At 44.4% G+C, this 57,671-nt stretch carries 51 protein-coding genes, 1 tRNA gene and 1 pseudogene; 21 read left to right on the top strand and 32 right to left on the bottom strand.

Annotated features, from left to right (window positions below):
* Positions 1 to 14 precede the first annotated feature (14 nt).
* On the bottom strand, positions 15 to 2,171 hold the full coding sequence (fadB, locus tag RT084_RS04505; protein WP_312385140.1) for a fatty acid oxidation complex subunit alpha FadB: 2,157 nt from the start codon (positions 2,169 to 2,171) through the stop codon (positions 15 to 17).
* Between the two features lie 279 nt (positions 2,172 to 2,450).
* Between fadB and RT084_RS04500 the strand changes: the two genes are divergently transcribed.
* Entirely contained in the window at positions 2,451 to 2,891 is a 441-nt protein-coding gene (locus tag RT084_RS04500; protein WP_144918032.1) for a hypothetical protein, read from the top strand.
* Between the two features lie 27 nt (positions 2,892 to 2,918).
* On the opposite strand, the gene RT084_RS04495 is transcribed toward RT084_RS04500, so the two are convergent.
* The 3 genes from RT084_RS04495 to RT084_RS04485 all read right to left on the bottom strand — a co-directional run bounded on the left by RT084_RS04495 (position 2,919) and on the right by RT084_RS04485 (position 4,490).
* A complete protein-coding gene (locus RT084_RS04495; RefSeq protein WP_144918031.1) occupies positions 2,919 to 3,299 on the bottom strand; it encodes a 5-carboxymethyl-2-hydroxymuconate Delta-isomerase in 381 nt (126 codons plus the stop codon).
* A gap of 11 nt (positions 3,300 to 3,310) precedes the next feature.
* Positions 3,311 to 3,781, bottom strand: a complete 471-nt coding sequence (ybaK, locus tag RT084_RS04490) for a Cys-tRNA(Pro) deacylase (RefSeq protein WP_007115525.1) — start codon at positions 3,779 to 3,781, stop codon at positions 3,311 to 3,313.
* Between the two features lie 208 nt (positions 3,782 to 3,989).
* Entirely contained in the window at positions 3,990 to 4,490 is a 501-nt protein-coding gene (locus RT084_RS04485) for a c-type cytochrome (protein ID WP_144918030.1), read from the bottom strand.
* A 537-nt stretch (positions 4,491 to 5,027) separates the two neighbouring features.
* On the opposite strand from RT084_RS04485, the gene rpsU reads away from it, so the two are divergent.
* Together rpsU and RT084_RS04475 are read left to right on the top strand one after the other, a co-directional pair.
* Entirely contained in the window at positions 5,028 to 5,243 is a 216-nt protein-coding gene (rpsU, locus tag RT084_RS04480) for a 30S ribosomal protein S21 (RefSeq protein ID WP_007115522.1), read from the top strand.
* A 131-nt stretch (positions 5,244 to 5,374) separates the two neighbouring features.
* Positions 5,375 to 5,821: a GatB/YqeY domain-containing protein gene (locus RT084_RS04475; RefSeq protein ID WP_312385146.1), complete on the top strand. Its 447-nt coding sequence runs from the start codon at positions 5,375 to 5,377 to the stop codon at positions 5,819 to 5,821.
* Positions 5,822 to 5,886: 65 nt separating this feature from the next.
* On the opposite strand, the gene RT084_RS04470 is transcribed toward RT084_RS04475, so the two are convergent.
* The 4 genes from RT084_RS04470 to RT084_RS04455 all read right to left on the bottom strand — a co-directional run bounded on the left by RT084_RS04470 (position 5,887) and on the right by RT084_RS04455 (position 9,056).
* Positions 5,887 to 6,516: a Maf family protein gene (locus RT084_RS04470; protein WP_313097736.1), complete on the bottom strand. Its 630-nt coding sequence runs from the start codon at positions 6,514 to 6,516 to the stop codon at positions 5,887 to 5,889.
* A gap of 18 nt (positions 6,517 to 6,534) precedes the next feature.
* Positions 6,535 to 7,020, bottom strand: coding sequence for a rod shape-determining protein MreD (mreD, locus tag RT084_RS04465; RefSeq protein WP_099834392.1), 486 nt, complete (start codon positions 7,018 to 7,020; stop codon positions 6,535 to 6,537).
* Between the two features lie 11 nt (positions 7,021 to 7,031).
* Complete coding sequence (mreC, locus tag RT084_RS04460; protein WP_036598406.1) at positions 7,032 to 7,859, bottom strand: rod shape-determining protein MreC; 828 nt, start codon at positions 7,857 to 7,859, stop codon at positions 7,032 to 7,034.
* A gap of 165 nt (positions 7,860 to 8,024) precedes the next feature.
* On the bottom strand, positions 8,025 to 9,056 hold the full coding sequence (locus tag RT084_RS04455) for a rod shape-determining protein (RefSeq protein WP_239743124.1): 1,032 nt from the start codon (positions 9,054 to 9,056) through the stop codon (positions 8,025 to 8,027).
* Between the two features lie 617 nt (positions 9,057 to 9,673).
* Between RT084_RS04455 and gatC the strand changes: the two genes are divergently transcribed.
* The 7 genes from gatC (at position 9,674) to RT084_RS04420 (ending at position 14,996) form a co-directional block, all read left to right on the top strand.
* Positions 9,674 to 9,976 (top strand): Asp-tRNA(Asn)/Glu-tRNA(Gln) amidotransferase subunit GatC, encoded by a 303-nt coding sequence (gene gatC / locus RT084_RS04450; protein ID WP_060995645.1) that lies wholly within the window; start codon positions 9,674 to 9,676, stop codon positions 9,974 to 9,976.
* Between the two features lie 57 nt (positions 9,977 to 10,033).
* The gene (gatA, locus tag RT084_RS04445) at positions 10,034 to 11,530 is read left to right on the top strand and encodes an Asp-tRNA(Asn)/Glu-tRNA(Gln) amidotransferase subunit GatA (RefSeq protein ID WP_312385155.1); all 1,497 of its coding nucleotides are present in this window, start codon (positions 10,034 to 10,036) and stop codon (positions 11,528 to 11,530) included.
* An 11-nt stretch (positions 11,531 to 11,541) separates the two neighbouring features.
* Entirely contained in the window at positions 11,542 to 13,038 is a 1,497-nt protein-coding gene (gene gatB / locus RT084_RS04440) for an Asp-tRNA(Asn)/Glu-tRNA(Gln) amidotransferase subunit GatB (protein ID WP_312385157.1), read from the top strand.
* A gap of 46 nt (positions 13,039 to 13,084) precedes the next feature.
* Positions 13,085 to 13,161 (top strand) — tRNA-Pro (locus tag RT084_RS04435).
* A gap of 175 nt (positions 13,162 to 13,336) precedes the next feature.
* Positions 13,337 to 13,612 (top strand): hypothetical protein, encoded by a 276-nt coding sequence (locus RT084_RS04430; RefSeq protein ID WP_312385159.1) that lies wholly within the window; start codon positions 13,337 to 13,339, stop codon positions 13,610 to 13,612.
* A gap of 98 nt (positions 13,613 to 13,710) precedes the next feature.
* Entirely contained in the window at positions 13,711 to 14,208 is a 498-nt protein-coding gene (locus RT084_RS04425) for a L,D-transpeptidase family protein (RefSeq protein ID WP_312385161.1), read from the top strand.
* A gap of 179 nt (positions 14,209 to 14,387) precedes the next feature.
* The gene (locus RT084_RS04420; protein ID WP_159375223.1) at positions 14,388 to 14,996 is read left to right on the top strand and encodes a nitroreductase family protein; all 609 of its coding nucleotides are present in this window, start codon (positions 14,388 to 14,390) and stop codon (positions 14,994 to 14,996) included.
* Positions 14,997 to 15,103: 107 nt separating this feature from the next.
* Here RT084_RS04420 and RT084_RS04415 read toward each other — a convergent pair whose 3' ends face one another.
* Positions 15,104 to 15,892, bottom strand: a complete 789-nt coding sequence (locus RT084_RS04415; RefSeq protein WP_313097726.1) for a hypothetical protein — start codon at positions 15,890 to 15,892, stop codon at positions 15,104 to 15,106.
* Positions 15,893 to 16,024: 132 nt separating this feature from the next.
* Positions 16,025 to 17,575 (bottom strand): CYTH and CHAD domain-containing protein, encoded by a 1,551-nt coding sequence (locus RT084_RS04410; protein WP_312385164.1) that lies wholly within the window; start codon positions 17,573 to 17,575, stop codon positions 16,025 to 16,027.
* Between the two features lie 297 nt (positions 17,576 to 17,872).
* On the opposite strand from RT084_RS04410, the gene rlmD reads away from it, so the two are divergent.
* On the top strand, positions 17,873 to 19,384 hold the full coding sequence (gene rlmD / locus RT084_RS04405; protein ID WP_312385165.1) for a 23S rRNA (uracil(1939)-C(5))-methyltransferase RlmD: 1,512 nt from the start codon (positions 17,873 to 17,875) through the stop codon (positions 19,382 to 19,384).
* Here the strand turns inward: rlmD and RT084_RS04400 are convergent.
* Complete coding sequence (locus RT084_RS04400) at positions 19,381 to 20,565, bottom strand: DUF1615 family protein (protein WP_312385224.1); 1,185 nt, start codon at positions 20,563 to 20,565, stop codon at positions 19,381 to 19,383. The genes rlmD and RT084_RS04400 overlap by 4 nt on opposite strands.
* A gap of 568 nt (positions 20,566 to 21,133) precedes the next feature.
* Here RT084_RS04400 and RT084_RS04395 point away from each other — a divergent pair.
* The 4 genes from RT084_RS04395 to RT084_RS04380 all read left to right on the top strand — a co-directional run bounded on the left by RT084_RS04395 (position 21,134) and on the right by RT084_RS04380 (position 26,238).
* The gene (locus RT084_RS04395; protein ID WP_313097722.1) at positions 21,134 to 23,551 is read left to right on the top strand and encodes a RelA/SpoT family protein; all 2,418 of its coding nucleotides are present in this window, start codon (positions 21,134 to 21,136) and stop codon (positions 23,549 to 23,551) included.
* 26 nt (positions 23,552 to 23,577) lie between these two features.
* The gene (mutM, locus tag RT084_RS04390) at positions 23,578 to 24,468 is read left to right on the top strand and encodes a bifunctional DNA-formamidopyrimidine glycosylase/DNA-(apurinic or apyrimidinic site) lyase (RefSeq protein WP_313097720.1); all 891 of its coding nucleotides are present in this window, start codon (positions 23,578 to 23,580) and stop codon (positions 24,466 to 24,468) included.
* 242 nt (positions 24,469 to 24,710) lie between these two features.
* Positions 24,711 to 25,121, top strand: coding sequence for a hypothetical protein (locus RT084_RS04385; protein ID WP_065262556.1), 411 nt, complete (start codon positions 24,711 to 24,713; stop codon positions 25,119 to 25,121).
* Positions 25,122 to 25,338: 217 nt separating this feature from the next.
* Complete coding sequence (locus RT084_RS04380) at positions 25,339 to 26,238, top strand: alpha/beta hydrolase family protein (RefSeq protein WP_313097719.1); 900 nt, start codon at positions 25,339 to 25,341, stop codon at positions 26,236 to 26,238.
* A 33-nt stretch (positions 26,239 to 26,271) separates the two neighbouring features.
* Here RT084_RS04380 and RT084_RS04375 read toward each other — a convergent pair whose 3' ends face one another.
* The 4 genes from RT084_RS04375 to RT084_RS04360 form a co-directional block, all read right to left on the bottom strand.
* The gene (locus tag RT084_RS04375; protein ID WP_309596549.1) at positions 26,272 to 27,003 is read right to left on the bottom strand and encodes an RluA family pseudouridine synthase; all 732 of its coding nucleotides are present in this window, start codon (positions 27,001 to 27,003) and stop codon (positions 26,272 to 26,274) included.
* 147 nt (positions 27,004 to 27,150) lie between these two features.
* Positions 27,151 to 28,467, bottom strand: a complete 1,317-nt coding sequence (gene hemL, locus RT084_RS04370; RefSeq protein WP_313097718.1) for a glutamate-1-semialdehyde 2,1-aminomutase — start codon at positions 28,465 to 28,467, stop codon at positions 27,151 to 27,153.
* A 290-nt stretch (positions 28,468 to 28,757) separates the two neighbouring features.
* Positions 28,758 to 29,684, bottom strand: a complete 927-nt coding sequence (gene ppk2 / locus RT084_RS04365) for a polyphosphate kinase 2 (RefSeq protein ID WP_409519524.1) — start codon at positions 29,682 to 29,684, stop codon at positions 28,758 to 28,760.
* Positions 29,685 to 30,266: 582 nt separating this feature from the next.
* Entirely contained in the window at positions 30,267 to 30,578 is a 312-nt protein-coding gene (locus RT084_RS04360; protein WP_312385190.1) for a YqfO family protein, read from the bottom strand.
* A 219-nt stretch (positions 30,579 to 30,797) separates the two neighbouring features.
* Here RT084_RS04360 and RT084_RS04355 point away from each other — a divergent pair, with 219 nt between their 5' ends.
* Positions 30,798 to 31,232: a YeeE/YedE family protein gene (locus RT084_RS04355; protein WP_051499825.1), complete on the top strand. Its 435-nt coding sequence runs from the start codon at positions 30,798 to 30,800 to the stop codon at positions 31,230 to 31,232.
* 23 nt (positions 31,233 to 31,255) lie between these two features.
* A complete protein-coding gene (locus RT084_RS04350; protein ID WP_312385191.1) occupies positions 31,256 to 31,684 on the top strand; it encodes a DUF6691 family protein in 429 nt (142 codons plus the stop codon).
* Between the two features lie 8 nt (positions 31,685 to 31,692).
* Here RT084_RS04350 and RT084_RS04345 read toward each other — a convergent pair whose 3' ends face one another.
* Positions 31,693 to 32,352, bottom strand: a complete 660-nt coding sequence (locus RT084_RS04345; protein WP_219331685.1) for a TetR/AcrR family transcriptional regulator — start codon at positions 32,350 to 32,352, stop codon at positions 31,693 to 31,695.
* 260 nt (positions 32,353 to 32,612) lie between these two features.
* Between RT084_RS04345 and RT084_RS04340 the strand changes: the two genes are divergently transcribed.
* Both RT084_RS04340 and RT084_RS04335 read left to right on the top strand, forming a co-directional pair.
* A complete protein-coding gene (locus tag RT084_RS04340; protein WP_312385193.1) occupies positions 32,613 to 34,340 on the top strand; it encodes a GMC oxidoreductase in 1,728 nt (575 codons plus the stop codon).
* A 46-nt stretch (positions 34,341 to 34,386) separates the two neighbouring features.
* Positions 34,387 to 35,829: a coniferyl aldehyde dehydrogenase gene (locus RT084_RS04335; protein ID WP_313097717.1), complete on the top strand. Its 1,443-nt coding sequence runs from the start codon at positions 34,387 to 34,389 to the stop codon at positions 35,827 to 35,829.
* A gap of 125 nt (positions 35,830 to 35,954) precedes the next feature.
* Here the strand turns inward: RT084_RS04335 and RT084_RS04330 are convergent, their stop codons facing one another.
* Positions 35,955 to 37,199: an oxygenase MpaB family protein gene (locus RT084_RS04330; RefSeq protein ID WP_313097716.1), complete on the bottom strand. Its 1,245-nt coding sequence runs from the start codon at positions 37,197 to 37,199 to the stop codon at positions 35,955 to 35,957.
* A gap of 341 nt (positions 37,200 to 37,540) precedes the next feature.
* On the opposite strand from RT084_RS04330, the gene RT084_RS04325 reads away from it, so the two are divergent.
* Entirely contained in the window at positions 37,541 to 39,193 is a 1,653-nt protein-coding gene (locus RT084_RS04325; protein WP_313097715.1) for an MFS transporter, read from the top strand.
* Positions 39,194 to 39,312: 119 nt separating this feature from the next.
* Positions 39,313 to 40,425, top strand: a complete 1,113-nt coding sequence (locus RT084_RS04320; RefSeq protein ID WP_312385200.1) for an HlyD family secretion protein — start codon at positions 39,313 to 39,315, stop codon at positions 40,423 to 40,425.
* A gap of 39 nt (positions 40,426 to 40,464) precedes the next feature.
* Here RT084_RS04320 and RT084_RS04315 read toward each other — a convergent pair whose 3' ends face one another.
* The 15 genes and pseudogenes from RT084_RS04315 to RT084_RS04245 all read right to left on the bottom strand — a co-directional run bounded on the left by RT084_RS04315 (position 40,465) and on the right by RT084_RS04245 (position 57,460).
* Positions 40,465 to 42,300: a 3-hydroxyacyl-CoA dehydrogenase gene (locus RT084_RS04315; protein WP_313097714.1), complete on the bottom strand. Its 1,836-nt coding sequence runs from the start codon at positions 42,298 to 42,300 to the stop codon at positions 40,465 to 40,467.
* Positions 42,301 to 42,461: 161 nt separating this feature from the next.
* The gene (locus RT084_RS04310; protein ID WP_312385202.1) at positions 42,462 to 43,097 is read right to left on the bottom strand and encodes a DUF1269 domain-containing protein; all 636 of its coding nucleotides are present in this window, start codon (positions 43,095 to 43,097) and stop codon (positions 42,462 to 42,464) included.
* 37 nt (positions 43,098 to 43,134) lie between these two features.
* The gene (locus RT084_RS04305) at positions 43,135 to 44,289 is read right to left on the bottom strand and encodes a catalase family protein (protein ID WP_313097713.1); all 1,155 of its coding nucleotides are present in this window, start codon (positions 44,287 to 44,289) and stop codon (positions 43,135 to 43,137) included.
* A gap of 80 nt (positions 44,290 to 44,369) precedes the next feature.
* Complete coding sequence (locus RT084_RS04300) at positions 44,370 to 45,953, bottom strand: Dyp-type peroxidase (protein ID WP_313097712.1); 1,584 nt, start codon at positions 45,951 to 45,953, stop codon at positions 44,370 to 44,372.
* 197 nt (positions 45,954 to 46,150) lie between these two features.
* Entirely contained in the window at positions 46,151 to 46,720 is a 570-nt protein-coding gene (locus tag RT084_RS04295; protein WP_065253417.1) for a hypothetical protein, read from the bottom strand.
* 579 nt (positions 46,721 to 47,299) lie between these two features.
* Positions 47,300 to 48,508, bottom strand: coding sequence for an FMNH2-dependent alkanesulfonate monooxygenase (gene ssuD, locus RT084_RS04290; protein WP_284034756.1), 1,209 nt, complete (start codon positions 48,506 to 48,508; stop codon positions 47,300 to 47,302).
* A gap of 376 nt (positions 48,509 to 48,884) precedes the next feature.
* Positions 48,885 to 49,811 carry a CysB family HTH-type transcriptional regulator gene (locus RT084_RS04285; RefSeq protein WP_062332006.1) on the bottom strand — a complete coding sequence of 309 codons (927 nt, stop codon included), beginning with the start codon at positions 49,809 to 49,811 and terminating at the stop codon, positions 48,885 to 48,887.
* Between the two features lie 218 nt (positions 49,812 to 50,029).
* A complete protein-coding gene (gene msuE, locus RT084_RS04280) occupies positions 50,030 to 50,800 on the bottom strand; it encodes an FMN reductase (RefSeq protein WP_312385213.1) in 771 nt (256 codons plus the stop codon).
* A gap of 144 nt (positions 50,801 to 50,944) precedes the next feature.
* The gene (locus RT084_RS04275; protein ID WP_007117073.1) at positions 50,945 to 51,592 is read right to left on the bottom strand and encodes a methionine ABC transporter permease; all 648 of its coding nucleotides are present in this window, start codon (positions 51,590 to 51,592) and stop codon (positions 50,945 to 50,947) included.
* On the bottom strand, positions 51,585 to 52,658 hold the full coding sequence (locus tag RT084_RS04270; protein ID WP_282841422.1) for a methionine ABC transporter ATP-binding protein: 1,074 nt from the start codon (positions 52,656 to 52,658) through the stop codon (positions 51,585 to 51,587). The genes RT084_RS04275 and RT084_RS04270 overlap by 8 nt, the downstream gene beginning before the upstream one ends.
* Positions 52,659 to 52,702: 44 nt before the next feature.
* A pseudogene (locus RT084_RS04265) lies at positions 52,703 to 53,143 on the bottom strand (MetQ/NlpA family ABC transporter substrate-binding protein); the annotation flags it as partial.
* 255 nt (positions 53,144 to 53,398) lie between these two features.
* Positions 53,399 to 54,190 (bottom strand): ATP-binding cassette domain-containing protein, encoded by a 792-nt coding sequence (locus RT084_RS04260; protein WP_312385216.1) that lies wholly within the window; start codon positions 54,188 to 54,190, stop codon positions 53,399 to 53,401.
* On the bottom strand, positions 54,190 to 55,086 hold the full coding sequence (locus RT084_RS04255; protein WP_257619666.1) for an ABC transporter permease subunit: 897 nt from the start codon (positions 55,084 to 55,086) through the stop codon (positions 54,190 to 54,192). The genes RT084_RS04260 and RT084_RS04255 overlap by 1 nt, the downstream gene beginning before the upstream one ends.
* 150 nt (positions 55,087 to 55,236) lie before the next feature.
* The gene (locus RT084_RS04250) at positions 55,237 to 56,253 is read right to left on the bottom strand and encodes an aliphatic sulfonate ABC transporter substrate-binding protein (RefSeq protein WP_219331698.1); all 1,017 of its coding nucleotides are present in this window, start codon (positions 56,251 to 56,253) and stop codon (positions 55,237 to 55,239) included.
* Positions 56,254 to 56,794: 541 nt separating this feature from the next.
* Positions 56,795 to 57,460, bottom strand: coding sequence for an NAD(P)-dependent oxidoreductase (locus tag RT084_RS04245; RefSeq protein ID WP_203172306.1), 666 nt, complete (start codon positions 57,458 to 57,460; stop codon positions 56,795 to 56,797).
* Positions 57,461 to 57,671: the final 211 nt, after the last annotated feature.

Here is a 57,671-nt window from a genome sequence, read left to right as displayed (position 1 = left end):
TTTATAATCGTCGATTACGCTTGTGGGTAAAAAGTTTTACCATTTGCCGCCATATCACGAATCATTTGTGGCGCTTCATAGGCTTTACCTAAGCTTGCGTATTTGTCACAAAGGGCTAGGTAATTTTGTAGGCCGATTTGGTCGATGTAACGGCATGGACCACCACGGAATGGCGGGAAACCAATACCCATAATCATCGCCATGTCTGCTTCTGCAGGCGTCGATACGATGTTATCTTCTAAGCAGCGAACCGTTTCATTACATAATGCAATCATCAGACGATCGATGATTTCTTGGTCTTCAAACTGTTTTGGCGCATCGATAAATGGTTTTAATAATTCAACGGTTTGTGGATCGGCAGTTTTAACTGGCTTGCCTTTTTTATCCGTTTCATATTTGTAGAAACCAACGCCATTTTTTTGACCTAAGCGATTGGCTTCAAACAATATCTGACCGCTCACTTTATAGTCTGGTTTCATACGGTCTGGGAAGCCTTCCGCCATGACTTCTGCCCCATGAACCCCTGTGTCGATACCCACAACGTCCATCAAGTAGGCAGGACCCATTGGCCAGCCAAATTTTTCCATGACTTTGTCAATTTGAACAAAGTCAGCACCTTGTTTGATCAATAAGTCAAACGCACCGAAGTAAGGGAATAATACGCGGTTAACTAAGAAACCTGGGCAGTCATTTACCACCACTGGCACTTTACCCATTTTTTCTGCTAACGCTACCGTAGTCGCCACCGCTTCTTCGCTGGATTTTTCACCACGAATTACTTCAACCAGTGGCATACGATGGACTGGGTTAAAGAAGTGCATACCGACGAAGTTTTCTGGGCGCTCTAGTACCGAAGCTAGGTAGGTGATAGAGATGGTCGAAGTGTTAGATGCGAGGATACAGTTGTCTTTAACTAGCCCTTCAACTTCTTTTAATACCGCGTGTTTAACTTTTGGATTTTCAACAACCGCTTCAATCACGATGTCAGTCTCACCAAAGTCACCGTAGTTGAGCGTAGGACGGATACGGCTTAAGGTTTCGCCCATTTGTGCTGGGGTTACTTTACCGCGTGCCATACCGCTTGATAGGTGTTTGCTGGCCTCCCTCATACCCAAGTCAAGCTGCTCTGCCTTGATGTCTTTCATGATGATTGGCAAGCCTTTTGAGGCGGCTTGGTAAGCAATACCGCCACCCATAATACCTGCGCCCAATACAGCGGCTTCTTTAATATCATGCGCTTTGGCGCTGTGCGTTTTAGCGAGTTTACGAACGGCTTGGTCGTTTAAGAATAGACCGACTAGGCTTTCTGCTTGTGGGGTTTTTGCTGCTTTTGCAAAACCTGCAGATTCAATTTCTAACGCTTTGTCACGTGGTAGGTTCACGTGTTTTTCGATAGACTCTAACGCGATTTTTGGCGCTGGGTACTGCGCTGGATTGGCTTTTGAGAACAGTACACCTTTGGCTGAGTTAAATGCCATCGCTTGTTCTAGGGCGTTTAATTTGACTGGATTGATTTTTTCGTCATGGCGTGCTTTCCAATCTAGATCGCCTGCGATACATTTTTTGACTAAATCAATCGCTGAAGCCTCTAACTGGTCAGCGGCAACAACCGCATCCACCATACCGACTTTCAATGCAGCGGCTGGTTTTTGTGCTTCGCCAGTTGCAATGATTTCAAGCGCGTTATCGATACCGATGATACGTGGCAAACGCACTGAACCACCAAAGCCTGGGAAGATGCCCAATTTAACTTCGGGCAAACCGATGCTCGCTTTGTCACTCATGACACGGTAGTCACACACCAACGTCATCTCTGTACCACCGCCCATTGATGCGCCATTGATTGCCGCAACTTTTGGGAAAGGCAAATCTTCAAAACGGTTGAATGTTTTGTTGATGTCAAGTACCCAAGAAGCAATCTCGCCTTCTGGTTTTTTGAAGTTACCAACAAATTCAGTGATGTCCGCACCAGCGATGAAAACTTTTTTTCCTGAAGTAACGATTAGACCTTTAACGTCTGAAGATTGTTCTAATGCCGTGACTGCTTCGCCAAATTCTTTGATGGTGGTTTGGTCAAATTTATTAACGCTCTCAGTTTGATTATCGTAGTTTAATTTAGCAATACCGTCTTCGAGTAGCGATACCGAGATGCTATTTCCTTGATAAATCATTGCTAACTCCTTGAGTTATGTTGAAATCAACGGGGAAAACCGAAAAAATGATGTTTTGCACGATGTCTTTATATGATGTCTTTAAAAGATGCTTGTTAAAAGATGCTTATTAAAATTTTTACATACCGCAGACAAAACAAAATCTTGACTAGTTTACTATGTTTGCGATAAGTTGAGAATAACGCAAATGACTGTTTAGTCATTGGCTAGCCCTTGTGTATCTTTACCCTTGTGTATCCTTATTTGTATCTTACAGATTTTTCATAGTAAGCGAAAAACATGGCAAAATTTTTAAAACCTTATCAGTTGGTCACTATCTTATCTTTATTGGCGATGACCCACCCGCTCAATGCTACACCCGTACAGACCGTTATCCATTTTGGCAAAAACCAAACCAGTAAAATGTGGGTTGGTCAATTATCGCCCAAGCAAGACAGCCTACTTTATCAATTCAACGCTAGCAAAAATCAATACGCAACCTTAGTATTGATGCCTCGTAGGGGCTATGCTGAATTTGCCAATGTCGGTGTTATTATATCCCCTACGGGAAACGTTGATGGGGGCAAAGGCGGTATTGTTTATCAAGGCTGCTTGCCACAATCAGGCAACTACACCATCCGCATCGCACGCAATTTGATGGCTAGCAACGGCGCCGCTGCAGGTTTTGTTGCCAAACTTACTATCTTACCAGTTGGCAAAAGTCAGCAAAAATGTCCTTAAAGTAGCCAATTTTTATCCCTAAATCCTCTATTTGAATTCGACATACTGCTTGACATAATTGGCGCTTAGCGTGGTGGAATTGACACAAATCTGTAAACTGCCAACAGGCACCTCACTTTCGAATTCCTGCAGATGCGCTTTGATAGCGTCGGCAATCCGCTGCGCCAATGATTGAATGGTAGCGTCATCACGCCCTGGCATCAGATAAAAATGCGCCATAACAAAGGCTTCATCTCCGCTATCGGTCAGTCCCACCAATACTTGATTTGGGTAGTAGATACGTGATTTGATATCACTTTGTAGCTTAAAACTGCCAGACTGCCATAACGTATCATTGACCCGTGCTAATAGGTTATCAGGCTGACTAATAAGATGGTCGTGACTCACTTCAATAATGACATTGGGCATGGTGTTATCCTTTACTCTTGAATTAAATCTGCAAATTTGGCGTTTACTGCGCCTGCTAAATCTGACGGCGACAACTCAATTTCCAAGCCGCGTCTACCGCCACTACAATAAATGGTTGCAAAGTGTTGTGCCGACTGATCGATGACCGTGGGCAGGCGTTTTTTTTGACCGAGCGGGCTTACCCCACCTAGCACATAGCCTGTGGTACGTTCTACCAATTTGGGATCTGCCATTTGTGCTTTTTTACTACCGATGGCTTTGGCGATTTTTTTTAGGTTTAGCAAATGCTCAACAGGCAATATCGCAACAGCGAGTTTGTCATTGTCGTCTTGCACCACCAAGGTTTTGAATACCCGCTTTGGCTCAACTTGTAGTTTTTCTGCCGCTTCAAGCCCATAGCTTTCACTATGCGCGTCATGATGGTATTCATGTAATTGGAAGTTGATTTTTAGTTTTTTGGCAAGATTAACGGCAGGTGTCATAGCGGTTTCTTAACAGGGTTTGGTGATTGAACATAGTGATTCATCATAACCAAACTGCGGGTTAAAACAAAGCACATTGGGTATAAAAAACGTATAAAAAAAACCAGCCAACTATTTTGCTAGTGACTGGATTTAGTGAAGTGCTAGATACTAGTTGTTGCATAGGCTTGAACATATAGCCTTTATTTTATAAATGGCGCATTACCTATTAGCTTGCTTTTGAGACCATATAATCAACGGCAGCTTTTACTTCCTCATCCGAGGCTTGACTACCACCTTTGGCTGGCATTACACCGGCTTTTCCTTGATAGCCGCCGATGGCGTGTTTATAAAGCGTGTCTTTACCTTGCGCAATGCGAGGTGCCCAAGCGGCTTTATCAGCAAGTTTTGGTGCGCCCATTAAGCCTGCTGTGTGACAAGTGGTACATACACTACCAAACAATTTTTCGCCAGCATCAGCAGAAACTGGGGTAGCAGTTGCTGTCGTCGTGGTGGCAGCGGCTGAGGCAGCTGTCGGTGGCACAAATGAAGCAGGCTGTGAAGCCACTGGCATGGGATGGTTTGCACGAGCGATTTCACCTTGCTGTGCGGCAATTTCTTCGGTTGGTTTGCTTTCGGCTGATTCATGCTTACTACATGCGCTCATGGTAAGGCCCAAGGCAATCATAAGACTGGCTAGCGTGGCATTGCGTGTTGATATCGGTAGCATAACCTTTTCCTTTCAAATAAGGTGAAATCTAATTTCACATCAATGTATAAATTTTTAATAGCCCTACAAACTATTTTGCATGGTAATATTTTGCGTGGTAATGCCGACTGGCAAATGGCTAGTGCGACATTTGGCGGTATGTTGTTATTACATGAGAATTAGTGACTATATTAGCATTACTGCGGTATGAATAAAATAACATTTTAAAGCCACCTTGCTAAATCATTACTATCATTGTGTATTTTGTTACGCTAACGGGTAAAAATTTTTTATTGGCTAGATGAAACAGGGCAATTGGCTAAGAGAAGGATTTTCTAATTTAACAGTTTATTAAAAAGCTAAAATTTACATTGACTTACATTCAATATTTAGTTAAAATTCGCACCTATTTTTATCCTAATCTGAGCTGATGCCAAACCATGGGTAGGTTGGCTAATAATCACCTATACAGCCGGATTAATGTTCCTGACCCACTAACCCCGCTTTGTTGATAGCACGGTAACTGTCTATCAATAAGCCTAGACTTAAGGAGTCTACATGCCAGCAGTAAAGGTAAAAGAGAACGAACCTGTAGATATCGCAATTCGCCGCTTTAAACGTGCTTGTGAGAAAGCCGGTATTTTAGCAGATGTACGTAAACATGAGTTCTATGAAAAACCAACTCAAGAACGTAAACGCAAAAAAGCAGCTGCGGTAAAACGTTACAAAAAGAAAATGTCACGTGAATCAGTACGCACAACTCGTCTTTACTAAGGTAATTTGTCGACAGACAACCCAATACCAGTAAATGATAAAATCCACTTTGTTAAGTGGATTTTTTTATGCTATGTTGCTAACCACAATTTTAAAAACGCCATTAGCTAACATTAGGGAGCGTTAAAACCATGAGTACCATAAAAGACACCCTGACCGATGTGGTCAAAACTGCCATGAAAGCGCGTGAGCTTGAAAAAGTTAAAGTACTACGCAGCGTACAAGCGGTGATAAAACAAATCGAAATTGACCGCCAAATAACGCTCGATGATGCAGGTGTACTAGACATCTTACAAAAGCAAACCAAGCAGCGCCAAGAGTCGCTCGCTATTTTTGCCGTCAATGGTCGGGAAGATTTGGCACAAAAAGAACAATTTGAGATTGATGTGATTAGTCAATTCTTGCCACAACCCATGAGTGAAGCAGAAATTGCCAATTTGGTAGCTGCTGAAATTGCTGAGCAAGGTGCCACTTCAATGCAGCAAATGGGCGCTGTGATGAATGCGCTGAAAGTCAAAACCGCAGGTCGCGCTGACCCCGCTTTGATTTCAAAGTTGGTCAAAGCAACATTGGGTTAACCCTTTAAAACATCATAAAAAAAGCCATAAGATTTGTACTTATGGCTTTTTTATGGGGTAAATTTTTACTGATGGGTTTGCATCGCCTGAGAAAGCAAATCTAACGTTTCCACCAACGGCAGTCCAACCACATTGCTATAACTACCGTCAATCGCTTTGACCCACGCAGCGCCCAGTCCTTGAATAGCATAACCGCCTGCTTTGTCTTGTGGTTCGCCCGTATGCCAATAATGCGTCATCATGCTGTCAGTGAGCGCAATAAATTTGACATCAGTTCTCACCACAGTGCGCTCAGCATAATCCATCTGCCATTGACCGCTACGCTGCGCCATTCGGCTCACTTGTACCGCGGTCCATACTTGGTGCGAGGCATTGCTCATTTGCCGCCACATCGCACAGGCATCGGCAAAATCGTTAGGTTTTTGCAGCACTGCCCCATCCGGCAATACGCCAATGGTATCGGCGGTAATCACCACACACTCGGTCATAGCGTTTGGCAAAACTTGTAAAGCGGCTTGCGCTTTTTGACTCACCATACGCCTAATATAGTCAATCGCCGATTCTTCTGCTAGCGGTGATTCATCAATATTGACTGCCGCGCAAGTATGTGGCACCGCAACTTGATCTAACAACTCACGCCGCCTCGGTGAGGTGGACGCCAAGATAATCGGTATAGTGGCATTAAATTGATACATAATAACTTCTCAATACGCTTATCGCGTATAACGCAGCATGACAGCGACTAACAGCGGCCAAATTAAGGTACTGACGGCAACGGTATAAAGTAATTGGGGTGCAAACACCCCTTGGGTAAATAAATGCAGAAAAATTAACCCAAGTTGATAAATCAGCAAACAGGCGCCCGCCAAAAGCCACACCAAGTTCGAGGACAATTGGCGTAAATAACCACTGACAAACTTGATAAAAAATGCCACCAGCACTGCACATAAGGCTTGCTGACCGATTCGGCTATCCGTCAGTAAATCAGCAAACAGACCCACCACAAACGCCAATCCCATCCCAATTAAAGTCGGTTGAAATATCAGCCAAAAAATCAGCATCATGATCATCCACATCGGACGAAATAGCGCAATCTCTGCCGACAGCGGATACACACTAAGTACCGATGCGATGATAAAACTGATTGCCATCACAATATATAAATGCTGTTTGGTTTTTTTGCGCTGAACGACGACCATAATCAGTGATTTTAAACCTTTTGCTGAAGCAGTAAAACATAAGACGTATTGATAAAATTGGCAGCGGGTTTCACCATAATCTTGGCATAGCCCCCCGCTTGCTCGGCTTCTACTTTTGCCACGCGCCCAACAGGAAATCCGGCAGGAATACGACCGCCAAGCCCCGATGAAATTAGCTCATCACCAATGCGTACATCCGATGCCTTAAAGATATAATCTAGCACCAAATACTGCGGATTACCTTTGCCCGATACGATGGCTTTTTGCCCGGTACGTTTGATAGTCACTGCAACGGATTGTTGGTCATCACTGATTAACACCACACGGCAGGTATCGGGATAAACATTGACGACTTGTCCAAGAATGCCGTTTTCATCAATCACCGTTTGCCCGACAATCACTCCGTCTTTGCTGCCTTTATTGATGACCACCATTTGCCGCAGTGGATTGCTATCGGTACCAATCACGTGCGACAACAGCAAATTAAACTGGTCTGGTGTGGTGGCAGATAAAATCCCTTGCAGTCGGGCATTTTGCGCAACAAGATAATCTTGCTGCTGCAACTGCGCTTTGGCATGCACCAGCTCAGCTTTTAACTGGACATTCTCACGGCGTAACGCTTCTTTTTCGGTCATAGTACTATCAAGCCAGCCTGCAAAAAAACTTGGGTAAGCCGATACTTGATAGATGGGCTGCATGGCGGCATGGGTCACGGTACGTACTGGCTGAAACCAACTGCTATTTTTACTATCCAATAACATCAGCACAATTGCCGCAAACACCACAATAAGGGTCTTGCGAATGGCGAGTGGTTGTTGGGTAAAAATAGTAAGTGACATAAGTAATATCCAAGTAAAATCCGTGGCAGTCAATACAGCAAGCGGCACAACACAGATAAGGGTAGCAAAAATCTTTTAAAAAAAGCTATCGTAAAATCATCTTGTCAATAAAGCAATAAAACCGCTATTAAAAAATAGCGGTTAACGGTAACACATCAGTTCACATCAGACAAAAATCATATTCAATGCTTTGTTATTGATAAAATCTAGCGCTTTACCACCCCCACGGCTGACACAAGTCAAGGGGTCTTCGGCTACCGTGACAGGCAAGCCTGTCTCGCGCGAAATCAGCTCATCAAGATTGCGTAATAGTGCACCACCACCGGTTAATACAATACCACGCTCTGCGATATCGGCTGATAATTCAGGCGGGGTTTGCTCAAGCGCCGCTTTGACACCTGAGATAATACCAGCAATAGGGTCGCTTAAGGCTTTTTGGATTTCGGCGGATGTCACCACAAATGATTTAGGCACCCCTTCTGCCATACTACGACCACGCACTTCCACTTCCAAGGGGTTTTCGGGATCTTCAATTGCCGTGCCTACTTCGGTTTTGATACGTTCAGCCGTGGTTTCACCAATCACACAGCCGTGGGTACGGCGGACATGAGTAATAATCGCTTCATCAAACACATCACCGCCGATACGGATGGAGTCGGCATACACGCAGCCTGATAGCGCAATCACCGCAATCTCTGTGGTACCACCCCCAATATCCACCACCATCGAACCGCTGGCTTCATGCACGGGTAACCCTGCGCCAATCGCAGCTGCCATAGGCTCTTCAAGCAATAAAGCTTTGTTTGCGCCTGCTGATTCAACCGCTTCACGAATCGCACGACGTTCTACCAAGGTTGATTTACAAGGCACACAAACAATCACGTTTGGATTGGCCAAAAAGCGTTTCACTTTCACTTTGTTGATAAAATGCTTGAGCATTTTTTGGGTCACTTCAAAATCGGCAATCACACCGTCTTTGAGTGGACGAATCGCAGTGATATTATCTGGGGTACGACCTAGCATCTGTTTGGCATCAATACCGACTGCTGCAACGGTAGGATTTTGGGTACGGTTACTACGAAGCGCAACAACCGTTGGTTCATTGAGTACCACACCTTTACCTGGGGTGAAAATTAACGTGTTGGCAGTGCCAAGGTCGATGGCGATATTACTTGATAAAAATCCGAAAAGGCTCATGTATCATTTCCCAGTGATAACAAAACTACACTGCAAGCAAAGCAGAAATTAGCGGGGTGTCTAATCGCATATCGAGTCAACGACGCATTTTTTAAAAGCGTTCATTTAAAAGCTTTTAATACCGATGTTTCTAATGCCCGTGTTTCAAAACCACCCTATTGTGCCCACTAGCAAAAAATCTGAAGCAAGCTGCTTACCGCTGCTGTATTTTACATAAAAAATAGCAAGAAACTCTTAACGCTTAACAGTTAAAAGGCTATTTTTTTATATAAAAAAGGTGACGATGATTTTAAAGAGGTTTAGGCAATAGTGACTTTAATGCGATTAATTTGCGTTTAGTAAGAATAGTGCTAGATTATAGCGGTAAAATATCGCAAAATATAGTGATTTAATCACATTCTATCTTTATTCACGAATTTTTTGTGACAAATTATTTAGGTCACATCACCCTATTTTTTCAAATTTGTTATTAAAAGTAACTAAACTTATGCAACTGTTTTTATCAGGTTTTAGCCTCTTTTATTATAGCCTGCTGCTATAATTGGCTGGTTTAAAATCGCATCGAACATTTGCCTTGTTTGTCCGTTTTATTTTTGTTTGTACTTAAGGAACTCATCATGTCGCAGACGCTTTCAACTGATGAAATTATGAACATCGCCAAACTTGCTCGACTTGGCGTGACCGCTGAGCAGGCAGATAGTTATGCCAATGACCTAAGCAAAATCCTATCGATGATGGATATTTTGGCAGAGGTCAATACTGACAATATCGCACCGCTTACCAATGTCCATGATATGACCCAGCCACTGCGTGAAGATGTTATTGGCGGTAATGGGGTCGAAGTCAATCGTGAGCTAAATCAGTCCATTGCGCCAAGTGTCGCTGATGGTTTATACCTTGTGCCACAGGTCATTGAATAAACCACAGCTCATCGAATACCTTGTCAAATTTTTGTTAATTAATTATAAGTGAAAATTATGTCTGAACTACATACGTTTTCGGTTGCCCAATTGGCAGCAGGTCTAAAAAATAAAGACTTTAGCAGTACCGAACTTACCAAGCACTTTCTCAATCGGATTGCCCAGCATGATAAAGCCATCAACAGCTTTATCACAGTCACGCCTGAACAAGCGTTAGCGCAAGCTGCCGCCGCCGATAAATTATTGGCAGAAGGCAAAGGTACAGACTTGACAGGCGTGCCACTGGCTCATAAAGATATTTTTTGTACCCAAGGCGTTTTAACCACTTGTGGCTCAAAAATGCTAGAAAATTTTGTAGCGCCTTACAACGCCACCATCGTTGAAAACTGCCTAAATGCAGGCTTAGTCATGCTTGGCAAAACCAGTATGGATGAGTTCGCGATGGGCTCGGACAATGAGTCATCTTACTTTGGCGCCGTGCACAACCCTTGGGATATCAGCCGTGTACCAGGCGGTTCATCGGGCGGTAGCGCGGCAGCGGTTGCGGCAGGTTTTGCGCCCTTTGCCACAGGCTCAGATACCGGCGGCTCGATTCGTCAACCTGCGTCATTTTGTGGTTTGACAGGGATTAAGCCAACTTACGGACGTGTCTCACGTTATGGCATGGTGGCGTATGCGTCAAGTTTTGACCAAGCTGGCAGTTTTGGTAAAACCGCAGAGGATTGTGCTTATTTGCTCAAAGTGTTGTCAGGTCATGACAGCAAAGATTCAACGTCTGCCAACAAAGATGTGCCCGATTTTGTCGCGAGTTTGACCAGCAAACGCCAAGCCAATGCCAGCCATGATAAACCGCTTCAAGGGTTACGCATCGGTATCCCAACCGAGTATTTTGCTGATGGCTTAAATAGCGAGGTTAAAGCTGGCATAGAAGCGGCATTAAAACAATACCAAGCCCTGGGTGCAAGCTTGGTGGATGTGAATTTAACCAAACCTGAAATCACCCTTGCCACTTATTATTTGCTCGCCCCAGCCGAAGCTTCATCTAACTTATCGCGTTATGATGGGGTGCGTTATGGCTACCGCTGTGATAGCCCAAAAAACTTGGAAGATTTATACACCCGCTCACGTTCTGAAGGCTTTGGTGCTGAAGTACAGCGTCGTATTTTGATGGGTACCTATGCGCTATCAGCGGGTTATTTTGATGCCTATTATGTCAAAGCGCAAAAAGTGCGCCGCCTCATCAGCCAAGATTTTGCCAAAGCCTTTGAAAGCTGTGATGTCATTGCCACCCCAACTGCGCCAACGACGGCTTATAAAATCGGTGCAAGCCTTAGCCCTGCCGAAATTTATATGGGAGATGTTTATACCATTGGCGTGAATTTAGCCGGTTTACCTTCATTAAGCCATCCGGTGGGTTTTGATGGTGACAATCTGCCTGTGGGCTTACAGCTGATTGCAAAGGCATGGGACGAAGAGACACTACTGAAAACTGCCGATGCGTATCAGCAAGTCACTAATTTTCACCAACAACTATCACCCATCGCCAAAGCCTAAGGAGCCTTGTTATGACAAACGAAAATAAACCGCAAGCGCCTTTAGTGGATGGCTATGAAGTGGTTATCGGTATCGAAATCCACTGCCAACTCAATACCAACACCAAAATTTTCTCATCGGCTTCAACGCTATTTGGGCAAGAACCCAACACCCAAGCCAATATCGTTGACCTAGCCATGCCAGGGGCGCTGCCTGTACTCAACAAAGATGTGGTAGAAAAAGCGGTGATGTTTGGGCTTGGCGTCAATGCTGAAATTGGTATGATGAATGCCTTTGACCGTAAAAATTATTTTTATCCCGATTTGCCAAAAGGCTACCAAATCAGCCAAATGGCGCACCCGATTGTCGGTACAGGCTATATCGACATCGTGGTCAATGAAGGTGAAAAAAACGAATACCCCAAACGTATTCACATTACCCGTGCTCACTTAGAAGAAGATGCGGGCAAATCGGTGCATGATGCGGTGCCACAAATGACGGGCGTGGATTTAAACCGTGCCGGTACGCCGCTGATTGAAATCGTCTCAGAGCCTGATATGCGCTCAGCTGCCGAGGCGGTTGCCTATGTCAAAGCCATTCACCAGTTGGTCACTTGGCTCGGTATTTCTGATGCCATTATGGCGGAAGGCTCATTCCGTGCCGACTGTAACGTCTCCGTACGAAAACCCGGTGCCGACTTGGGTACTCGCTGTGAGATTAAGAACCTTAACTCGTTTCGCTTTATCGAGCGCGCCATCACGGTGGAAATCGAGCGTCAAATTGACTTGATTGAAGACGGCGGCAAAGTCATACAAGCAACTCGCCTGTACGATCCCGACAAAGACGAAACGCGCTCAATGCGTACCAAAGAAGAAGCCAACGACTACCGCTATTTCCCAGACCCTGACCTTTTACCTGTGCATATTGATACCGCAACTTTTGAACAAATCAAAAACGCCATGCCAGAATTGCCAGTGGCACGTCGTGAGCGTTTTCAATCGGCGCTTGGCTTACCTGAATACGATAGCCGTATTTTAACCGCTAGCCGTTCGCTGGCTGATTACTTTGAACAGGTAGTCGCAAAAGTCGGTCATGATAACGCCAAACTGGCTGCTAACTGGATAATGGGTGACCTGCTCGGCGCGCTCAACAAAGATGAAAAAACCATTGAGCAAAGCCCGATTTCAGTCGTCCAATTTGCCAAACTGCTAGCGCGTATCAAAGACAATACGCTATCAGGCAAGCTGGCTAAGCAAGCCTTTATCGCCCTATTCGCTGGCGAAGGCGGTGACGATGAAACAGCCGTGGATAAAATCATTGCCGATAAAGGTTTAAAACAAGAAACCGATACAGGCGCGATTAAAGCGATTGTCGAAGACGTGTTGAAAAACAACCAAGCGATGGTCGATGAGTACAGGTCAGGTAAAGAAAAAGCCTTTAACGGTCTTGTCGGTCAAGTGATGAAAGCCTCCAAAGGTAAAGCCAACCCGGCTCAAGTTAATCAGCTGTTAAAAGAACTAATTGGATAAGTTGGTATTGCAAATTCTGTCATTTTTGGTAGAATAGTACACCTTTCGGGGCGTAGCGCAGTCTGGTAGCGCACTTGCATGGGGTGCAAGGGGTCGCGAGTTCGAATCCCGCCGTTCCGACCAAATTAAAAAGGCTTACGTTTTCGTAGGCCTTTTTCTTTTTTGGGTTTTTTTATACCTATTGTCACAGTATTTTTACGTGAATATGACAATAGTTTTTTTGTTTTGATAGATAATTTTTTGATAAAATTTTCTCACTATTTGGCTGTATTTATTTGACTGTATTTTCTGAAAAATCATGAGCGCGATCATTAAATCATTTCTTGATAAGTATAAACTGACAAATTTGGCTGCAGCTTTGGTATGGGTGGTTTTACCACTCACTGCGCAAGCCGATAGCGTTCATCGAGCACAAACCAACAAAGATGCGATTGTACGTTCTTGTCCCAATCGTCTATGCCCCGTGGTGCAGACCCTGCCCAAAGGCATCAAGTTTAGCTGGGTATTAGCCAAAAATGGCTTTGTGAACATTGCCGATTCTACCTTGTGGGTATCCACTGCTGACATTAAATAAGTGCTTGTATGTTTTCAAATTTTTCTTAAAAAGCCTGTCATGAATATGATGGGCTTTTTTGTTATGATAGTCTAAGCTTAATGTTGAACGAGTCAATTATGTCTTACCCAAAAATCATTATTTCAATTGAAAAACAACAGCTTACTTTATGTCTTAGTAGTAACCAATCACAAACTTACCCCATCTCTACTGCCAAAAATGGTATTGGACAACTGCAGGATACTGGCTGTACACCGCTCGGTGCGCACGTGATTAGCGAAAAATTTGGTGATAATTTACCTATCAACAGTGTATTTGTGGCACGTCAATTTACCGGCGAAATTTATGACGATCATTTGGCAACCACATTTCCCAATCGAGACTGGATTTTGACGCGGATTTTGTGGTTAGATGGCTATGAAGAGGGATTTAACAAAGGCGCCAATGAGCAAGGGGTGTGCGATACCAAGGCGCGTTACATTTACATTCATGGGACGCCCAATACTGAGCCAATGGGCATTCCGCTTTCTCATGGCTGTATCCGTATGCGCAATCAAGACATTATTGCACTGTATGACCAAGTGGATATTGGTACAGCGGTCGAAATTTTGCCTTAAATTTATCAAAGTTAACCTTAATAATATATTAGAAAAAATTAATAAATATGATTATTTGTTAAAAAAAATTACAAAATAGTTTTTATTTATTAGTATTTTAGGCATATAATAACCGTGTCACATCAATCGGCTTTAATAAGGTAGATTGATTATCAAATAACAATGAAAAGGAGCTGATTATGTCAGTTGAAACTTTACACACTATCGCAGAAACTCGCCGTTCTATCTATATGCTCAATGACCAATTGCCTGTCTCAAAAGATGAGGTAGTTAAACTGGTTGAACATGCCGTGTTACACACCCCCTCTTCATTCAACTCACAGTCAAGCCGCTTGGTAGTATTGTTTGGTGAAGACCACCAAAAACTTTGGCAAATCACCGAAGATTTGCTACGCGCTATGGTGAATGATGATGAAAAATTCAAATCAACTGCCGATAAGATGGCCATGTTTAAAGCCGGTGCAGGGACTATCTTGTATTTTGAAGACCAATCAGTGGTCAAAGGCTTACAAGAACAATTCCCACTTTATGCGCATAATTTCCCAGTATGGGCAGAACACACCAGTGCCATGCACCAATATGCGATTTGGAACGCCTTAGCCGCGCTCAACATCGGTGCAAACTTACAGCATTATAATGGCGTGATTGATGAAAAAGTGGCAGAAACATGGAACATCGATAGCAACTGGAAACTCATTGCGCAGATGGTATTTGGTGGTATCGCCGCCCCAGCAGGTGAAAAAACCTTTGAACCTATCGAAAAACGCTTAAAAGTTTACGGAAAATAATTTTCCAATACGCGTTTTGATAGGCGTTACAATAAAAGCAAAAAGCCAATATCTGACGGTATTGGCTTTTTTATATAAATTTGATTGCCAATCACTAAAAAATTGGGTCAATCAAGCTTCTTTTTCGGTAGCTGTTTGTTAGCCTTAAGCAGTAACATCAGGGCAGAGAACAAAATAATCAGCCAACTTGCCGATAAAACGCCAAACAGCATTTTGCCATAACGCGTAAATCCATATTCTTCAGGCAGGTATAAATACCCAGAATATGGCGCTTGTACCAAATCCATGGCAATGGGCGGCGTTAAATTCTCTGGGTTTGCAAAGGTGATGTTATCAAGCCAGCCATGTTCTTGCAGTGTTTTAGCCAATTGGGTAGAAGGCGCTTGTTGCAAATCACTATGTTCAATGCCGACATGCAGGCTACTTAATTTGGAATCCGTGTCATTAAAACTCATCCAATCGATTTTGGCGTGCATCGGTGTGGGGGATAAAAAATCGCCAATGCCCTTACCCCCAATCGCAGAGAACACAACGGCAAGCAATAACGTAAAGGCAATGCCTGTTTTGGGAACACTTGCGATGAGCATAGCACATACACCCGCCAACACCATCATAAATCCGATATTGGCTAAAGCAAGGTTGGCATAAACATCCAAGTAGCTACCAGCACGCTCGTTCGGAATCAACAACAGACCTACAAATATTAATACAAGCCAGCCTACTGCATGGGCAATAATGACTTTCTTGATAATGCGAGACTGCTTATCATAATTTGAAAAACAGATAAACCATAATAAGGCAAAAGCAAAGCTCAATAAAAATTCCACAAAACCGACAATATACATCATGGTTTCTGTGGTCGGTATCGAGATTAGCGGCTGAATGATGTCGTCCATGACTGATCCAACTAGTAATATAGTGATTGACTGATTGGTGCTTTCTACTCAGGAACTTTTACAGGCATCAGCCACTTTTACAGGCACTTTTATTTTATTCTCTATTATTTACATACATACAATCAAGCCAAACTATGACCAAAACTTTGGCGCATTTTTCACTGTTTTTAGACTCACCGCGCATTGCTCGCTACTGGCTTGCTCACGCCCGCTAAACCAACCCACCGCAAATAGCGCATTCGGGTCGGTTTTGGCTTTCTCAAGATAGTTAGCATGACCGACCACATTGTCATTATACTCACCGAGTACGTCTTGTGCAGGCTCTAAGTATTGCAAAAAGGCGTTGAGCTTAGTCGCTTTTTTTCCTTTTTTGCCATTGGTTTGGCTAGCAAAAAGCGGCGCAGCAAATTCACTGACATACCGCAGGCTTTTGAGGTCTTTACGGACACCATGCTGGCTGTCAGTATCAAGACTGGCAAATTTATCACTCGCCGCAGCAATCGCGGTAAATAATTTTTCTAACTTTTTGGCAACTGGGGCTTTGGCTTTTGGATTATCCGCAGGTACGGGCAAATGGGTAAAACCAATCAGCTCTAAGAGCAGAATTTGAAAATCATTGGCTCTGACGGCATCAATCGGCATGATATCGACTGCCGTTGACCACTCGACATGCGGTGCACCGACTGATTCTAGCAGGGGCTGGGTTTTTATTTGCAAGATTTCTTTATCGCGATACTCCCCTAACAGGCTAAAGGTTTGTTTGAGTACCATCAGCCAATTTGGGTCGATATAATCTTGGGCAAATTTGAAATGTTTGAGGGCAGTACGCAAACGGCGAATACCGACACGCAGTTGATGTACTAAGTTGCCATCGGGGCTGCCTTCAGCAATTGCAGAGGCGTTGGGCAAAATCTGCACTAGGCAGTTATTGACCACTGCCTGCAAAAACGCAAATTGGCTGATGCCTTTGTGTAATTGCAGCACAGCCAAATCCGCTTTGACAGGCTGGGCAAATTGCTTATTCGCGAGTAGCAGACTACCCCGCTGGGCTTTGGTAACGGTTGATAAATATAATTTGTATTTCTTACACCAAGTTTTAGCCACCTCAATCAAATCACTTGGGTCACCTTCAAGGAGTTCAAATTCAATTTCATGAATATCCGATTGGGTTAACCCATGATTATTGGCGGATTTTCGTGAGGTTAGGCGACCTATGCCAACTTTGCCGATATCATAAGCGATTTCGATGCGGCTGTTGTTTTTCTTAATTTGGCGAGAAATGCGCTGCACATCGGTAAAATATTGCACAGTTAAGGCTTGAGCAAGCTGGTCGAGCGGCATGATGCTAGTCAGCTGCGCTACGACTGTTGGCTCTGTAATCAGTGAAACATCGGGCACAAGGCTACTAACATCAAGGGTATCTGGCGTACTCGTCAGGCTTAGCACCGTATTGAGCTCAACGCGTTTGGCAACGCCATCACCCGCTGTTTTGAGGGTTTGTACCCACTGGCTGTCTTCAAAGCGGATACGCAGGGCAATGCCTTTTTTGGCAAGGTCTTGATTGGGGGTATCAAAATAATACGCCGATAGCCGCTGTTGCCGCGCAGTTTTGGTGTCGATGTTTTTTCTTAAGACGCTTTGTTGATAGCTTGGGACAGCAAACTTGAGTTCTAGTTCGTGCATGATGGTGTCGATTAACCTATATAGCTAACGGATAAAACACCATCATAGCACAACTTTGCTTTTTAAAAATAACCACTTGGCTCATTTGTTAGTGGTAAAATTTTAAAGCATTTAAAGAATGCCCTATGATAAGTGATGACCAGTTATGCAATCACATCCAAACCTTCTTCTTTGAGCGATGTAAAGTCAGGTATTGATATAAAAAAAATCCATTTTAAGCTATCATAACCGCAAAATTTTGATGAATTTTGTAATAAATATTTACACTGACCCTCGATTAAATAGGTTTTTTAATAAATGTCAAACGCTACCGCTGACCAAACTCCGTCTTCGCAACTCACCAAAAACCCAAGCAAAAAAATCAAACCCACCGCGCGGGTGCGTAAACGTTTGCAAGACGCCCCACCCGTTACCCTAACAGTGACCAACCTTGCCCATGACGGAAGGGGCGTGGCAACTTACGGTGACCAACCCGACCATCACCTTGATAAACATGGCAAAAAAGTATTCGTCAGCTTTGCGCTACCCAACGAGACCGTGAGCGTCAAAATCACAGGCTCACGTAAAAGTATGGAAGAAGGTGACGCGCTTGAAGTGTTGGCAAACCCAAACCCTCAACGCACGACCCCACCTTGCCCGCATTTCGGGGTGTGTGGTGGCTGTAGCTTACAGCACTGGCAACCCGATGGGCAGATTCAATTTAAGCAATCGGTACTGGCAGAGCTGCTCGAACACCAAGCCCATATCCAGCCTGAAAACTGGCTTCCCCCATTGGTTGCTGACCGTTTGGGCTACCGCACCAAGGCACGTATGGGCGTGCGCTATGTTGAGAAAAAAGGCACAGCATTGGTCGGTTTTCGTGAGCGCGCCAGTAATTTTTTGGCAAATTTAAATGAATGCCATATACTTGACCCGCGTGTCGGCTTTGAAATTGAGAACTTAAAAGCGCTTATTAGCTCGCTTGACGCCCGTGACCATATTCCACAGCTTGAATTAGCGATGGGTGAAACGCTTGATGATGTTATCGATAGCAAAAAATCAATTGCCGTTATTGTCCGTCATATGGTGGCTTTAGGTGAGCATGATATCGCAAAACTGCAAGCTTTTTTTGCCGAGCGTAACTGGCAGTTATTCTTACAGCCCAAAGGTAGCGACACGGTACATCGTATTGACCCATTGTATGAAAATACTGCCCATGCGCGCCCATCAAGCCTGACCGTGCCACCGACGGGCGGTTTGTTTTATCGGTTGCCAGAGTCTGATGTGACGTTTGAATTCTCACCACTGGATTTTACCCAAGTCAATTTGTCAGTCAATCGTAAAATGACCAAGCTGGCAATTGATTTGTTAGATTTGAAGCCAGGCGAGCGAGTGCTTGATTTATTTTGCGGTTTGGGCAATTTTAGTCTGCCACTGGCACGTCAAGTGGGTGAAACTGGCTTTGTGATTGGGGTGGAAGGTAGCAGTGAGATGACACAGCGCGCCAAAATGAATGCCTCCGCCAACGGCTTGCACCATACCGACTTTTTTGCCCAAGATTTAACCAAAGATTTCTCGAGTGAGCCTTGGGTTGGGCAAGTCGATGCACTGCTGATTGACCCACCTCGCTCAGGTGCCTTAGAAGTGATGCAGTATCTGGATAAATTCAATGCCAAACGCATTGTGTATGTGTCGTGCAATCCGATTACGCTTGCCCGCGATACCGCCGTGCTGCTTGACAAAGGCTACAAGCTCACCCACGCGGGCGTGATGGATATGTTCCCGCACACAGGGCATGTGGAAAGTATTGCAAGATTTGAGAAACGCTAAAATTTGGCTTTATTCATACAATTTAAATAGCGTACGTTGACTTTGTCAGCGTACCATTTGGTATTGTAGTCACGGCTAAGCTTTGCCCCAGAGATGACCACTTGTGGCATGATGGCGGTAGGTGCATTTTTGCCAGTTTTCATTTTGTAAAGACTACCGATGGTGCGATAGGTTTCGGTATTTTCAAAATCTTGGCTTTTTTCTTTTGCCAAGTCCATGCGCACTTGTCGCTCCGTCAGGCTAATCATGCCTTGTTGTATCATTGATATCAGCGCCTGCTCACTTTGGCTGATATTGGCACTGATTTTATTGCCTTTTTCATAAATCAATAAATCCCCGTCATAGTCTATTTCGGCTTTGGATAACTCGTGCAGCATTTTTTGGAAAGCCGCATTACGGCTTGAATACATCCCTGAGTTGTAGTCAGCGAAGCGATAAATCGGGTCTTGATAATTGGCTTTATACAGTAGTAAGCGATGGATACCATAGTACAATCCGCCATATTGGCTATATAGGTCTTTACGCAGTTCAAGGTTATTGCCACTCATCCGGCGATGGTCACGCGCATAACTTACTTGCACCTGCATTGAGCCTAACGTGGTAATCGGGTCTAATTTTTCTTCGATATCCCCACCCACCAATTTGGTAACGCTGTTCAGTTTGCTGGCATAATATTTGCTTGAAAAATACGCAAACATCTGATGATAAATGTCGTCAAGTTCTTCTTCGGTTTTGACTTTAGCGATTTGTTTTTCAAAGCTGTTGTCAGGCGTGGGCTCAGTTTTTAGCATGGTGCGAAAATACGGGGCTAGCGTTGAGCCCAATTTTTCTTCCAACTCCTCATTCATCGCTTTTAGGCTTGATTGCCCCAAATTCGCGACGGGCGGATTGGCTTTAAAATTGGACTCTTGGTCAATAATGGCAACAGCGGTACAAATATTTTGCGCGTTTTTTTCTATTTTTAGGGTATCAAAAATTTGGTTGATGTCTTGTGCCCAGCTTTTGCTATCTTGTCCACGTTTGGGAATCAGTTTGGCAATTTGTTTGGCACCAATGGGCGAGTTAGCGTCGGTTTGGGTTTGAAAATAATCACACCCTGTCAATCCAAGCGATAAAGTCAGCGTTATCGCCAACATTGACAGGGTTTTACCAAAGTTTGCAAGGCTTTTTGAGCGGGTCATGGTAAAATCTGACGCTATAGTAGTCGCATTTGTAACAAAATGAGATGGTAATTTCATTAAACTCACCTATACTGAACAAGATAGTTTTATCCTAGTTTGGATTGAAGTTCGGGCAAATCACTGATTGGGCAGTTGACTGACACTAACTTGAGTGATACAAAAATTTTATCGACGGGTTGACTTGCAATTGTTTGCTAATAGACACATCTTAATAAAATTAACACATGAGTAAGCGTAATAAAGTTAGTGTTAAATGGCTAAACATGGGCACCCCAAAACGGTTATGATATATAAAACGGTTAAGATATATAAAGTGACTATGGCATTTACTTTATTTTAACGTTTAACATTTATTTTAAGGGTTAACACGCCCAAAACCAACGCACTATCATAGCTAAAACGCGCTGCTATAGCGACTACTCTGTCATATTTTATTATTGCTAGCGCAGTATCAAATCAAACTTAATCACACAAAAACTCACAGGGAAAGTGAGTTGATAATTTTAAATGAACAAGGTTAGTTTTTTTGCTCTTTGAGGAAATCTGGTAAGTAAGGTGTAGAATTGACATGGTAAAAATACGAGAAAGTTTGCCGCTATTGGATGGAAAAGACGTTGATCATGATAGTACCACGATGATTGCGAGTATCACTGCCAGCCAGCGTCATTTCACCCATACTGACTTGCCCATTCTCTCTGAGCCTGCCAGCCACATCATCGATGAGCATACCATTGATACCGAAGCTTGGCTGGCATCGATGGCAAAACGCGCTCATCTCACTGAGCTGCCTGAGCTGACCAAAGCCTGTCAACTACTCAAAAATCAAGATTTAAGTACCGAAAGCAACCGCTCTAATGCGTTTTTGACTGGGATTGGGATTGCCGATATTTTGGGTTATCTGTACCAAGATGAAGCCACGCTCGTTGCTGCGATGTTATATCGTGCCGCGCGTATCCAAATTTTTACCCCCAAACAAATCCAAGCCACCTTTGGCGATGAAGTCGCAGAGCTGGTGCAAGAAACCCTAGCGCTGGGGCGACTGTCTGATTTGATAGAAAACAACAAGCGCTTAGAAGACCACTTTAATAACAACCAGCGCGAGCAGTTATCAGGCATTTATAACATGCTCATCTCGATGACCAACGATGTGCGCGTGGTGCTAATCAAATTAGCTGAGCGTACTTTTGCGATGCGAGAGCTGTCGTATGCTAGTCCTGAGCGTCAGCAACGGGTCGCGCGTGAGGTCATGACAATCTACGCGCCGCTAGCGCATCGTATGGGTATTGCACAGCTTAAATGGGAGCTTGAGGACTTATCGTTTCGTTATCTTGCGCCTGACCGCTACAAAGAAATCGCCAAATTACTCTCTGAAAAACGTAGCGAGCGCGAAACCTATATCGACCGTGTTGCCCAACAACTGCGTGAGGCGTTAGCTGCCCAAGGGATTGACGGGGAAATCACCGGTCGTGTCAAACACATCTACTCGATTTATCGTAAGATGAAACTCAAATCACTGTCGTTTGACCAGTTATATGACATCCGCGCACTGCGGGTACTGGTGCATAACAATGCCGATTGTTATCACGTATTGGGGCTGGTGCATGGTTTGTGGCGCTATATTCCCGAACAGTTTGATGACTATATCACCAACCCAAAAACCAATGGCTATCGCTCGCTACATACCGCGGTGATTGCTGAGAACAAATCGCTTGAAGTACAAATTCGTACCTTTGACATGCACTATGAAGCTGAACTTGGCATGTGTGCACACGTCAACTATAAAGAAGGCACCAAAAACAAAAAAGACGACTATCTAACCAAAAAAATCAGCTCACTGCGTCAGTTATTGCTCAATCAAGAAAATGCTGACAATCATGACCCCTTAAAATTTGTACTAGATAAACATGTTGAGCATGAGCATGGCGAGCTCGATGAAGAAGAACAAGTCGTTGATTTTGGGGAATTTGAGCGGATTTATGTGTTTAGTCGTGATGGCGATATCATCGAATTACCCAAAGGCTCAACCGTGCTCGATTTTGCCTATCATGTGCATACCCATGTCGGCAATCGCGCCCAAGCCGCTCGCGTTAACAAACGCTATGTGCCGCTGACCTATCAGCTCAAAACAGGCGAGCAAGTTGAGATTATTACCAAGCAATCACGCGAACCAAACCGTGATTGGCTAGTGGCATCCTTAGGTTATATCAATACCAGTCGCGCTCGCAGCAAACTGCGCCAATGGTTTAATAAGCAAGACCGTGATAAAAATATCGAAACAGGTAAGCACATATTAACCAAAGAATTGGCGCGCATGTCGGTACACCCTAACAGTATCGATTTAAATGATTACGTCAAATTTTTTAATGCCAAAAATAGTGATGATATTTTGGTAGGGCTAGTCAATGGCAACGTTGAATTGCATAATTTGACCGGTCATATCAGTCGTCATCTAGATTTAGAACCCGAAGTCACTGATACTGAGCTTATCCCCAGTATTCACCCCAAAGCCACAGGCAAGCTGGATGCATATAAAATCGAAGTCGATGGCTTGGATAACATCGCTATTCACTTGGCAAATTGCTGCTCGCCTGTGCAAGGTGAGCCAATTGCGGGTTATATCACCCAGTCCAATGGCGTATCCGTCCACCGCAGTGATTGCGTTGAATACGAGCGATTAGTGGAGCGTGAGCCTGAACGCGCCATTAGTGCCGCTTGGTATGGCAATAAAGGCAAAAGCCAATTGGTACAAATATACCTTGAATCGTATGATAGGCGTGGCTTGCTCAAAGATCTTACCCAAATCATCGACCAAGAAAATGTCAATATCCGCCAAGTCGACACCCTAAGCGGGGATGATGATATCGCGCGGTTGAATTTTACCATAGAAGTGACGGGGTTAAGTCAGTTGTCTAAGCTGCTCGCAAAACTAGAGCAGCAACATGGTATTATTTTGGCGCGTCGTATCGTCAATAACAACAAGTCTTAATGCTTTAAATAGGAGTCACACGGCACATGCCAGAATTGCCCGAAGTGCAGACGACAGCGACGAGTCTGCAACCTTTGCTCAATCAAACCGTTGAAAAAGTCAGCGTCTTTCAGCCCAAATTGCGCTGGGCGGTGCCTGATGACTTGGTGAGTTTGGTAGATTATCAACTTATCGACATTGAGCGCCGAGCCAAATATCTGATTCTCACCTTTAAAGGCGCCGCGGCGCAAAAAAAACTGCTCATCCACTTGGGGATGTCGGGTAGCTTACAGCAGCATCCTGTGGGGTTTGACAAGCGTAAACACGATCACGTGATTTTGACATTTAATAATGGTAAAAAACTCACCCAACTGCATTATCATGATCCACGGCGGTTTGGCATGTTACTGTGGCTGGATGACTATGAAGACAAGCTGATTACGCATTTGGGGGTGGAGCCGTTGTCAGACGATTTTAGCGCTGACTATCTATATCACCATATCCACAATCGCAAAAAACCGATTGAGCGCCCCATCAAATCGGTGATTATGGCGCAAGAGATTGTGGTCGGTGTGGGCAATATCTATGCAACCGAAAGCCTATTTTTATCAAAAATTCATCCGTTGACCCCTGCTCATCTTATCAGCCACGAACAGCTCATCACCTTGGTCGCCCATATTCGACAAGTCCTACAAACATCGATTGAAAAAGGCGGCTCAACGTTAAAAGATTTTACCGTAGCGGATGGAAAAACGGGATATTTTCAGCAGACGTTACTGGTGTATGGGCATAAAGGCGGTGATTGTCCGAGCTGTGGCACTACCATCGAAAATGTCAAAATCAATCAGCGTGCCAGCACGTTCTGTCCCACTTGCCAGCCGCTGATAACCCACAAAAAAACAGTGAAAAACCCCCTCAAAAAACTGCTTAAGAAATAACCGCTCTCCATTAACGTAAAAAAACCTGCGGCAAAGACAATTTTACTTGATAATTCTTGGCAAAATTGATGTAATGTTCCTGAACTATTCAGCAACAACCTAGCAAAACTTGTTAGGTACAACCTGTCAGTCAACCCCAGTTATTTGGTTATCTAGTTGCCTAATTATTTATTTATTCATTGATTTAGTTAGTTAGCTAGTTACCTCGTTAATGGGGGCTTGCTGCCAGTTAGGAACCTGCTATGAAACTATTAAATACGATTGCGTCAGCCGTAGCCTTGATGGTTGCAACGACGACTTGCAGCTTTGCCGCTACCGAAATTGATGAAAAAGATTTTGGTCCAACCTATGGTTCCATGGTCGCTGATACCATTGTGGGTAAGCCATTGGGCGCATTGGCAGTGGTGGGCGGCGTGGTGACAGCGATTGCCAGTATGCCATTTACCATCTATAACGATGAAATCGATCAGGTAGAACGCAAGCTGATTCTTGAGCCACTGGCGGCACTCGATCGCTGCTTGGGCTGTACCCCTGCTGAAGACCAATATTTTCGCTCACAGCGCCCTAATAATAACCAAGTGCGCGTTACCGTTGATGGACCTTCTGAGATTTTAATCAACACCAACCAAAAAGTTGTTGTGAAAACCCCTTAGTTTTTTCGTCAACGATTCAAGCAAGCAATTAGCCGCCGCTGATTGCTTTTTTTATGACTGTTATGTTCATGATAACTTTTTTGCACCGATAAATTGTTTGCTATAGTCGGTTTTAAACGAGTCTTATCATCATTTGTCAACATTTGGCTGAGTACTCGTATAAAAAGCGCTCGTATAAGCTTGTATAAAAAGTTGATTACCAAGGAAGATAACCGTCATGTCGAACCTAAATCTAAAAACACCGTCAGCCTTAGCCTCACACCCTACCCAGGAAACCATTCAAATAGCCACCAAACACCCTGCCACACTGGCGGCGACTGTGTTTCGTCCCGATACGGTTAAAGCAGCAGTGATGATTGCGCCCGCAACAGGTATCAAACGGCAGTTTTATCAAAATTTTGCACAGTATTTAATGGAGCATGGCTATGGCGTCATCAGCTATGACAATGAAGATATTGGCGAGTCGATGCAAGGTGACCTCAAGCACTCTAATGCATCATTGATTAGCTGGGGACGCTACGATATGACTGCGGTGCTTGATAGGCTGATTCAAGAGTTTCCCAATACCAGCTATCATCTGGTCGGTCATAGCGCAGGCGGTCAATTATTTGGTTTGATGCCCAATCATCACAAGTTCACATCCGTGTTTAACGTTGCCTGTTCGTCTGGGCAAATCCGCAATATGGCGATGCCGTATCGTGCCAAAGCCATGTGGTTTATGGATGTATTTATTCCCGTGTCCAATGTGTTGTTTGGCTATACCCAATCAAGCAAAATTGGCATGGGCGAAGATTTGCCCAAAAATGTCGCCAAACAGTGGCGAGATTGGTGCAATGGCGCAGGCTATATCAAAACCGCTTTTGGTAAAACAGTGAAAACCCACTATTACAATGAGGTTAACTTGCCTGCTATGTGGGTGAATGCGCCCGATGATGATATCGCCAATGATAAGAATGTCGCCGATATGATTCGGGTGTTTCCCAACATGCAAGCCACCACCCGAACGCTACAACCCAAAGATTATGGCTTACAGCATATCGGTCATATGAAATTTTTTAGCCGACAAAACCAGCTACTTTGGCAGCAAACCCTTGATTGGTTGCACCAACATGGGTAATTAACAAAGTTAGCTTGTTAAATTCCCACGCGGTTAAAACGGCACGGGGCTTTCCCATTCCATCCACACACCCGTATTGGGATGCTTTAAACGCAATTTGCGTGCATGCAAGCAAAGCCTAGGCGATAAATCAAACGCTTGACCGTCCAATACATCTTGCGCGTAGATGGGGTCGCCAAGCATCACATGTCCGATATGGAGCATATGGACGCGTAGTTGATGACTGCGCCCTGTGACAGGATACAAGGCGACACGGCTAACTGCCTTACCCTCACGCAGTTCGTGGTGCAAGGTTTCATATTTCGTATAGGCGCGTTTATCCCAATTCATATCGACGATATGCTTGGGTTTTTGTGGTGGGTCGTAGCGCACCGGCACATCGATTTCGCCTTGCTGTGGCGGCGTTCCCCAGACCAGCGCTTGGTATTCTTTGCTCGGAATACGCTCGATAAATTGTTTGCTGATATGGCTTTGCGCCTCGCTATGACGCGCAAAAATAATAATGCCTGAGGTGTCCATATCAAGTCTGTGAATAAGTTTGACGTTGGGGTCGGCTTTGAGCAGGCGCGATTGTAGGCTGACTTTTAACGCTTTACCATCGACGGATAACAGCCCGTGCGGTTTGTCGATTACCCAAATGTCGTCATCACGATAGAGGGTGACAGACTGAGCAAAAGCATCAAAAAAGTGTTGCGGCTGCTGACTTTCTTCAAGATTACGCTGTGCAATAGATTCTGGGGTTAACGCTTGGGGGAGTTGTCGCATGGGTGGTTTTTATTCTCTAAAATCTATTTGATTGAAAATTGATAGTCTTTAAATCACTATTTGCGCTCTGACCTTTGGCAAACTTCACCAAAGGCAACCGTCCAAACGCAATTAAAAATCCTTTGGCAAATTTTTTATGTGCAACCGTTATACTTTCGCCATTTCGCTAAACACTTCTTTTGCCGCTTGCAAGGTCGCATCCAAGTCTTCTTGCGAATGCTCACTACTTATAAATGCTGCCTCAAAGGCGGATGGCGCAAGATACACACCGCGATCGAGCATACCGTGGAAGAATGTCGCAAATTTTTGCGCATCGCATTGGCACACCTCTTCAAAGTTTTGTGGCAATGTATCGCTATCAGTAAAAAACATCCCAAACATACCGCCACAGCGCGTGGTTTTAAAGCCAATACCCGCATCCTTCGCCAACTGTTCAAGATTATCAGTCAAGTAAACGACTTTTTCACTTAATGCGTCATAAAAACACTCAGCCGTGAGCAAATCAAACATGGCAATACCGGCACGCATCGCCAGTGGATTGCCCGATAAGGTGCCTGCTTGATACACGCCGCCTAACGGCGCGATACACTCCATAATCTCACGTTTACCACCAAACGCCCCAACTGGCAGACCTGCACCGATGATTTTACCAAACGTAGTCAAGTCTGGTGTGATACCAAAATGGGCTTGCGCTGACTGTAAGCCAACCCTAAACCCAGTCATCACTTCATCGAAAATTAGCACGGCGCCATGCGCGGTACACTCGGCACGCAAAGTATCGTGAAATTGTTGCGTGGGTACAATCATGTTCATGTTGCCGGCGATAGGCTCGACAATCACACAAGCGATGTCATTGCCAAATTGCGCAAAGCAGTCCTTAATGGCTTGTGGGTCGTTGTAACGAATCGTGATAGTATGTTTGGCAAAATCGGCAGGGACGCCTTTTGAGCTGGGTTCACCGATATCTAGCATGCCCGAACCCGCTTTGACCAGTAGACTGTCGCTATGACCATGATAACAGCCTTCAAATTTGACAATTTTGTCGCGCCCTGTATAGCCACGTGCTAGCCGAATGGCGGACATGGTGGCTTCAGTGCCTGAGCTGGTCATACGGATTAATTCAACACTGGGAATCAATTCACAGATTTTGTCCGCCACCGTGGTCTCAAACGTGGTGGGCGCACCAAAGCTTAACCCATCATCTGCCGCATTTTTGACCGCTTCGATAATATGGGGGTGCGCATGACCCAAAATCATCGGTCCCCATGAGCCCACATAATCTATGTAGGGTTTGCCTTCGGTATCATACATTTTGCTGCCACGGGCACGGCTGATAAAGACAGGTGTACCCCCCACGCCTGCAAATGCCCGCACAGGTGAATTCACCCCACCAGGGATATGGGCTTTGGCTTGTCTAAACAGTAATTGGTTGGTTGTCGAGTTGTTTGAGTTATTTGAATTCATGGGGCCCTCAGCTGAATAAATTTTTGCCTATTTTAACAAAATTCGGGGGTATTGAATACGCTTGCCGTCTATCTTGAATTTGGCTGGCTTGACTTTGGCTGACGAAAAATAGGCGATTGTCGATAAAAAAATATGGTTTTGGCTTGTTTGATATGTCCCCACCTTTTGGCAGCAATGTTTTGGTAGCAATGGTAGCGATCTACTTGCTGCTATCTTTATATTTAAAAACCCCAATGCCATGCACTGGGGTTGTTGTGTTGTGATGTTTATTGCATCAGTTTGCTGAGCAATTATTTGTGGTGATTGAATGAGATATTTGGTACTGCCAATTCGTTATATTCGCCTTTTTCATATAAAGCCCCTGCACGACCCACAATCAATGGGTCAACTGTCCCCACCACTTTCGGGTCCTTATTGTCGTAAGGTAGTTTGCTTAATACATAGCGCATCGCATTCAAACGCGCGCGTTTTTTATCGGTTGACTTGATGACAATCCAAGGCGATTCTGCACTGTCGGTGTTAAAGAACATGGTTTCTTTGGCAAGGGTGTAATCATCCCATTTGTCAAGTGACGCTTTATCAATGGGTGAGAGTTTCCATTGTTTGAGCGGATGGGCTTCACGCTCGGCAAAACGGCGACGCTGCTCTTCACGACTGACTGAGAACCAAAATTTGATTAAATGAATACCTGAGCTAATCAGATGTTTTTCAAACTCTGGGACTTGGCGCATAAAGTCATTGTATTGGTCTTCGGTACAAAAACCCATGACACGCTCGACGCCAGCACGGTTATACCATGAACGGTCAAATAGCACGATTTCGCCCTTGGTCGGTAGATGCTGGACATAACGCTGGAAGTACCATTGACCCGCTTCTTGCTCGGTGGGTTTTTCAAGGGCAACGACTTTGGCACCGCGCGGATTTAAGTGTTCCATAAAGCGTTTGATGGTACCGCCTTTACCTGCGGCATCACGACCTTCAAAGATGATGACGATTTTTTGCCCGCTATCTTTGACCCATTTTTGCAGTTTTAATAGTTCAACTTGTAGCTCGTATTTTTGGGCTTCATAGTTTTTGCGTGACATACGGTTTTTGTAGGGATAACCGCCTTCACGCCAGTTGTCAGCCAATTCGTCGTCTTTGTTGATTTTGCTTTGCACGCTAGTGGTTTGGCTGCCAAATAGTTTTTTGACTTCGTTGATTTCATCGTTGGACATACCATTGATCAGCGCTTGCAAGTGCTCTGCCATTTTCTCGACATCGCCTGTAGTTAGGTCTTGATTCATGATGCTCTCGATGGCGCGTTTTTTGGCATTGGCTTTTTCACTCACCCCTGCTTGCTGCGACTGCTCAAGCAACACTGTGGGGTCGGTCTCATAAGGTTGGTCAATACGCTCGGTCGCTGGTGTTTTAGTACTGCGGCGCGCTGGGGTCTTTGTAGCTAGGGTCTTTGTAGCTAGGGTCTTGGTAGGCTGCGACTTTTGGGGCTTCGCTTTATCCGTTTTGGCATTGTCAGTTTTGGTACTGTCAGTTTTAACACTATTTGTCGCTGTGCTATTGGGGGGATTTGCCATGTCTCACTCCTTAAATTCAATGGTCGGCTGATGGGTTGAAGTAAAGTGTAACAAATTATTTACTATTGACTATAGACCATTTAAACCCAAGCCACAATCGCTTTTTGCCCTACATTCTGGTCATAATTTTCACTTGTAGTCGAGGCAAAAAAGGCGTTTAATAACCTTAGGCATGTAAGTAGATAGGTAAGCGAATCAGTCATCGGGTGAGGATAAACTGGATGATTAAATATCTTCAAGCTTTAGCACATCATAAGCGGGGGTTTCATACGGGTGTGCCTGTTTTAAGGCTTGCACTACCGCTTTGATGCGCTCATCTGCAACCACCATCTCGACTCGCCATTCTTCGATTGTTTGTAATTGATTGGTGGTACCAATAAAGGCTTGATTGCCTGCCAATGGCATAAACTGTCCTGTACCCAACACCTGCCAACAGCAATACTGATAGTTGCCAATGTGCCCTGCCCCTGCGTCAAACAAGGCTTGCTTTACAGCCTCTAGATAATCCGTCGGTATGTATGTGGTGAGTTTATACATGTGTTGCCTTATTAAACTGTTAAGCCGTTAAGCCCTATCATCATGGTTTTGTATTTGTTTTAATCTAGATTTAATCTAACATAGTTTTTTTGCAAAAAGCGCGTTGGTCGACGGTTTTTCGTTGATTATTCCCCCGTTTTAAAAAAAATCCACCATAAATTCGCCATATATTATACAATATTGTATAATATATATTATTGTGAAATGCTTAGGTGGCGTATGTTGTTATTTTCTATTGCTGATTATAGTCATCCATTGGTGGGTGGCATGTTGATTGGGCTCTCTGCGGTTATGCTTTGGTGGAGTATTGCCAAGATTGCTGGCATCAGTGGCATTGTCGCCAGTCTCTGGCAGCCAAACTCACCTGATTTTGCTTGGCAATTGGCGTTTTTTGTGGGCTTGCTGGTATCGCCTTGGGTGTTTGCTATGTTCTTTAACTTGCCAACCATTGAGGTAACCTCATCGCCTTGGCTGTACATTATCGCAGGTTTGCTAGTAGGTATTGGTACGCGGATGGGCTCAGGGTGTACCAGTGGTCATGGTATCTGTGGCAATGCACGTTTTTCACCGCGCTCACTGCTGGCCACCATTACCTTTATGTCCGCAGGGTTTGTGACGGTGTTTATCGGTCGTCATTTGTTGTCATTGATTTAATTGAGACGTTAGGGGCATATATCATGCGAAAAGAAATTGTGTTATTAATCAGTGCTATCTGTGGGTTGGTTTTTGGTACGGGTTTGATTGTCAGTGATATGGCAAACCCAAAAACCGTGCAAAGCTTTCTTGACCTCGCAGGCGATTGGAATCCTGCGTTGATGTTTGTGATGGTTGGCGCGCTCATTGTCGCGACCATCGGTTTTAACTTAAGTCGCTTAAAAAAGACCAGCCTATCGGGTGCGCCGTTTCCAATGATTCGCCGCGGTATTGATAAGCGCTTGGCGATTGGGTCGATGATATTTGGTATCGGTTGGGGCATCGCTGGTATCTGCCCTGCCCCTGCGGTGGTTCTGATGGGCATGGGTATCTGGCAAGGGGTGGTATTTTTTGTCGCCATGCTAGTAGGTATGGGGATGGTGATAGCGTTTGATAAAACCCAATCTGCTTAGTCATCAGTTTAGTCATCATTAGGGTGAAATAACCGATAAAACCCGCCCGCCATGAGCCAGCTTGCTAGTTGCTGTGGCGTTTCTGTTTGCCCTTGCCGCACCCAATGAATATAGGTGTGATACAGCATTCCTGAGGCGAATACCAGATTGTACTCCCCGCTTTTATCCTGTGTTGCTGTCATAGCTTGGCAAGTCAATGACTGCTTTTTGCGGTATTCGACAAAAATTTTGCTATTAAGGAGGGTGTCTAAAATCAGCCCTTCAAAGCCTTGATTGAGCAAAATCTTGGTTGATAACTCAAACTTGCTCAGATAGTCAAACACGCGTACCAAAAACGCATAAAACTCGCCCTCGCTTGCCGCCGTCAAGTCGATAAAAGGAAAATCATCCTCAATCTGCGTCAAATAGTCTTTGAGTAACGCAAGTTTGCTATCGTAATTGCGGTAATACCCCATGCGACTCACGCCTGCCTTTTGGGTCAGCTCGGTGACGCTGATATCAGCAAATGGCGTGGACTCCATGAATTTGAGCAGCGCTATGGCGAGCGAACGTCTGACCACGGTGTTGGCATTGCCCATGATATGCGCCTGCTGTCCAAAATCACTCAAGCTCGACTCAATACTCGTACCCGTGGGCGATGGAAGCGGTGTGAAGGTTGACTTTGGCACGCTTTAATCCTTTCAACTCAATCCTTTAACTTAACTTATCAAAACAAAACGAACCCAAATGTCACAGTTGCAGCAGCCTGCTGAAAAATTAGTATACCCTAATCAGGTGGCGCGTTGAACTGTTTAGCGCTAAACCGCTGTTATACAAAGACAGATACAGCCAAAAAGCCACTGCAAAGTAGCCCGCGGTAGGTCAGCTATAAGGACAACTATTCAAGATAACTATTTAATTAAGTTAAGGACGATAAGGAAAGCGATACATGGAAGGTCAATCATTTGATACGGATTTTTTGGTCATAGGCTCAGGCTTTGGCGGTAGCGTCTCGGCGATGCGACTGACCGAAAAAGGCTATCGCGTGATTATCGCTGAGCAAGGCAAGCATATTTCTCCTGAAACCATGCCCAAAACCGTGCGCGATATCAAGCAATTTTTGTGGTTGCCTGCGCTCAAGTACAAAGGTTTTTTTTCGCTTCAGCTATTTAAGCATGTCATGGTGCTGCATGGTAATGCAGTGGGCGGTGGCTCAATCACTTATGCCAACACCTTATTACAGCCAGAAGACAAAATTTGGCAACAAGGTAGCTGGGCAGGGCTTCACGATTGGCAAGCGGTGATGCCACAACATTATGAGACCGCCAAACGCATGCTAGGCGTGAGCCAAAACAAAAAAATCGGCAACGCAGATTTGATGCTACAAAAAATGGCAAACCTAAGTGGCGTGGGTGATAGTTTTTATCTTACCGATGTGGGCGCCTACTTTAGTGAACATGACAAGTATGCTCACCCCTCTGTCAATGGTGACCCGTATTTTGGTGGCGCAGGTCCTAAGCGCAGCCCTTGTATAGGCTGTGGTGGCTGTATGGTTGGCTGCCGTTATGGCGCCAAAAATACCCTAGATAAAAACTACCTGTATTTTGCCCAAAAAAATGGCGCTACCCTGCTCGCTGAAACCAAAGTCACGGATATAGTACCGATAACTGATGATAGCAAATCATCAAGCGACCCTGCCTATCAAAACGGCTCGCAAGGCTATCGGGTGACGCTGCAATCAGCGGATAAAGGTGAGTATCAAATCGCCACCCAACAAATTGTGCTGTCAGCCTCTAGCCTCGGTAGCCAAAAACTGCTGTTTGAGCAGCGCCATAAAGGCAATATGCCCCATATTTCCCCTTATCTTGGCAAGCGTATCTATACCAATGCTGAATCTTTGCTAGGCGTACGATTTTTGGATGAGCAACATGGCGCCATGAGCGATGGCGTGGCTATCGGCTCTGGGATTTATTTGGGTGATGGCACACATATTGAGGCGACGCGTTATCCTGAAGGTTTTAATATTGCGTCCTTTTTGGCGACGTTAAGCAATTATAAAAACGGCAAAAAAATGTCGCTACTGGTTTGGTTATGGTGTTTTATAGTGCAGTTTATCGTCAAGCCCCGTCAGGCGTGGCGTGCATTTCGACCGCATAATATGGCAAAACAAAGCCTTATTTTGCTATGTATGCAAAGCACGCCGTATGCGCTTGAAATGCGCTATCAAAAAAGCCCGTGGTGGCGGGCTTGGTTGGGTAGTCGCTACCAGATGCAAACCTATGGGCCTGCGATCCCCGCCTTTATCCCAGAAGCGAGCGCGTTTGCAGAGCAGATGGCAACCCAAATGGGAGGAATCGGTTATGGCGTGTTGTCGGAAGTATTTTTGAACATCCCAACCACCGCGCATTGTATGGGTGGGATTTCGCTGGGCAATTCTGCATCAGATGGCGTGGTCGATAAGTACCACCGATTGTTTAATTATCAAGGGTTTTATGTCTGTGATGGCGGCAATATCTCGACCAACTTGGGCGTCAACCCAAGCCTCACCATAACGGCGTTGACAGAGCATGCCATGAGCCATATTCCACACAAATCAGCCCAGTTACCGCATGCTGCGGATACCACGAGCCAAAACGCGACGCTAGTTCAAAAAGATGCTAGCAAGATACCGGCTTAACTGCTATGTTGAGTTAAAATTTAACTAAATGATTGGGATAATACACATGACACCTCAAGACAACTGGGATGCAATTAATTCGGATGCAACTATCAATACCATGCAGCAGCAGTTTGACATCATGCGGACGGCTAGCCGCCAAGACCAATATGTTGATTGGTCAATTCGTAGTGCGCGGCTAAAAAAATTAGAACAGTTGGTGATGGATAACCAAAGCGAGATTATCACCGCTATTCATGCCGACTTTGGACAGCGCCCAGCGGCTGAAACCACCATGCTTGAACTGTTCCCAACGCTTGAAGCGATTCGTTATACACAAAAGCACGGCAAAGCTTGGTCTGCCAAACAACCGGTCAAAACTGGGATTTGGTTTTTGCCCGCTCGTAGCTATATCCAGCCACAGCCGTTAGGACTCGTAGGCATTATTGCACCTTGGAACTATCCGCTGTATTTGGTGATTGCGCCGCTGGCTGCCGCATTGGTGGCAGGCAATCGTGCGATGCTCAAAGTCTCAGAAGCCTCACCGAATTTTGAGCAGTGGCTGGCTAATGCGTTACCCAAATACTTTGCCGCAGACGAAGTGACCTTAATTACAGGGGATGTCGAAGTCGCACAAGCCTTTAGCCAATTACCGTTTGACCATTTATTTTTTACCGGCTCTACCGCAGTGGGCAAACATATCATGAAAGCCGCGGCACAGAATTTGACCCCTGTCACCCTTGAGCTGGGCGGCAAATCTCCTGTCGTAGTGACGCCGAGCGCTGATTTGGCAAAAACTGTCAACCGCGTATGGACAGGCAAAACCATGAACGCAGGACAGACCTGTATTGCGCCTGATTACGTGTTGATGCAGGCGGATAAAAAACACGCCTTTATCGAACAATCAACCGCATGGCTTGACGCCCACTACCCCAATCTTGCAGACAACCCTGACTATAGCTTTGTCATCAATCCCAAACAAGCCAGCCGCGTGCAAGGTTATCTCGATGAAGCCAAACAGCGCGGTGCCACTATCATTCCACTGACCGATTATGAAGTGAATATCGAGACTGGATTTTTCCCGCCGATGATTGTCACCGATTTACCCAGCGATGCTAAATTGCTGACAGAGGAGATTTTTGCCCCTGTATTGCCACTGGTGTCCTACCAAGACTTGGCGCAAGCGGTGGCGTATGTGAATGAGCGTGACCGCCCACTGGCGTTGTATGTGTTTGGCGAGGACAAAGCCGACACCGACTACGTGCTCGAGCATACAGTGAGTGGCGGCGCGTGTGTTAACGAAACGATTTTTCACATTGCCCAGCAAAATCTGCCGTTTGGCGGTGTCGGGGCATCAGGGATGGGGCGTTACCACGGCAAATATAGCTTTGACACCTTCTCTCATCCAAAAGCGGTGTTTAAACAAAGTCACCTTAATTTCGCGCATTTGCTCCAACCACCGTATGGCAAGACCTTTTGGAACATGATGAAGGTGATTTTAAAAGCCTAGTGATTGCAATGCCTAGACAACCTTGTATGGATAACTTTGCCTATATAACTCGGCATAGATAACCGTTACTATCACTCTGGTAAATTAGTAACATCGTATGAGCTAGTTCATTGGTATGTGCTAGCTTATTGGTAATAGTTATCGTGCTTTTTGAGCCACCAGTTCATGTTATCTTGGCGTTTGGCGCGAAATTGCGCCAATCTTTTGGCAATAGCCGCATTGTGCGCTCGTGCGGTATCAAGCCCAAATAGAATCGGCACACTGACAAGCACGCCATAGCGCCATTTTGGCCTAGGCAGTCCCAAGCCATCGCCGATATCATCACCCACTAAAGTCCGTGTGACACTGGCATTGACCTGCTCAACCAGCTGTCCACGTCTGTTGTCCTCACCCATAATTTGCGAGGGTAAATCATGCAGCGCTTTGGCGAGGGGTTTACCAAATTCAAAATCTAATTGCTGGGTTGCCAAATAGCTATAAAGCCATGCCCACGCCTCGGTTTCATCTTCAGGAATGCGCGCCAGCTCAATCCCCATCCACCAACTTGCCAGTTGCCATAAGTGCATGATGCCTTGTGACTCTTCGGCGCTGATTCTTGCCCCCAGTAATTTTAGTCCGCGCATAATGAGTAGCGAAAACTGCAAGTGGGTTGCCACCATATCGGTTTGGTTAATGGGTACCCCCCAGTAGTCACTGTCCCAATCATGACTGCATAATTGTTGTCTTACCAGACCGTGTATCTGACGCACTTGCAGACTTTGTCGCCAGCCTTCTGTGCCAATTGCCAATGGGGGTTGCTGGTTGCGGCTAATCGCTGGGTACTCAGACACTGCCAAAATATACGCATAGGTTCGCATGAGCCTTGGCAATGCATCATGCACTAACGCCCCTGTTTTGATGAGTGGTAATGAGAGCGCAGGGATACTATACCCTGCCATTAGCGCGACATTACGCAGTAACCAAATCAGCATTAACGGATAGCGCCGATAGGCAATTGCGCCAATCTCGGCAAGCTTGGCATCATACCAACTCGGATATTGGCAAAACTGCTGATATAGCGCCTCAAACGCGGGCTGTTGCAATAACGCTTTGGCTGCCGATACATTACCCGTTTGCGCTATCCCTTGCTCATGCAAAATCAATTGCTGCAGAGGTTTGGCAAATTTGATACCGCTGGATAACAGCGCATCGACAGGCTGATCTGCGATACCGTACCCCTGCTGCATCTGTTGCAATAAATCCTTTGACACCTCAAAATCACGGGGCAATAAAAATCGTTTGATACGCTGCAACACTTGTAACTCAGCATGGTGGTCAATGTCAGTATTGCGCCCCAGTGTCGGCAAATCGGTTTGATAAAGCGGGTTCATAGTAGTGGTAAATCAGTGATGAATAAACAGATAGCCTAGCGCATTTTGGCAACTAAAAAATACTTATGTGCCAAAAAAATCGTTTTTTTTGTTTAAAAATGTTAGACCTTAATCGACTGTGTGTATTTACTGGATGAATTTGACCTTTAGCTTGCCTGATGGGTTTCAATGACCAGTGAGATAATGATTGATTGGATAATGAAGGCTTGGGTAATGATGACTAGCATAGCGTTAGTCCATGTCACATTTATCGAACTATTTTGTCGCTGACGCTAAGCCTATTTTTGATTACACTATAGCCAACCTCTCTTGTCTTAACAGTATCAAAATCGAGCCACCCTTTGAAATCACCTAGAATCTTAGAAACGCCACCCAATTGGACCGAGGATGAAAAACCCGCGTTACCCGGTTCCCCGCCGAGTATTGCTCACTCTCGATCAAAAAGCATTGTGTACTTTGTCATCGGCGTTTTTATTGCAATTTGTGGTGGCTTGGGCAACGGCATTATTACCGCCAATTTACCGCAAATCCAAGGCGAATATGCGCTGACACCCTCACAAGTGGCTTGGATACCTGCTGTGTATGTGATGGCAAATGTCAGCGCCAACCTGCTGCTATTTAAAGCGCGTCAACAATTTGGATTACGCTGGTTTTCTGAAATATCCCTGCTGATGTTTATGCTGGTGATGTTTATTCATATATTTGTGCAAAACTATCCGATGGCTTTACTGGTGAGGGCGATAGGAGGCTTTGTCGCGGCGCCGTTATCCTCACTCGGGCTTTATTATGTGATGCAAGCCTTTTCCAGTAAGTATCGCCTGCAAGGTTTGTATATTGGCTTTGGGGTCAGTGCGCTGGCGATTCCGTTGGCTTGGATAATGTCCCCTTATTTGGTCAATGTGAATGACTGGACTCGGCTTTACACCTTTGAGTTCGGTTTGGCGCTGTGTTGTTTTGCGATGGTGGTTGCCGTCAAGTTGCCACGAAGTTTACGTATCGAAGTGTATGAAAAGAAAGACATTCTCACCTTTTTGTTATTGGCGCCCGGTTTTGGGTTGCTGTGTGGGGTGTTGGTACAAGGGTCGATTTTGTGGTGGGAAAACTCACCGTTATTGGCGTATATGCTCATTGGTGCTTTGGCGCTGTTGATGTCAGGCTTTTTCTTTGAGCATTACCGCAAAAATCCTTTGATTATGACCCGCTGGCTGGGGAGTTTTGCGTTATTGCGTTTTGTGGTCGGTGCTTTTTTACTGCGTTTGATTATGTCTGAGCAAAGTTATGCGGTGGTGAATTTTTTAAAATCCCAAGGTCTCATGTCCGACCAGTTTGTGGGTTTTTATACGGTCATATTTTTTGGTATGTTGGCAGGTTTGATAGTCAGCGCCCTGACCTTTTCACGCGATCATTTGATTCCGCCGATGGTGGTGGCGACTTTGCTCGTAGCGGTTGCCAGTGTGTATGATGCCAATATGCTCACCAGTGACGTGCGACCCCAAAATTTTTATCTCAGTCAATTTGCAGTCGCGTTTGCAGGCTCACTGTTTATGGGTCCATTGGTATTGATGGGATTTGGGCTGACGCTGCGACAAAGCGTTAATCATGTCATCACCTTTATCATATTGTTTGGTGCGACCCAAAACTTTGGCGGGCTGGTAGGCTCGGCTTTTTATAGCACCCTGCAACAGCAGCGCACCCAGTATCATAAACAAAGTATTTTACAGCAAATGCAATCGACAGATGCCACAGTAACCCAGCGGCTTCAACAATACCAAGCAGGGTTTAAACCCGTCATCACCGACAACAATTTATCGCAGCAACAAGCCCAACAATCCCTCAACCAAATTGTTACGCGAGAAGCGCAGATTAAAGCGTATGGCGATATCATTACTGTCAACAGTTACATTGCCACATTCTTATTTGCTTGGGGTATGATTAATATCGCCCGCAAAAAATACATTGAAAATCGGCAAAAAGTAGCAATTAAGCAAACTTAGACTGGATAAGCTAGATGCGTATAACAAGGCGACCCAATTAGATAACTGTTTTTTTAGATAACAGTTTAATGATAAATAAAATTTAATCATCAATAAAATGCTTACGGAAAACCCAACTCATGAGTAGTGAAGCAAAAACCCAAAATGATGCGCCAGCTGATGACAGCGATGATAAACCCACACAGGCGCCTGAGAAGATTATCAACCCTAGACCGCTTACCTTAATTATCATGTTGGTGGTTTTTTTGCTCGGTGTTGGGGTAATTTTATGGGCATGGCATTTGGGTCCGTTTAACTCCCCACTGCAACAAACCGAAAATAGTTATGTCAAAGGCAATATCACCCTATTGTCGGCACAAATTAATGGTTATATCGAAAAAGTCTACGTCACTGATTTTGAGGACGTCAAACAAGGTCAGCCGTTAGTTAAAGTCAGCAGTGCTAACTACTCACAGCAAGTAGTACAAGCCGAGTCAGGTCTGGAACAAGCGACCACCAATTTAGCCAACCAGCAACAAATCATCGAGCAGCGCAAAGCCGATGTCAAAGCCGCGCAGGCAAAAGTAGCACAAGTTAAAACCCAGCTAGAATTGTCTATCCAACAGCTTAAACGACTTGAATCCTTGGTCGGTGTTGGCGCCGTGTCACAAAATGAAGTCGATACTGCCAAAGCGGCGGTTAAAAACAATGAAGCACTGATGAGCCAAGCAATAGCCAGTGTCGATGTCGCCCGCGAAGGTCAAAAGACCGCGGAAGTAGCAAAGATTGGTTTGGTGGCACAGATTAAAAGCGCCAATGCACAGCTAAATCAAGCCAATACCAACCAAGAATATGGCTTAATCACCGCCCCGACCTCAGGTAAATTAGGGCAAATCAATATCCGTACCGGTCAGCTGGTGACGCAAGGCACGCAGTTGGTTTACCTCATTCCAAAATCGATGTGGGTCATTGCCAATTTTAAAGAAACCCAAATTGATAAAATGAAAATCGGGCAAAAAGCGTGGTTTACTGTGGATGCCCTAGGCAAACAAAAATTTACGGGGGTAGTCAAAAGCATCTCCCCCGCAACAGGGTCAGAATTTAGTGTCATTAAAACCGACAATGCCACCGGGAATTTTACCAAAGTGGTACAGCGCATTTCTGTACGCATCGACATCGATGGCAACCAAAGTCGTCTGAATGAATTGATGCCCGGCATGTCGGTAGTGGCAACGGTAGATACGTCAAGTTAGTAAATTAACCCTTTTTTATTCTCCTCTACCAAACGCAGTTTAGTCAGATAAGCTTAAAAAATCTTTCGCTAAATAAGCTGGGTTAGGATATTGATAGAACCCTTCACCCGTGGCTTCACCCAATTTGTTGGTATCGACCAGTTCTGCTTTGAGCTTTTCAGCGGGCTGCTGCAAAGAAGGGTCCGTTTTTGCCAGTTCATTAAAGATATTGTAGTTGGTTGTCATGCCATTTTTATCCAAAATCGCCATCGGTCCAAAGGGTGAACCCGTGGCTATCATCCACGTTTTATCAATGGTTGCGGCGTTGGCAACGCCGTTTGCCCACAGTTTTAACCCCGCTACCAATAACGGAATCAATAAGCTATCAAGCACATAGCCCGATTGTTCTTTTTTCACCGCTATCGGTAGCATAGCAATGGCTTTGGCAAATTCGATGACGTCAGCATAGACTTGTGGGTCGCAACTTGGGGCCGCCATCAACTCCACCGTATTACGGATATGGATATGATTGGCAAAATGCAGCATCAAGAATTTTTCTGGACGGTTAGTAAAGGTTGATAACACGCTTGGCAATAACGTCGATGAGTTACTGGCAAACACGGTTTTGGCAGGGGCGGCGGCTGAGGCTTTGCTATAAAAATCTTTTTTGATGTCTAAGCTTTCTGGCACCGCTTCAATCAATAGGTCTGCATCTTTTAACGCCTCATTCAAGTCCGTGGTGTAAGCCAAATTGTTGCTAGCTGCTGCCACTTGGGCATCGGTTTCACCTAGGTCATGCTGATGCTGATTGGCAAGGTCGGTAAAGCGGGCTTTCGCCTTAGCAATCGCGTCATCGTTAATGTCATAAATCGTCACGTTAAACCCATGAAACGCACATTGCACCGCAATTTGGTTGCCCAATACCCCACTGCCTGCCACGGTAATATTTTTATAGGGTACTTTGGATAAATCCGCTTTGGGTGGTTTTAAAAAGTCAGGATTTTTAAAGGCGGGATTGGGGTATTGATAAAATCCTTCGCCCGTTGGCACGCCCAGTTTATTTTTCTCGATATACTCTTTTTTAAGCATATCAACGACCGCTTGGTCTTGTTGTTTGCCCTTGGCCACAGCAAGCTTGTAAATATTGTAAGGGGTAGTTAGCCCCAGCATGTCATAAAAAGCAAATGGTCCCATCGGCGAGCCTGTGCCAAGCATCCAAGTTTTGTCGATGGTTTGAATGTCAGCAATGCCTTGGATATACAGCTGCATCCCTGCATTTAACCAAGGATTGAGTAGTGAATTTAGTACATAGCCCGAGGTTTCTTTGTTGACGATAATAGGCACCATGCCGATTTGTTTGGCAAACGCGGTCACCGCATCAAATACGTTAGGGTCAGTATCGGCATGCGACATAATTTCGGCAAGATTGCGCTTCCAAATCTCATTGGCAAAGTGCATCATCAAAAACTTGGCAGGACGGTCGGTAAATTTGACCAAATCACTGGGCAACATGGTAGATGAGTTACTGACAAATACGGTTTTTTCGGGTGCGGCTGCGGAGGCTTTTTGATAAAAATCTTTTTTGATGGCGACATCTTCGGGCACCGCTTCAATCAATAGATCTGCGTCTTTCAAGGCTTCTGTTAAGTCTGATGTATAGCTCAAGTTTTGCTCAGCCTGTTTGGCTTGCTCGGCTGTTTCGCCCAAATCATCCTGATGGCGTTTGGCGATATTGGCAAATTTGGTTTTGGCTTTATTGAGTACCTCGTCATTGATATCATACACAACGACTTTAAAGCCATGAAACGCCGCTTGTACGGCGATTTGATAGCCCAAAACACCACTGCCTGCGACTGTGATATGGGTAAAATTAACAAGAGGATTCGACTCTGACATACAATACTCCTAGATTAACAGGCAAATACGCAACTTTATAACCTCATAATCGATGAGGCATGTAAATTTTTTTTGGTATTATCGTATTTGCTGTCGACTATTTTTAATTAGATTAAAAGAAAAAAAACCGTTAGTATGTTCAAACACTAACGGTTTTTGATTTATTTATGGAGATTGAGTTTTTCACCCAATTGATGAAATTTTTGGTTTATTTCATCACGAAATGCGTCCAATTTTGACGAAAGGTCAGCTTTGCGTTGTTCACGCCATACTTGTTGCAAGTGTTTAACCGCCTGGTCATGTGCTTCTTTGGCTGCGATGATTTCACTTTGTACATGAGCTACGTCAAAGCGTTGGCTATGCGTGTTATACTGCGCAAAAAAGTCGTTGAGTGGTTGCTCGTTTTGCTCTTGAACCAACGTTAAAATCGCCACTTCACCGTCTTTTAGATTTTGGGCAACGTATTCAAGTAACGATGATTGAGCAAAAGACGCTGCCGCACCGACATCACTACCGAGTACCATACCCAGTGAGCCGCCGATTAACAAACCTGCAGGTCCGCCCAATACGCCAAGCAATGCGCCTAACAGACCGCCTATAACCGCCCCACCACTAATTTGTTCGCCTTGGTCTAGGCTATCGATCGTTGTGATCACACCGTTTTCTTTTTTAATGAGTAACGCTTGCGCAATCAAGGTTTCAGCGTTGCTTTTGTAAGCTTTAAGCTCGGTAAAGGCTTTGTAGGCTTCAGTTGGTACATCAAAAATAGTGACTAAAATATTTTGTTGTGCTTTCATGTCTGTTATCCTTATTTTTTTAATTAGGTTTTTTTAATTAAAGGTTATAAAAATCTTTATTAAACGCTTCTTTTAGATTGGTTGGCTCGACACGTTTTTTATTGTTTAAGCTATGGCGAGTAGTGGAAGCGGTTTGATAAGCTCGAAGACGCGCATGTTGCAAATTACCAATCGGACGGTTGGCTTCAATACAACGAAACGGGGTAAATGACAAGTGTTCCATAATGTCAAAATTGCCGTCATCTGGTACATCTTGGCAAGGGATGGTGAGTTTTGCCACGGTCACAAAAGGCGCATCTTTTTCATCCCATTCTTTGGTCAAGTCATTGATGGGTTGGTCTTTTAAGTTACGGCACAGCTGGATTTGCACATCAAACTCATAATCATGCTCACGGATTTCTTGTAAAATCAAAGGACGAATCGCCTCGTTAGTAGCGTTGACATCGAGATCTCGGCGCTTGATTTTGGCTTGTGACGCTTTGGTCGGGGCGACACGGATTTTTGCCATATAGTCGCCATGACGCACCGCCCCTTGTGAGTAAAAACTGTATAACAAGGTATTTTGCGGTTTGATGGTTTTAAATTTACTAAAAGCCCTAAAAGTCTTGAGGGATTCTTTGGATGGCAGTTTTTTGCCATATTGGGTAATCCAATCAAAGGCAAACTTGGCTTGACCTTTCGCACCTTTGGCAAAATAATCATTTAATTGTAAAAATAGCCGTGAAATATAACTATAGTCTTGGATAGTATTACAAAAGAAAATAGGAAAATTAATCAGATTATAGTCAAAGTTTGGGCTATCTGGCTCATCTGGCAGTAATTTTTCGCCTTTGACACCAAAGACTTTAATCGCCAACCCTTGAGAAAGTCCCAACTTGTTGTCAGCAGCCACACGAGATGAGCCGTTAGAAAAACGAATCACCGCTTCATGACGAGCGGGTTTGGCATAGATACCTTGGGCATATTCTTTGGGCAGTTTTGGTAAAATCTCAAAGTTGGCTTTTAACGCACAGTAGCCTTTGGCATGGGCATCTCGGGTATGATAGTTGATTTTGCTAACCGTGTCTGATTTGCCGATATAGTCACGAATATCTGCAGTGATTTGGTCGATGGCTTTTTCATCGTCACTCGTAAGCTGGTCGATGGCTGGGTCAAACTTGGCATAACGACGACCGAATAATTTATTTAACATGATGATTGTCCTTTGTTATTTTTATCAGGTTAGGTGTACTAAAAGCTCCTAACCTTTTTTTATTTAGTTTTACGCTAATATTAATTTTCGTTAAGCTCACTAATCCATTTAAGTGCCGACAAGCTTGGTACAAAAAGATATTCACCGCCTTGTAGGGTATTAAATTGCAAAATATTGGTATGACGCTTACGAATTGGCTCATCGGGTACGGTGAATACATCGCTATCAGCGTCACTACCTGCGTGTACGCCTAGCATTGGGTCACGTTCTTCCCCAAGGTTCATAAAGTTACCGTCATTAATCCATTGGCTTTGCAAAAACTCAAGCGTGTCCATGGCATGCGCGTTGATACCGATAAAAAATAAACCCCGCTCTTGACCGTCGTCTTGGGTCACGTTGGGCGGCACGATATCGCCATACGATACACTACGGCGGATAATACGATGAAGACGCACATCGCTTAGAATAAAGTCTTTGGTATTGCGTGGGTTCATACGGCGAGCATGGGCACCAAATGGGCAGCCTTTGCCATAGGGATCATCCGTGTAGTCAAATTTATTGTTTGCTACATTGTCTTTGCCGAGGGCTTCATCATCGTGATCTGGGCTTAGGGTGATGGGAGCGCCCGAACGCCAGCGACCGAACATTTTTGCCCCCAATTTATCGGCTTTAGCTGGGTCATTGTCGCTTTGTTCTAGGCAATAGCGGTGAAAGTCAGCCACATTACTGCGGTATTTTCGCAGTACCATAAACGAACCGTTTTTTCCCAATACTTCAGGCTGTGGCATGGGGGGTACCACGCCCGCTTCACCTTTATAACCTAACACAAATTCACCCGCCGCAATCGGGCGTTCGGTGTTATTTTCAAGGCTGATACCACTGCCATCAACTTCTGGGTTACTGATACCATCGCGATAACCAAACACGTTTTTGACGTCACCCTCTGCGCCAAAATCATGTTCCACCAAGATTTCGATGGCGTTACGGCTGGCATCTAGATAAGGGGCAAACGCCTGTTTAATTTCGGCAAGTTTGGCTTGCCATTTTTCTTGGCTATCGGCAATCACCGCGCCGCAAATATGAATATCGCCTTTATCACCAAATGGCGCAAGCCAGTTGCTAGGGTCATTATCGCCTTTGTCACCCAAGATATTGGAGCGACCTGCCATACCTGTTTTGAAATTTTCTGGGAAAGAATCAAGCGAGCTTTGCGGTAAGCCTAAGGCTTTTAGCCCCTCATACGTCATCACAATGGTCAAATTGGCATCCATATCTTTTTGGAAATTTTTTGAGCCTGTGACGTTTGGTAATACCGATTTTAGTAATTCACGACCCGCGTTGCTGTCATTGACTTTTAGCGCGACAAGCGTGCCATAGTAAGGCGCCGGGCGGTCATGCAAGATGATGGCTTGAATATCCTCAAGCTCTATCGTGGCGATATTGGGATAGATAGCGTTCGTTGCCCGTGTGGTGACGCTGTGCAGCTGCGTGCTGATTTTTTGTTTCGCTTCATGTACCCGTTCTTTGACACTACCTTTTTCACTGGGTGTATCACTGTGTTCAAATTTGTCTTTAATGGCCTCTATGCCATGCTCGATACCATCTTGTAGATGGGTTTTTAATTTGCCAAGTAGGCTTTCATTCGCTGGGTTGTCGTTATTCATGGTCGTTCCTAGCAGAGAATTTCAAAAATTTGATGCTAAGAACCTGTTCACCATACACCACGCTAAATATGGCTTGTGGTAAAAATCACGCAACAAATGGCTTTTGTATCGAAATTTTAACCTAAAGCTTGCCCGTTCAGAGTATGCTTATAATAGTACGATAAACGTGATATAGTGAAGACAGGTTCTAAGTCGGCTTATTGGGCTTGTTCAATGGCTTTATTGATGCCACGCACGATTTTGTCATTACGCGCAATATCACGAACCGTCAGATGAGGCACACCCACATACCAACCGGTAGCGGTAATCTGATGGTCAAGGATAAATTGCTTGACAGTCGGGTCTTTAATCCCAGGCCAACCCTCTACATTGCCAAAAATCAAGTCCATGAGTTCTGGAATTTTGGTAGCAAAGTCATTAATGTAGGCGTCCCAATCGCCATCATAGGCGGTACAAAACAGTAGCTTGGTGTCATTGTCTAAAAACACCAACCGCAAATCATGCAAGGTGCCTACATTGGTCGCCCCTGCAAGATTGCCTTTGGTGATTTCTAAAATTCGCTTGATACGAGCTGCCCCATCTTTGGTTAAGGGAGCGATGGCGGTGAGTTCAGACACTTTGCCTGATTTTAAGCCCTTTTCACCGGCACTGGTGACAGAATGGTCATAGCCATCATTAGCGCCCTCTTTGAAGTTTGCCATGAGCATTTGTGCTTTCAATGCCACATCATCTAATAAAGAAAGTTTTTCGTTGTTTTCAGTTGTCATGTTTTATTGCCCTTATAGTTAGTTGATCATTAAGTAAAGTGCTTGATTTAAATTTATTTATCTCATAGTTTTATTATTTAAAATTTAAATCCTTTTTATTATATAAGCCGCAAAAAGCAAAAAGCGTTAAAATAACTTTTATCACCCATAAAATTACAAAACTAAACTATTGATTAAAAAATGACATACTAGAAACCATAAAACCGAAGCATTAATTTAAAAAATTCTCATTACAATTAATAGATTATTTAACTTTTAAATATAAAATCTGTGTAGAAAAATCACTTTTCCTGCTATGTGGGACCTCAAAAAATTTGGGACCTTGGACTTTGATGATTAACTTTAGCAAAGTAGCTTGCTGGTCTAATCTCACCCTATAACTGGCTACCACTTTTAAAAAAAGTGTTTATCAGTTAAAAGGTCTATCAGTTAAAAGATGCTTATCATGGCTAGGGTGGATTCCGCGTACTCTGTCGGATAATAGATATAGATAGGTATAGACGAGACGCAAAACGTGCCTTAGTTAGCACGTTTTATCACAAGCATTTAAGACGCCTTTAATATGTCTTTAAAATAAATTTAAGAGGCAATAGCGTGTTTGGGTATGGCAGTAGCGGGTGTTTTTGGGGTTGCAGTGTCGCTGGTTTGTTGCGGGGGTGCATAGTTGTTAGCGACAATTTCACCGAACGGTCCTGTCAAATTTGGCTTGACCAAGCTGTTTTGGGTGTCAATCGGTAATAATGGGAAAACCAATTCAGCAAACCGATAGGCTTCTTCCAAGTGTGGATAACCTGAGAAAATAAAGTTATCAATGCCCAAATCGGCATACTCTTGAATACGCGCGGCAACGGTTTGTGGGTCGCCCACCAGTGCCGTGCCTGCGCCACCACGCACCAGTCCAATCCCTGCCCATAAGTTGGGCGAAATTTCTAAGTTATCACGGCGACCGCCATGCAAGGCTGCCATACGTTGTTGTCCCACCGAGTCCATTTGGGCAAATTTGGCTTGGGCGGCGGCAATGGTGTCGTCAGTGACATGACTTAATAATTCATCAGCGGCTTGCCAAGCGGCTTCATTGGTTTCACGCACAATCACGTGCAGACGAATCCCATAGCTTAACGTGCGACCTTTGGCAGCGGCTTTGGTTTTAAGCTGCTCAATCTTCCCTTTGACGGCAGCAGGCGGCTCACCCCAGGTCAAATAACTGTCAACCTGTTCGGCAGCCAGTGTTTGCGCCGCCTCAGATGAACCGCCAAACCACAAGGGCGGATATGGCTGTTGTAGAGGGGGATATAGCAATTTGGCATCTTCGACTTGCAAGCGTTCACCGTTAAAGGTAAAGGATTCGCCTGTGTGCGAGCGGGTTAAAATCTCTCGCCAAATCGTGGTGTATTCACTGGCTGTCTGATAACGCGTCGCGTGGTCTTCAAAGATGCCATCGCCTTTAAGCTCTTGTTCGTCGCCGCCTGTGACCAGATTAAGTAGCAATCGACCATTTGATAATCGATCAAAGGTGCCTGTCATACGAGCAGCAAGCGCGGGTGTCGTCACCCCAGGGCGTAATGCCACCAAAAATTTTAAGCGAGTGGTCGCATCAATGAGACTAGCAGCGACCAGCCAAGGGTCTTCACATGAGCGACCTGTCGGAATCAACACGCCTTCATAGCCAAGGTTATCGGCTGCCACGGCAATTTGCTTCATATAAGTATGGTCAACGGTTCTTGCCCCTTTACTCGTGCCTAAATAACGACTGTCGCCATGTGTCGGTATAAACCAAAAAATTTTCATCGTAACCCCTGCTTGTAAGCTCAAAAATTGATTAAGATAACTCGCCTTTTGTCATGGGCGGTTTATCGGTAGCCATAAGCTTAAAGCAAATATCGCGCAATAAAAAATAACAAAAACTGCTTTGGTTAGCACAAAAAATACTTAATAATTTTGCTGCTAACCCTATCAATTTAATCGCTAAAGCAGTGACATAAAAAAAGCTTTACAGTTTTCACCATAAAGCGTTTTATCGTCAAATGAATTGATATCAACATCAGATAAACAAGCCCAAATCTTAAAAATAGCACAGCAAGCGAGACAACAAGCGAATTTGACGCGTATTACATCGGATGTAACAGGCGATAAGTTTTGCCAACTTGCTTATCAGGATTTAGCGTTAGCTGCTAGGTTGTATGGCATCATGCATTGTTGCTTGGGTTAACGTAGGGTTACACAAGGCTAAAAACTGATAGCCAAATCCTCGTAAAAAATGCCCTTGTCGCACCGCGAGCAAGGTGGTATTTTGATGAAATAGCGGCTCGCAATTGAGTAATGTTAACTGGGTGTCTTTATTGGGATTGAACGCCATATCCGCGATAATACCAATGCCCATGCCAAACTCCACATAGGTTTTTATTACATCAGAATCCAACGCCGTCATCACGATATCAGGCTGTAATTCTGCTTTGGCGAACGCTTCATCAATCATCGTTCGCCCGGTATGGCCACTAATGTAAGTGATAATCGGATAATGGGCTATGTCGGCAAGCGTTACCTGTTCAAGCTGGGTTAGCGGATGGTTTGGCGGCACCACAATCGCATGATACCAGTGATAATAAGAAAAAGTCACAAGCTCGCTATAGCTTGACAAGGCTTCGGTAGCAATGCCAATATCCGCTCGTCCATCAAGTAGCATTGCCGCAATTTCTGGCGGTGCGGCTTGTAGCAATCGCAAATGCACTTTAGGAAAAAGCTGTTTAAACGCTTGCACAACGGGCGGCAAAATATAACGAGACTGGGTATGGGTGGCTGCGATGGTCAATTCGCCTTTATCTTGGCTGGTATATTGTTCAGCCAAGGTTTTGATATTGTTGGCATCATGTAGCATCCGCTCTACAATGACCAACAATTCTTTACCCGGCTCGGTCAAACCTAAGAGCCGTTTGCCCTTACGCACAAACAGCCCTACCCCAAGCTCATCTTCTAAGTCTTTGATATGTTTGGATACACCCGATTGTGAGGTAAATAATGCATTGCCCACTTCGGTCAAATTATAGTCACAGCGTACCGTTTCTCGAATAATACGAAGTTGTTGAAAATTCATAGTCTGTTGCCCCAAATAATCCGATAATGAATAAAATTAGTGTAAGCCGAGCAGCCTAGGACAACAAACGCCTATCAAACAAATTAATATTCCAAAATTACATATATCACTCACACAAAAAAACAAAATTAGAATAACCCAAGCAGTTTGTTGCTCGGGTTGTATTTACTCATACTGAGCTGGTGATGTCAGCTAATACGCACTAAGACATGCGCCCTTTAGGAGACGGATGGATGGTTTTTAAGGGATGATTGAGTAGTTTGCGGGTGTAGTCTGGCTTCGGCACTCGATAAATCTGGCACTGCCACAGAGGGTAATATTTCGGCTTGTTCGACTTGTTTATTAATGCCTAACTGCTGATTGGCTTGCGCTGATTTTTCTTTAATGGCTTGGGCGCGTCGGCCTTTGGCGGGTGCCCACTCAAGTATCGGTAACGCGCGCGCCACCGCTAACACAATACGGTCACGCAACTGTTGGCTTGAGACGGTGTATTCTGGGGTAAAGTCTTTATCCGTCGCATACACGCCTATTGGCAATGTTTGGGCTTGGAAAAAACTAAACAATGGGCGAAGTTGGTGCTCTAGAACCAGTGCATGACGATCGCTACCGCCAGAGGCAGCCAATAATACCGGCACATCCACAAGCGCGGTTTGCTCCACAAAGTCAAATAAGTGTTTAAACAATCCGGTAAAAGACGCGCGATACACTGGCGTTCCTACAATCAAGGCGTCCGCCGCCTCAATCGCTGCCAAGTCGTTTTGTACTCGCTCTGGCAGTTGGTTACGATAAATCGCCCCACTGAGTAAAGGCCCGATTTCACTAAGTTTGATAAAATGTACGTTGATGGGCGTGGCTTGTGCCAATTCATCTACAATATTTTGTACCAGACTTTCGGTTTTTGATGGTGTGTTGAGCCCACCCGATACCGCAACGATATTGAGTGGGATAGTTGGATTTGATTGATTAGTGAAATTTTGAGTGATAGACATCTTTATTCCTTAATTTAGTGTAATCAGATAAATCGATGACATTTCGATAAGCCCATTAAACGAAAAATTAAGCCGTTTGTGAAACAACAATATCTGCATTATTTAGCTGATTTTTTGCTATATCAAAGTGGTAAATCTGCAGAGCTACAATTGGCGTTTATCGACCCATTGAGCCAAACTATCGCCTGTGGCTTGCACCAACATCACCAATGTCACCAAAACGACAATGACTGATACCATCATTTGCACATCAAAGCGCTGATAACCATAACGATAGGCAATATCGCCCAAGCCCCCCGCTCCAATTGCCCCAGCAATGGCAGACGAATTAATCATGGTGACAATCGTCACGGTAAACCCGGCAATAATGCCAGGCAATGCTTCGGGCAATAAGACATACCGAATAATCTGTGTACGGTTACAGCCAATCGCTTGTGCCGCTTCTATGAGCCCTGGGTCAACTTCACGCAGACTCACTTCGGCAATTCGAGCAAAAAAAGGGGTTGCGGCTAAGGTTAACGGTACCACGGCTGCCCACACACCATAGCTTGTACCGACAATCATTCGAGTGGCTGGAATAATAGCCACCATCAATATCAAAAAGGGAATAGCACGCACAATGTTCACCGACCAACCCAAACTTAGATTGGTCAAAAATGATGGGGCAATACCTTGCTCGCTTGAATTGACCAATACCAATGCGATCGGTAACCCCAATAAAAACGCTAAAATCGCTGATACGCCAACCATAATCAGCGTATCAATCAACCCCGTCAGTAACAACTCAAGCATAACCGATTAACTCCACATGCAAAATTTGATGACCCAAGCGCTGGGTCAATTGCGCGACATCTAAACCCGTGGTTGCGACGCCAACGACGATATTGCCTACCAAGTAGCCTTGAATGGTATCCACTTGACTTTGATACAAAGAGACGGGCGCTTCAAATTGCGCAAAAATTGCCTTTAAATCAGGGGCAGATTTTCTTGGGGTAACGTATCTTAGGTTGAGCAAAGTATGAGTGGCACTGTGTTTGTCGGTGAGTTTATCCTCACCCAAATCAATGGATGACTGATTATAGCCTAGTAATTCTTGGGTCATGGTGTGCATGGGTGAGGCAAATACTTTCCACACTGGTCCTGTTTCAACGATTTGCCCTTGGTTAATGACAATCACTTGGTCGCAAATATCTCGAATGACTTGCATTTCATGGGTAATGAGCACAATGGTAATGCCAAGTTTTTTATTAATTTGCTTGAGTAACTGCAAAATTAACTGGGTACTTTCTGGGTCTAGTGCTGACGTGGCTTCATCACACAATAAAATTTTGGGTTCATTCACGAGCGCCCGCGCAATGCCCACCCGCTGTTTTTGACCGCCTGATAACTGGGAAGGATACATCAATGCTTTATCACTAAGCCCCACCATCTCTAGCACTTGCGCCACACGTTTATTGATATCAGCCTGACTTACTTTGGCGACTTTTAATGGCAAGGCGACGTTGTCTTGTACCGTTTTACTCGACAGCAGATTAAAATGCTGAAAAATCATACCAATACCTTGTCGCAGCTGTCGTAGCTGTGCTTGGCTAAGTGCTGCCACATTGTTATCATCGATATAAACATGACCATCACTAATCGACTCCAAGCCGTTGATAATGCGTAATAAAGATGATTTACCTGCCCCGCTTTTACCGATAATACCCAGAATTTTGCCTGTTGGCACCTCAAGCGAGATATCTTTTAGTGCATGAATCGCTTGCGCTTGTCCTTGATAAAACTTATTGACCTTGTCGATTCGGATATAGGGAGGTGATGAATGACTGTCATCTTGGGTAATATGAGTAAACGACTGCATAGCATGATCCTTTGTAATTGTTATGGCTAAAACTTGTTAACGCATTACGAGGTCCAACCTGGAAACCAAAGTTTCCCCCCGATTTCTTTGTCAAGCACTTGTTTTACGTTGGGTGACGTTTGATAAATGTGAATAAATTTTTTCAGCTGTTCGGCTCGTTCAGGATTTTTTTGGGCAAAATCATCCCGAGTGACAAATAAAATCGCATAGCGGTTATTGGTGGTATCATCAAAGACTAAAGCTTGATTGGGGTCAATGGTTTTGGCTAAGCGCAAATAATGCGGATAGCTAAACACCAAATCAGCATCATCAACCGCTCTTGCGGTCTGCGGCCCTTCGACTTCAATAAACTGCAATTGTTTTGGATTGCTGCTGATATCGTTTAAGTTAGAGAGAAAATTATTTGGGTCTTTTAGCCCAATTAATTTTGCCTGTTGCAGCAGTAGTAGCGCTCGCCCTTGATTAACAGGGTTGTTTGGCACCATGGCTGATTAAAATCCGTCATGCTAATTCCTTACCGCCAAATGCTTGAATAAGGCATCATGGTAAAGATTTTTTTTCGCAAAGATAACCAAGATATTTTGCTATCTATAGCAAGAAATGTGATGAAGAGAATGTCATTTGATTGATTATGTGAGCATAAAAAAAGCCCATTAATTTTTTAATGGGCTTTTGCTAAATAAAGGGTGCCAAAGAGTGCCAAAAGGTATCAGTGGCTTGTCATTTGCCGATGGGGAGACTCAATGCACCGCTAAAATCTTATCAAGAACAATTTGCTCAAGTGGCGCAGTTTTAGTCATGTTATTACGGGGATGTGGCAATAAGATTGGCAAGTCTAGTCCAATTTTGCCTCGTTCAATTAAAATCACCCTGTCAGCAGTAATGACCGCTTCACTGACATCATGGGTCACTAAAATCACCGTAAATCGATGTTCTTGCCATAATTTGACCAATAGTTGCTGCATATCAAGACGGGTTAACGCATCTAGCGCCCCCAATGGCTCATCAAGTAGCAACAGCTGGGGACGATGAATAATCGCTCTGGCCAAAGCCACTCGCTGCTTTTGCCCCCCTGACAATGCCGATGGCCAATCATCAGCTCGCTCTGCCAAGCCGACTTCCGCTAACGCTTTCAACGCTTGCGCTTTCCAATCTGGCATTTTTAGCCCAAGCCCCACATTTTCCAGTACCGTTTTCCAAGGCAATAATCGGTCATCTTGGAACATCAGCCGCGTGGATTGTCGCCATGCCTGAGGCGACATTGCTTGATTGGCAATTGACATGGCGGTCAACTCCCCACTACTCGCCGTTTCTAACTGAGCAAGTAAACGTAGCAACGTTGATTTACCACAGCCACTGTGCCCGACAATAGCGATAAAATCACCACTTTGAATGTGCAAATCTAGGTTTTTAATGACTTCTCGATTGTCAAATTTTTTGACCACATTGGTTAAGCTTAAAGCCAATCCTGTTGAGGTTTTTAATGGCGTTCTGGATGGCGCTGACAATGGTGCTGACAATTGCGTTGACATCAGTGTGCTCCTTGTTGGTAAGCGGGGTGCCATTTGAGCCAAACAAACTCAAGCTTTTTGGCAATAAAATCGGCTAGAAATCCTAATAGTGCATAAACCAAGATTGAAAACATGATGATATCAATCTGAAAAAATTCGCGAGCGTGCATGGCTAAATACCCAATGCCTGTGGTGGCCGAAATGGTTTCCGCCACAATCAGCGTCAGCCACATAATGCCCAATGAAAAACGCACCCCAACCAAAATACTCGGCAATGCCCCAGGTAAAATCACTTCTTTAAACAATGCCCAGCCCGTTAAATCATAGCTTTTTGCCATCTCAACCAGATGTTTATCCACATTACGGACGCCATGATAGGTATTCAAATAAATCGGAAAAAATGTGCCAACTGCCACCAAAAAAACCTTTGCCGCTTCATCAATCCCAAACCACACGATGACCAAGGGAATTAATGCCAAATGTGGAATGTTTCTCAGCATTTGAAAGGTGGTATCCAATAAGGTGCGAAATACAGGCAAAGTGCTGGTCAATAGCCCAAACCCCAACCCAAACAACCCGCCAATCAACAACCCAGCAAACGCTCGCAGCGCACTAATGCCTAGATGCTGCCAAAGCTCACCACTTTTTATGAGTTCATAGCCCGCTTGAAGAACGGCACTGGGTGACGAAATATTTTTAAGGTAAGCCTCAGGCAGTAATTGATAACTTGCTACCAGTTGCCAACCCGCCAACATAAGTAATGGCAACCACCAACCCCCTGTACGCGCAAATAGGGTTTTAACAACCTTGCGGGTTGACAATGTCTTGACTGGCGCATTCACCCTTATCGGTTTCGTCGGTAGCGGCTTTGATGCCGCGACCACTGAATTATCCGCAACAAAACTTGACGTTTTCATAAACAATCTCTCAATGCAAATTTATCTTTATTAAGCTAACTGTTAAAAGCCTAACTGTCGGCTGTATCGCTTCAACGTAGTAAGTGCAAGCTAGCGTCATAAAGGTTACCTACCCTTTTTTACTAGCCATATTTTTACTAGCAATAGGGTTTACTTGGGTGGATACCAGACAATATCTTTTACCTGTATTTGTTTTGGCAGCAATTTATTTTTATAAAAAGTATCCGCTTCTTGCTGCTGCGCTTGAATGATGTCATCGGTGATATAGTTGACACCGTAATTTCTTGATTTCACCGAGGCTAACGCCACGTCAGGTTTTAGATTGGTGACTTTTTGGATCATTTTGCTAAAAGTTACCGGGTCAGCGGTAATCGCTTTATCCGCTTCATCAATGGCTTTGACAATGTCTTTAACCACATCGGGGTGTTTTTGAGCAAAATCCGTTGATGCCAAATAAAACGATGTATTATTGGGCTTAAGACCTGTAGCATCGGTCAAAACTCGCGCTTTTAGCTCAATTTTGGCACTCGACAGATAAGGCTCCCAAACGGTCCAAGCATCCAGTTTCCCCGATTCAAAGGCAGCACGGGCATCAGATGGCTGTAAATACTTGACATCTATGTCAGCAAAACTCAATTTGTCACGTTCCAATGCTTTTAGTAACGTATAGTTAGCACTAGAGCCTTTAGTCACCGCCACAGCTTTACCTTTTAATTCAGCCACTGACTTTAAGGTTGAATTGGCGGGGACAATGACGGCTTCAGACTGTGGTGAAGGTTTTTCATAGGCAACATACACCAGATTACTACCCGCGGCTTGGGCAAAAATGGGTGGGGTGTCCCCTGTGGTGCCAAAGTCAATATTGTTGGTATTTAGCGCTTCTAGCATCGGCGGTCCCGATTGAAACTGCACCCAATTGACTTTGATGCCGGATTTTTCGAGCGACTTTTCAAGCAGCTTACTTTCCCGCAGATACACCAACGCTCCTGAACTTTGTAATCCGATACGCACTTCTTCAAGTGGTTTTGAATCACCGCTCTTAGCGTCATTGGTCTGTGCTTCATTGGTGGTTGCCGCATTGGCAGATTTGGTGGTATTTTGCTGGCAACCTGCTAATAGCAAGCTAATACTAAACCCCGAAATAAGTAGAGCAGAAACTTTTCTCATTACAATACCTTATACAATATTTAGGACAATTTGTCCTTATCCTCAAAATTTTTCATTTTTTCGATATGAAATGCTATAAAGCCCTATCAAGTATCATCGAATGGTGACATTATTCCACAAAATAATAACAAAGCTTAATAATTATAATTGATAAGAATATAGAGAAATTTTCTAACCGCTCTACAATGCGGATACTTTAGCTTGCGGATATATAAAGGAAGCGTGGATAAATTAACTGCAGTTATCCGTAGAGCTAGCTATTATCCGTAGAAAAAAAGGTTAGTTTAACTCGCAGCAAATTTGGTATGCTTTAAGATTGGATTGAAGGTTATATTGAAGATGGAATTGAAGGAAGATAGGATTGAAGGGTGTTGGGTATTATTCAGTTTCAACTCATACCTGCTTGCAGTTTGTGAGGTTGGCTTTCACTGGATTATTATTGAAAAGATTATAAACAAATTTTTGCAAGCAACAAGGCTGCATAACAATAGCAGCCTTGCCCTTGTGAGTCATTCAGTTAAATTCAGTCAGTCGGTTACATTCAAATAGAAGCCGCTGTAAAATGCTGATGCAGATGGGTTTTATTTTCTAAATCATCGGCAATGGCAATCGCTAAATCCGCCACACTGATACCTGCAGGTATATCGCCGTTCATCAACAGGTGGTTGTCACCTAAACGATACTCTCCTGTACGCTCTTCACTATAACCAGCGGTTACACCAAGCATGGCAGGCGGAGAAATAAACGCCCAATTCACATCACGACGGTCTGTTAACGCTTGGATTAAATGGCGTGCTGCATTGGCACCGTCAAAGATTTCTTTAGGAAAATCTGGTGTATCAATCAACTGTTTATTGTCAGCAACATACAAACTACCAGCACCGCCGATAATCAGCAGATAAGGTACTTTTGCCTGTTTACCCCCTTCAATAATCGCCTGAGAACCTTGTGTAAATTCTTCACCAATATTGGGGTTAGTCCATCCGGGGTTATATGCACTCACAACGGCATCAAACCCTTGTAATTTTTGTGGAAAATCCGCACTCATCACGTCAGCTTGTACAGCGGTGACATTGTCTTGGGGTTCGACTTTATCAATATGGCGGGCAAACGCAGTAACTTGATGTCCACGTTGTGCTAATTCTTTGACAACCGCTTTCCCAACATACCCTGTGGCTCCTATGACGGCAATTTTTTGTGGGTTCATTTTTGTTCCTTTATTTGACTGAGTTAAGATTAAGCTATTATAAAACGCTTATTCACAAACGATTAGTCTATAATAAGCTAAAATATTATTAGCTAAAAGGCAATAATAGAGAACCTATCATGAATCAATCTGACTTTGGGCAATTACTGATTTTTCATATAGTTAAAACCGAATTATACCAAGCAACTTTCAACACAATCCTTAAGCGTAT

This window comes from Moraxella sp. CTOTU48717 (assembly GCF_032057165.1).
GTDB lineage: Bacteria > Pseudomonadota > Gammaproteobacteria > Pseudomonadales > Moraxellaceae > Faucicola > Faucicola tetraodonis.
This window is presented reverse-complemented; position numbering and strand designations above follow the sequence as displayed.

Excerpts from the sequence above, each read along its gene's own strand:
- fadB (WP_312385140.1), bottom strand. The coding sequence starts at position 2,171 with ATGATTTATCAAGGAAATAGCATCTCGGTATCGCTACTCGAAGACGGT.
- RT084_RS04500 (WP_144918032.1), top strand. The coding sequence starts at position 2,451 with ATGGCAAAATTTTTAAAACCTTATCAGTTGGTCACTATCTTATCTTTA.
- RT084_RS04495 (WP_144918031.1), bottom strand. The coding sequence starts at position 3,299 with ATGCCCAATGTCATTATTGAAGTGAGTCACGACCATCTTATTAGTCAG.
- ybaK (WP_007115525.1), bottom strand. The coding sequence starts at position 3,781 with ATGACACCTGCCGTTAATCTTGCCAAAAAACTAAAAATCAACTTCCAA.
- RT084_RS04485 (WP_144918030.1), bottom strand. The coding sequence starts at position 4,490 with ATGCTACCGATATCAACACGCAATGCCACGCTAGCCAGTCTTATGATT.
- rpsU (WP_007115522.1), top strand. The coding sequence starts at position 5,028 with ATGCCAGCAGTAAAGGTAAAAGAGAACGAACCTGTAGATATCGCAATT.
- RT084_RS04475 (WP_312385146.1), top strand. The coding sequence starts at position 5,375 with ATGAGTACCATAAAAGACACCCTGACCGATGTGGTCAAAACTGCCATG.
- RT084_RS04470 (WP_313097736.1), bottom strand. The coding sequence starts at position 6,516 with ATGTATCAATTTAATGCCACTATACCGATTATCTTGGCGTCCACCTCA.
- mreD (WP_099834392.1), bottom strand. The coding sequence starts at position 7,020 with ATGGTCGTCGTTCAGCGCAAAAAAACCAAACAGCATTTATATATTGTG.
- mreC (WP_036598406.1), bottom strand. The coding sequence starts at position 7,859 with ATGTCACTTACTATTTTTACCCAACAACCACTCGCCATTCGCAAGACC.
- RT084_RS04455 (WP_239743124.1), bottom strand. The coding sequence starts at position 9,056 with ATGAGCCTTTTCGGATTTTTATCAAGTAATATCGCCATCGACCTTGGC.
- gatC (WP_060995645.1), top strand. The coding sequence starts at position 9,674 with ATGTCGCAGACGCTTTCAACTGATGAAATTATGAACATCGCCAAACTT.
- gatA (WP_312385155.1), top strand. The coding sequence starts at position 10,034 with ATGTCTGAACTACATACGTTTTCGGTTGCCCAATTGGCAGCAGGTCTA.
- gatB (WP_312385157.1), top strand. The coding sequence starts at position 11,542 with ATGACAAACGAAAATAAACCGCAAGCGCCTTTAGTGGATGGCTATGAA.
- RT084_RS04430 (WP_312385159.1), top strand. The coding sequence starts at position 13,337 with ATGAGCGCGATCATTAAATCATTTCTTGATAAGTATAAACTGACAAAT.
- RT084_RS04425 (WP_312385161.1), top strand. The coding sequence starts at position 13,711 with ATGTCTTACCCAAAAATCATTATTTCAATTGAAAAACAACAGCTTACT.
- RT084_RS04420 (WP_159375223.1), top strand. The coding sequence starts at position 14,388 with ATGTCAGTTGAAACTTTACACACTATCGCAGAAACTCGCCGTTCTATC.
- RT084_RS04415 (WP_313097726.1), bottom strand. The coding sequence starts at position 15,892 with ATGGACGACATCATTCAGCCGCTAATCTCGATACCGACCACAGAAACC.
- RT084_RS04410 (WP_312385164.1), bottom strand. The coding sequence starts at position 17,575 with ATGCACGAACTAGAACTCAAGTTTGCTGTCCCAAGCTATCAACAAAGC.
- rlmD (WP_312385165.1), top strand. The coding sequence starts at position 17,873 with ATGTCAAACGCTACCGCTGACCAAACTCCGTCTTCGCAACTCACCAAA.
- RT084_RS04400 (WP_312385224.1), bottom strand. The coding sequence starts at position 20,565 with ATGACCCGCTCAAAAAGCCTTGCAAACTTTGGTAAAACCCTGTCAATG.
- RT084_RS04395 (WP_313097722.1), top strand. The coding sequence starts at position 21,134 with ATGGTAAAAATACGAGAAAGTTTGCCGCTATTGGATGGAAAAGACGTT.
- mutM (WP_313097720.1), top strand. The coding sequence starts at position 23,578 with ATGCCAGAATTGCCCGAAGTGCAGACGACAGCGACGAGTCTGCAACCT.
- RT084_RS04385 (WP_065262556.1), top strand. The coding sequence starts at position 24,711 with ATGAAACTATTAAATACGATTGCGTCAGCCGTAGCCTTGATGGTTGCA.
- RT084_RS04380 (WP_313097719.1), top strand. The coding sequence starts at position 25,339 with ATGTCGAACCTAAATCTAAAAACACCGTCAGCCTTAGCCTCACACCCT.
- RT084_RS04375 (WP_309596549.1), bottom strand. The coding sequence starts at position 27,003 with ATGCGACAACTCCCCCAAGCGTTAACCCCAGAATCTATTGCACAGCGT.
- hemL (WP_313097718.1), bottom strand. The coding sequence starts at position 28,467 with ATGAATTCAAATAACTCAAACAACTCGACAACCAACCAATTACTGTTT.
- ppk2 (WP_409519524.1), bottom strand. The coding sequence starts at position 29,684 with ATGTCCAACGATGAAATCAACGAAGTCAAAAAACTATTTGGCAGCCAA.
- RT084_RS04360 (WP_312385190.1), bottom strand. The coding sequence starts at position 30,578 with ATGTATAAACTCACCACATACATACCGACGGATTATCTAGAGGCTGTA.
- RT084_RS04355 (WP_051499825.1), top strand. The coding sequence starts at position 30,798 with ATGTTGTTATTTTCTATTGCTGATTATAGTCATCCATTGGTGGGTGGC.
- RT084_RS04350 (WP_312385191.1), top strand. The coding sequence starts at position 31,256 with ATGCGAAAAGAAATTGTGTTATTAATCAGTGCTATCTGTGGGTTGGTT.
- RT084_RS04340 (WP_312385193.1), top strand. The coding sequence starts at position 32,613 with ATGGAAGGTCAATCATTTGATACGGATTTTTTGGTCATAGGCTCAGGC.
- RT084_RS04335 (WP_313097717.1), top strand. The coding sequence starts at position 34,387 with ATGACACCTCAAGACAACTGGGATGCAATTAATTCGGATGCAACTATC.
- RT084_RS04330 (WP_313097716.1), bottom strand. The coding sequence starts at position 37,199 with ATGAACCCGCTTTATCAAACCGATTTGCCGACACTGGGGCGCAATACT.
- RT084_RS04320 (WP_312385200.1), top strand. The coding sequence starts at position 39,313 with ATGAGTAGTGAAGCAAAAACCCAAAATGATGCGCCAGCTGATGACAGC.
- RT084_RS04315 (WP_313097714.1), bottom strand. The coding sequence starts at position 42,300 with ATGTCAGAGTCGAATCCTCTTGTTAATTTTACCCATATCACAGTCGCA.
- RT084_RS04310 (WP_312385202.1), bottom strand. The coding sequence starts at position 43,097 with ATGAAAGCACAACAAAATATTTTAGTCACTATTTTTGATGTACCAACT.
- RT084_RS04305 (WP_313097713.1), bottom strand. The coding sequence starts at position 44,289 with ATGTTAAATAAATTATTCGGTCGTCGTTATGCCAAGTTTGACCCAGCC.
- RT084_RS04300 (WP_313097712.1), bottom strand. The coding sequence starts at position 45,953 with ATGAATAACGACAACCCAGCGAATGAAAGCCTACTTGGCAAATTAAAA.
- RT084_RS04295 (WP_065253417.1), bottom strand. The coding sequence starts at position 46,720 with ATGACAACTGAAAACAACGAAAAACTTTCTTTATTAGATGATGTGGCA.
- ssuD (WP_284034756.1), bottom strand. The coding sequence starts at position 48,508 with ATGAAAATTTTTTGGTTTATACCGACACATGGCGACAGTCGTTATTTA.
- RT084_RS04285 (WP_062332006.1), bottom strand. The coding sequence starts at position 49,811 with ATGAATTTTCAACAACTTCGTATTATTCGAGAAACGGTACGCTGTGAC.
- msuE (WP_312385213.1), bottom strand. The coding sequence starts at position 50,800 with ATGTCTATCACTCAAAATTTCACTAATCAATCAAATCCAACTATCCCA.
- RT084_RS04275 (WP_007117073.1), bottom strand. The coding sequence starts at position 51,592 with ATGCTTGAGTTGTTACTGACGGGGTTGATTGATACGCTGATTATGGTT.
- RT084_RS04270 (WP_282841422.1), bottom strand. The coding sequence starts at position 52,658 with ATGCAGTCGTTTACTCATATTACCCAAGATGACAGTCATTCATCACCT.
- RT084_RS04260 (WP_312385216.1), bottom strand. The coding sequence starts at position 54,190 with ATGTCAACGCAATTGTCAGCACCATTGTCAGCGCCATCCAGAACGCCA.
- RT084_RS04255 (WP_257619666.1), bottom strand. The coding sequence starts at position 55,086 with ATGAAAACGTCAAGTTTTGTTGCGGATAATTCAGTGGTCGCGGCATCA.
- RT084_RS04250 (WP_219331698.1), bottom strand. The coding sequence starts at position 56,253 with ATGAGAAAAGTTTCTGCTCTACTTATTTCGGGGTTTAGTATTAGCTTG.
- RT084_RS04245 (WP_203172306.1), bottom strand. The coding sequence starts at position 57,460 with ATGAACCCACAAAAAATTGCCGTCATAGGAGCCACAGGGTATGTTGGG.